Annotated in this window: 58 protein-coding genes (2 of these 58 cut by a window edge); 45 read left to right on the forward strand and 13 right to left on the reverse strand. The window is 48.2% G+C overall.

Features of this window, described 5'->3' with window-relative positions; translation table 11 throughout:
• From AB4124_RS22435 to AB4124_RS22445, 3 genes are all read left to right on the forward strand, one after another.
• Positions 1-697, forward strand: partial view of a formylglycine-generating enzyme family protein gene (locus AB4124_RS22435; protein WP_441974233.1) — the 3' portion only. Its footprint begins 287 nt before the window's first position; only the last 697 of its 984 coding nucleotides appear in the window; the start codon falls outside the window, past its left edge; its stop codon occupies positions 695-697.
• A gap of 191 nt (positions 698-888) precedes the next feature.
• Positions 889-1,671 carry a DeoR/GlpR family DNA-binding transcription regulator gene (locus tag AB4124_RS22440; protein WP_441974332.1) on the forward strand — a complete coding sequence of 261 codons (783 nt, stop codon included), beginning with the start codon at positions 889-891 and terminating at the stop codon, positions 1,669-1,671.
• A 58-nt stretch (positions 1,672-1,729) separates the two neighbouring features.
• Positions 1,730-2,731: a phosphotransferase enzyme family protein gene (locus tag AB4124_RS22445; protein WP_441974234.1), complete on the forward strand. Its 1,002-nt coding sequence runs from the start codon at positions 1,730-1,732 to the stop codon at positions 2,729-2,731.
• A 108-nt stretch (positions 2,732-2,839) separates the two neighbouring features.
• Here the strand turns inward: AB4124_RS22445 and AB4124_RS22450 are convergent, their stop codons facing one another.
• The gene (locus AB4124_RS22450) at positions 2,840-3,436 is read right to left on the reverse strand and encodes a YjgB family protein (RefSeq protein WP_430203869.1); all 597 of its coding nucleotides are present in this window, start codon (positions 3,434-3,436) and stop codon (positions 2,840-2,842) included.
• 272 nt (positions 3,437-3,708) lie between these two features.
• Here AB4124_RS22450 and AB4124_RS22455 point away from each other — a divergent pair, with 272 nt between their 5' ends.
• Entirely contained in the window at positions 3,709-4,506 is a 798-nt protein-coding gene (locus AB4124_RS22455) for a formate/nitrite transporter family protein (protein ID WP_441974235.1), read from the forward strand.
• A 37-nt stretch (positions 4,507-4,543) separates the two neighbouring features.
• Here the strand turns inward: AB4124_RS22455 and AB4124_RS22460 are convergent, their stop codons facing one another.
• Positions 4,544-5,071, reverse strand: a complete 528-nt coding sequence (locus AB4124_RS22460; RefSeq protein WP_441974236.1) for a GNAT family N-acetyltransferase — start codon at positions 5,069-5,071, stop codon at positions 4,544-4,546.
• 243 nt (positions 5,072-5,314) lie between these two features.
• On the opposite strand from AB4124_RS22460, the gene AB4124_RS22465 reads away from it, so the two are divergent.
• Positions 5,315-6,322 carry an ABC transporter substrate-binding protein gene (locus AB4124_RS22465; protein WP_441974237.1) on the forward strand — a complete coding sequence of 336 codons (1,008 nt, stop codon included), beginning with the start codon at positions 5,315-5,317 and terminating at the stop codon, positions 6,320-6,322.
• 109 nt (positions 6,323-6,431) lie between these two features.
• A complete protein-coding gene (locus tag AB4124_RS22470) occupies positions 6,432-8,060 on the forward strand; it encodes a helix-turn-helix domain-containing protein (protein WP_441974238.1) in 1,629 nt (542 codons plus the stop codon).
• A gap of 163 nt (positions 8,061-8,223) precedes the next feature.
• On the opposite strand, the gene AB4124_RS22475 is transcribed toward AB4124_RS22470, so the two are convergent.
• Positions 8,224-10,062: a UbiD family decarboxylase gene (locus AB4124_RS22475; RefSeq protein ID WP_441974239.1), complete on the reverse strand. Its 1,839-nt coding sequence runs from the start codon at positions 10,060-10,062 to the stop codon at positions 8,224-8,226.
• A 480-nt stretch (positions 10,063-10,542) separates the two neighbouring features.
• Between AB4124_RS22475 and AB4124_RS22480 the strand changes: the two genes are divergently transcribed.
• Positions 10,543-11,082: an RNA polymerase sigma factor gene (locus AB4124_RS22480; protein WP_441974240.1), complete on the forward strand. Its 540-nt coding sequence runs from the start codon at positions 10,543-10,545 to the stop codon at positions 11,080-11,082.
• On the forward strand, positions 11,069-12,211 hold the full coding sequence (locus tag AB4124_RS22485; RefSeq protein WP_441974241.1) for a DUF4179 domain-containing protein: 1,143 nt from the start codon (positions 11,069-11,071) through the stop codon (positions 12,209-12,211). Before AB4124_RS22480 ends, AB4124_RS22485 begins: the two co-directional genes overlap by 14 nt.
• Positions 12,212-12,418: 207 nt before the next feature.
• Here the strand turns inward: AB4124_RS22485 and AB4124_RS22490 are convergent, their stop codons facing one another.
• Positions 12,419-12,646, reverse strand: a complete 228-nt coding sequence (locus AB4124_RS22490) for a helix-turn-helix domain-containing protein (protein ID WP_076321108.1) — start codon at positions 12,644-12,646, stop codon at positions 12,419-12,421.
• 109 nt (positions 12,647-12,755) lie between these two features.
• Between AB4124_RS22490 and AB4124_RS22495 the strand changes: the two genes are divergently transcribed.
• From AB4124_RS22495 to AB4124_RS22510, 4 genes are read left to right on the forward strand one after another with little or no spacing between them, the layout of a single operon-like run.
• Positions 12,756-13,043 (forward strand): hypothetical protein, encoded by a 288-nt coding sequence (locus tag AB4124_RS22495; RefSeq protein WP_430130187.1) that lies wholly within the window; start codon positions 12,756-12,758, stop codon positions 13,041-13,043.
• Positions 13,012-13,248, forward strand: a complete 237-nt coding sequence (locus AB4124_RS22500) for a bacteriocin immunity protein (protein ID WP_430184850.1) — start codon at positions 13,012-13,014, stop codon at positions 13,246-13,248. Before AB4124_RS22495 ends, AB4124_RS22500 begins: the two co-directional genes overlap by 32 nt.
• A complete protein-coding gene (locus tag AB4124_RS22505; RefSeq protein ID WP_441974242.1) occupies positions 13,245-14,546 on the forward strand; it encodes a hypothetical protein in 1,302 nt (433 codons plus the stop codon). The genes AB4124_RS22500 and AB4124_RS22505 overlap by 4 nt, the downstream gene beginning before the upstream one ends.
• Before the next feature lie 49 nt (positions 14,547-14,595).
• Positions 14,596-15,048 carry an immunity 63 family protein gene (locus AB4124_RS22510; RefSeq protein ID WP_441974243.1) on the forward strand — a complete coding sequence of 151 codons (453 nt, stop codon included), beginning with the start codon at positions 14,596-14,598 and terminating at the stop codon, positions 15,046-15,048.
• A 192-nt stretch (positions 15,049-15,240) separates the two neighbouring features.
• Here AB4124_RS22510 and AB4124_RS22515 read toward each other — a convergent pair whose 3' ends face one another.
• The 5 genes from AB4124_RS22515 to AB4124_RS22535 all read right to left on the reverse strand — a co-directional run bounded on the left by AB4124_RS22515 (position 15,241) and on the right by AB4124_RS22535 (position 17,748).
• On the reverse strand, positions 15,241-15,519 hold the full coding sequence (locus tag AB4124_RS22515) for a YxcD family protein (RefSeq protein ID WP_076321113.1): 279 nt from the start codon (positions 15,517-15,519) through the stop codon (positions 15,241-15,243).
• 3 nt (positions 15,520-15,522) lie between these two features.
• Complete coding sequence (locus AB4124_RS22520; protein ID WP_076321114.1) at positions 15,523-15,969, reverse strand: hypothetical protein; 447 nt, start codon at positions 15,967-15,969, stop codon at positions 15,523-15,525.
• A 56-nt stretch (positions 15,970-16,025) separates the two neighbouring features.
• On the reverse strand, positions 16,026-16,604 hold the full coding sequence (locus tag AB4124_RS22525) for a PadR family transcriptional regulator (RefSeq protein WP_098743203.1): 579 nt from the start codon (positions 16,602-16,604) through the stop codon (positions 16,026-16,028).
• A 204-nt stretch (positions 16,605-16,808) separates the two neighbouring features.
• Positions 16,809-17,378 (reverse strand): beta-class carbonic anhydrase, encoded by a 570-nt coding sequence (locus AB4124_RS22530; RefSeq protein WP_076321116.1) that lies wholly within the window; start codon positions 17,376-17,378, stop codon positions 16,809-16,811.
• Between the two features lie 40 nt (positions 17,379-17,418).
• Positions 17,419-17,748, reverse strand: a complete 330-nt coding sequence (locus tag AB4124_RS22535; RefSeq protein WP_441974244.1) for an iron-sulfur cluster biosynthesis family protein — start codon at positions 17,746-17,748, stop codon at positions 17,419-17,421.
• A 129-nt stretch (positions 17,749-17,877) separates the two neighbouring features.
• Here AB4124_RS22535 and AB4124_RS22540 point away from each other — a divergent pair, with 129 nt between their 5' ends.
• The 8 genes from AB4124_RS22540 to AB4124_RS22575 all read left to right on the forward strand — a co-directional run bounded on the left by AB4124_RS22540 (position 17,878) and on the right by AB4124_RS22575 (position 26,020).
• Positions 17,878-19,395: a carboxypeptidase M32 gene (locus tag AB4124_RS22540; protein ID WP_441974245.1), complete on the forward strand. Its 1,518-nt coding sequence runs from the start codon at positions 17,878-17,880 to the stop codon at positions 19,393-19,395.
• A 172-nt stretch (positions 19,396-19,567) separates the two neighbouring features.
• On the forward strand, positions 19,568-20,572 hold the full coding sequence (locus tag AB4124_RS22545; RefSeq protein WP_441974246.1) for an ABC transporter substrate-binding protein: 1,005 nt from the start codon (positions 19,568-19,570) through the stop codon (positions 20,570-20,572).
• A gap of 41 nt (positions 20,573-20,613) precedes the next feature.
• Positions 20,614-21,387, forward strand: coding sequence for an ABC transporter ATP-binding protein (locus tag AB4124_RS22550; RefSeq protein WP_339293054.1), 774 nt, complete (start codon positions 20,614-20,616; stop codon positions 21,385-21,387).
• 5 nt (positions 21,388-21,392) lie between these two features.
• On the forward strand, positions 21,393-22,223 hold the full coding sequence (locus tag AB4124_RS22555; RefSeq protein ID WP_215160031.1) for an ABC transporter permease: 831 nt from the start codon (positions 21,393-21,395) through the stop codon (positions 22,221-22,223).
• Positions 22,224-22,393: 170 nt separating this feature from the next.
• Positions 22,394-22,552, forward strand: coding sequence for a hypothetical protein (locus AB4124_RS22560; protein WP_441974247.1), 159 nt, complete (start codon positions 22,394-22,396; stop codon positions 22,550-22,552).
• 322 nt (positions 22,553-22,874) lie between these two features.
• Complete coding sequence (locus AB4124_RS22565) at positions 22,875-24,095, forward strand: MFS transporter (RefSeq protein WP_441974248.1); 1,221 nt, start codon at positions 22,875-22,877, stop codon at positions 24,093-24,095.
• Between the two features lie 270 nt (positions 24,096-24,365).
• Positions 24,366-25,373, forward strand: a complete 1,008-nt coding sequence (locus AB4124_RS22570; protein WP_441974249.1) for a GNAT family N-acetyltransferase — start codon at positions 24,366-24,368, stop codon at positions 25,371-25,373.
• Positions 25,374-25,375: 2 nt separating this feature from the next.
• The gene (locus AB4124_RS22575) at positions 25,376-26,020 is read left to right on the forward strand and encodes an MBL fold metallo-hydrolase (protein ID WP_441974250.1); all 645 of its coding nucleotides are present in this window, start codon (positions 25,376-25,378) and stop codon (positions 26,018-26,020) included.
• A gap of 214 nt (positions 26,021-26,234) precedes the next feature.
• Here AB4124_RS22575 and scfB read toward each other — a convergent pair whose 3' ends face one another.
• Together scfB and scfA are read right to left on the reverse strand one after the other, a co-directional pair.
• On the reverse strand, positions 26,235-27,614 hold the full coding sequence (gene scfB / locus AB4124_RS22580; protein ID WP_441974251.1) for a thioether cross-link-forming SCIFF peptide maturase: 1,380 nt from the start codon (positions 27,612-27,614) through the stop codon (positions 26,235-26,237).
• 103 nt (positions 27,615-27,717) lie between these two features.
• Positions 27,718-27,867 carry a six-cysteine ranthipeptide SCIFF gene (gene scfA / locus AB4124_RS22585; RefSeq protein WP_441974333.1) on the reverse strand — a complete coding sequence of 50 codons (150 nt, stop codon included), beginning with the start codon at positions 27,865-27,867 and terminating at the stop codon, positions 27,718-27,720.
• Between the two features lie 259 nt (positions 27,868-28,126).
• On the opposite strand from scfA, the gene AB4124_RS22590 reads away from it, so the two are divergent.
• From AB4124_RS22590 to AB4124_RS22680, 19 genes are all read left to right on the forward strand, one after another.
• Positions 28,127-29,107, forward strand: a complete 981-nt coding sequence (locus tag AB4124_RS22590; RefSeq protein WP_076321127.1) for an aromatic acid exporter family protein — start codon at positions 28,127-28,129, stop codon at positions 29,105-29,107.
• 128 nt (positions 29,108-29,235) lie between these two features.
• Positions 29,236-29,802, forward strand: a complete 567-nt coding sequence (locus tag AB4124_RS22595; RefSeq protein WP_076321128.1) for an outer spore coat protein CotE — start codon at positions 29,236-29,238, stop codon at positions 29,800-29,802.
• 107 nt (positions 29,803-29,909) lie between these two features.
• Complete coding sequence (locus AB4124_RS22600) at positions 29,910-31,166, forward strand: putative amidoligase domain-containing protein (protein ID WP_441974252.1); 1,257 nt, start codon at positions 29,910-29,912, stop codon at positions 31,164-31,166.
• A gap of 60 nt (positions 31,167-31,226) precedes the next feature.
• On the forward strand, positions 31,227-33,995 hold the full coding sequence (mutS, locus tag AB4124_RS22605; protein WP_441974253.1) for a DNA mismatch repair protein MutS: 2,769 nt from the start codon (positions 31,227-31,229) through the stop codon (positions 33,993-33,995).
• 37 nt (positions 33,996-34,032) lie between these two features.
• A complete protein-coding gene (gene mutL, locus AB4124_RS22610) occupies positions 34,033-36,018 on the forward strand; it encodes a DNA mismatch repair endonuclease MutL (RefSeq protein WP_441974254.1) in 1,986 nt (661 codons plus the stop codon).
• Between the two features lie 17 nt (positions 36,019-36,035).
• Complete coding sequence (locus AB4124_RS22615; RefSeq protein WP_441974255.1) at positions 36,036-36,815, forward strand: class I SAM-dependent methyltransferase; 780 nt, start codon at positions 36,036-36,038, stop codon at positions 36,813-36,815.
• Positions 36,805-37,752, forward strand: a complete 948-nt coding sequence (miaA, locus tag AB4124_RS22620) for a tRNA (adenosine(37)-N6)-dimethylallyltransferase MiaA (RefSeq protein WP_441974256.1) — start codon at positions 36,805-36,807, stop codon at positions 37,750-37,752. The genes AB4124_RS22615 and miaA overlap by 11 nt, the downstream gene beginning before the upstream one ends.
• 53 nt (positions 37,753-37,805) lie before the next feature.
• Positions 37,806-38,045 carry an RNA chaperone Hfq gene (gene hfq / locus AB4124_RS22625; protein ID WP_076321134.1) on the forward strand — a complete coding sequence of 80 codons (240 nt, stop codon included), beginning with the start codon at positions 37,806-37,808 and terminating at the stop codon, positions 38,043-38,045.
• A gap of 184 nt (positions 38,046-38,229) precedes the next feature.
• Complete coding sequence (locus AB4124_RS22630) at positions 38,230-40,902, forward strand: PBP1A family penicillin-binding protein (RefSeq protein WP_441974257.1); 2,673 nt, start codon at positions 38,230-38,232, stop codon at positions 40,900-40,902.
• A 99-nt stretch (positions 40,903-41,001) separates the two neighbouring features.
• Positions 41,002-41,559, forward strand: a complete 558-nt coding sequence (locus AB4124_RS22635) for a DUF402 domain-containing protein (protein WP_071218240.1) — start codon at positions 41,002-41,004, stop codon at positions 41,557-41,559.
• Positions 41,559-42,212 carry a YdcF family protein gene (locus AB4124_RS22640; RefSeq protein ID WP_430106968.1) on the forward strand — a complete coding sequence of 218 codons (654 nt, stop codon included), beginning with the start codon at positions 41,559-41,561 and terminating at the stop codon, positions 42,210-42,212. Before AB4124_RS22635 ends, AB4124_RS22640 begins: the two co-directional genes overlap by 1 nt.
• Before the next feature lie 81 nt (positions 42,213-42,293).
• Positions 42,294-43,277 (forward strand): AAA family ATPase, encoded by a 984-nt coding sequence (locus AB4124_RS22645; protein ID WP_076321137.1) that lies wholly within the window; start codon positions 42,294-42,296, stop codon positions 43,275-43,277.
• Positions 43,278-43,397: 120 nt separating this feature from the next.
• Positions 43,398-44,690 (forward strand): GTPase HflX, encoded by a 1,293-nt coding sequence (gene hflX / locus AB4124_RS22650; RefSeq protein WP_430106970.1) that lies wholly within the window; start codon positions 43,398-43,400, stop codon positions 44,688-44,690.
• Between the two features lie 143 nt (positions 44,691-44,833).
• Entirely contained in the window at positions 44,834-46,087 is a 1,254-nt protein-coding gene (locus AB4124_RS22655; RefSeq protein WP_430106972.1) for an aminotransferase class I/II-fold pyridoxal phosphate-dependent enzyme, read from the forward strand.
• Positions 46,088-46,169: 82 nt separating this feature from the next.
• Entirely contained in the window at positions 46,170-46,580 is a 411-nt protein-coding gene (locus AB4124_RS22660) for a MerR family transcriptional regulator (protein WP_076321140.1), read from the forward strand.
• Positions 46,581-46,641: 61 nt separating this feature from the next.
• Positions 46,642-47,970, forward strand: coding sequence for a type I glutamate--ammonia ligase (glnA, locus tag AB4124_RS22665; protein WP_430106974.1), 1,329 nt, complete (start codon positions 46,642-46,644; stop codon positions 47,968-47,970).
• A gap of 156 nt (positions 47,971-48,126) precedes the next feature.
• On the forward strand, positions 48,127-48,537 hold the full coding sequence (locus AB4124_RS22670; protein WP_441974258.1) for a hypothetical protein: 411 nt from the start codon (positions 48,127-48,129) through the stop codon (positions 48,535-48,537).
• Between the two features lie 150 nt (positions 48,538-48,687).
• A complete protein-coding gene (locus tag AB4124_RS22675; protein ID WP_441974259.1) occupies positions 48,688-49,233 on the forward strand; it encodes an RNA polymerase sigma factor in 546 nt (181 codons plus the stop codon).
• Positions 49,226-50,014 carry a hypothetical protein gene (locus AB4124_RS22680; protein ID WP_441974260.1) on the forward strand — a complete coding sequence of 263 codons (789 nt, stop codon included), beginning with the start codon at positions 49,226-49,228 and terminating at the stop codon, positions 50,012-50,014. The genes AB4124_RS22675 and AB4124_RS22680 overlap by 8 nt, the downstream gene beginning before the upstream one ends.
• A 94-nt stretch (positions 50,015-50,108) precedes the next feature.
• Here the strand turns inward: AB4124_RS22680 and lexA are convergent, their stop codons facing one another.
• Positions 50,109-50,735: a transcriptional repressor LexA gene (gene lexA, locus AB4124_RS22685; RefSeq protein ID WP_076321144.1), complete on the reverse strand. Its 627-nt coding sequence runs from the start codon at positions 50,733-50,735 to the stop codon at positions 50,109-50,111.
• Between the two features lie 175 nt (positions 50,736-50,910).
• Between lexA and AB4124_RS22690 the strand changes: the two genes are divergently transcribed.
• From AB4124_RS22690 to AB4124_RS22710, 5 genes are all read left to right on the forward strand, one after another.
• Complete coding sequence (locus AB4124_RS22690) at positions 50,911-51,279, forward strand: LysM peptidoglycan-binding domain-containing protein (protein ID WP_076321339.1); 369 nt, start codon at positions 50,911-50,913, stop codon at positions 51,277-51,279.
• A 264-nt stretch (positions 51,280-51,543) separates the two neighbouring features.
• A complete protein-coding gene (locus AB4124_RS22695; protein ID WP_076321145.1) occupies positions 51,544-51,750 on the forward strand; it encodes a DUF896 domain-containing protein in 207 nt (68 codons plus the stop codon).
• 160 nt (positions 51,751-51,910) lie between these two features.
• On the forward strand, positions 51,911-52,435 hold the full coding sequence (locus tag AB4124_RS22700) for a hypothetical protein (RefSeq protein WP_076321146.1): 525 nt from the start codon (positions 51,911-51,913) through the stop codon (positions 52,433-52,435).
• Positions 52,436-52,477: 42 nt separating this feature from the next.
• Positions 52,478-53,269, forward strand: coding sequence for an HAD family hydrolase (locus tag AB4124_RS22705; RefSeq protein WP_441974261.1), 792 nt, complete (start codon positions 52,478-52,480; stop codon positions 53,267-53,269).
• 282 nt (positions 53,270-53,551) lie between these two features.
• Positions 53,552-53,956 (forward strand): FixH family protein, encoded by a 405-nt coding sequence (locus tag AB4124_RS22710; RefSeq protein ID WP_076321148.1) that lies wholly within the window; start codon positions 53,552-53,554, stop codon positions 53,954-53,956.
• 91 nt (positions 53,957-54,047) lie between these two features.
• Here the strand turns inward: AB4124_RS22710 and AB4124_RS22715 are convergent, their stop codons facing one another.
• Positions 54,048-54,584 (reverse strand): acireductone dioxygenase, encoded by a 537-nt coding sequence (locus AB4124_RS22715; protein ID WP_430130274.1) that lies wholly within the window; start codon positions 54,582-54,584, stop codon positions 54,048-54,050.
• Between the two features lie 169 nt (positions 54,585-54,753).
• On the opposite strand from AB4124_RS22715, the gene metH reads away from it, so the two are divergent.
• Positions 54,754-57,671 carry the 5' portion of a methionine synthase gene (gene metH, locus AB4124_RS22720; RefSeq protein ID WP_441974262.1) on the forward strand. 523 nt of this gene lie beyond the right edge of the window, so 2,918 of the gene's 3,441 nt are visible here — the first part of the coding sequence; the start codon lies at positions 54,754-54,756; its stop codon lies off the right edge, out of view.

Here is a 57,671-nt window from a genome sequence, read left to right on the forward strand (position 1 = left end):
GGAAGCAACCGGTTATGTCACGGAAGCGGAGCATTTTGGATGGTCGTTTGTATTTGAACTGCTGGCTTCGGAGGAAACCAAGGCAAGAGTTGCACAAGTCCCGCAAGAAGTGCCTTGGTGGCTGGTGGTCGAGGGTGCATACTGGGCTGCACCCGAGGGAGCGGATTCGAGCATCGAAGACCGAATGGACCATCCGGTTGTACATATATCCTGGAACGATGCGGTTGTTTACTGCCATTGGGCTGGCGTGCGGCTTCCCACAGAAGCGGAATGGGAGTATGCGGCGCGCGGCGGTTTGGAGGGCAGGACCTATCCATGGGGAGATCTGCTGAAACAGGACGGAGAACATCAATGCAACATATGGCAGGGCAAGTTTCCAGTTAAAAACAATGCAAGTGATGGATATATCGGTACCGCGCCGGTGGATGCCTATAAACCGAATGGTTACGGATTATATAACATGTCCGGCAACGTATGGGAGTGGTGCGGCGATTGGTTCAGCCCGTCCTATCATCAAGTGACCTCGGCCATCCATCCGTTCTTTGGTGAGTCTACTGGCAGAAGGTCGATGCGCGGCGGCTCGTACCTGTGCCACAGATCCTATTGCAACCGTTATCGAGTCGCGGCACGCAGCGGGAATACACCCGACAGTTCGACGGGCAATTGCGGTTTCCGTGTGGTTAGGGAGAAGAGGTAGAATATGCCATCGGTTGTATTGTGATGATGGAGCGTCTTCCAAGGATGTTTCGCGCCTGAAAATGCATATAAATGAACAAAACAGAAGGAAAATGCTTGATAAATGGAACAATAACGAATATAATGGAGGTGCAAAGCGGAAAACTTTGGAATAAACAGGAGGATAAGAGTATGGTGCAAGATCAATCAGGAATGTTTGCCGAGGAACGTCGTCAGAAAATTCTTGCTTTGCTGCATCAAGATAAACGGGTGATTGCCAAGGACTTGGCCGAGCGATTTGAAATATCGATTGATTCGATTCGTCGGGATTTGACAATGATGGAGGAGCAAGGTTTACTCCAGAAAACGCACGGAGGCGCAATTCCTTCCATGAAAGTCAGGCAGCCGCCCGTGGCTCCGGAACAGCGGTATGGTGAAGGCTCTCCGGAAGGGAACGCCATTGCTCAATTAGCCATTTCATACGTTCGAGAAAAAGATACGTTATTCATTGGCAGCAGCTCGCTTACCTATTTACTGCTGAAGCATCTTCCGGAGCACATGCCCTTGACCATCGTGACCAACTGCATGCGTGTAGCAGAAGCTCTGCGCGAACGCGAATGGATTGACACCTATTTGATTGGTGGACGGGTGAAACCTTCCGGAAATATCACAGACGTGCTTGCTAACGAATTTATTCGTCAATTTAAATTTGATATCAGTTTCGTTAGTGGAGGCGGTATTTCCGATGAGGGAATATACATGGCTACTCCTGAAGTTGCCGCTTTTGGCCGCGCGGTCTCTGCCGTATCCCGCCGCAGAATTGGCATGGCAACGCATCGGATTCTCGGACAGGATGGCTTTGCCAGAGCTGGTGCCGTCGAAGATCTGGATGTGTTAATTACCGATCAGAAGGCAGATCAGCAGGTTATGGATCGGATCCAGGAGCTTGGCGTAAAGGTCATTGTGGCGAAAGCAGAAGAAGCTGCACCAAAATGATGAACCATTCGATATAACTTTATATAACTTAAGATTGAAAGGTAAGAGAGGTAGAAACATGATTCAGCTTCTTCTGCAAGCGCACTGGCCAGAGTGGAACGGTGACCTGGTTAATGGTCCTACGGGCTGGAACAATACGACCTATTTTATTCATAACGAGCAGCGCAGCTCGGTCATGCGCATTTATAATACACATCGAGATAAGGCAAGAATCGAATTTGAGTTTGCCGTTCTGGAATCGCTGCAGAGGGTGCCGCTGAGCTTTAAGATTCCCGCTCCTCTTCCTTCCGTGTCTGGCGATAGGATGGTTCAGGTTCAGGATGGGAGTGATCGTTATGCTTGCCTATTTGCATATATTGAAGGAGAACGTCCGGAAGAAGGCAGCACTCAAGCATCGTATTCTTTCGGGGAGAAGACGGGGGGACTGGTAAATGCCCTTGCGGCTTGTTCAATCGGAATGAGGCCGGTGTATCCGCCTTATTACGAGCTGCTTCAGTCTTATCCTGCATGCAGCGAAGCATTCATTCTAGATTTTTGCAAGCAGCCGCCATTGGAGTTCAAGGATCAAGGAGAGGCACTTCATATACTAAAAGAAGCATACGCCGATATTTGCAGCAGGCTAGAATCTCTAAAAAATCTGCCGCAACAGCTGATTCATGGCGATCTGAACCTTTCGAACCTGCTGGTAGACGCGGAGCACCCCCACACGGTCACCGCTTTACTTGATTTTGAATTTTGCACACGGGATGTGAGAGCGATGGAGCCTGCGGTTGTCATCTCGGGATTTTTGGGAATCGCGGACGAGAGGAAGGCCATAAAGCAGTTTTGCGAAGGATTTGCCAGCCGCGTTCAACTGAGCGCAGAGGAGATTGCCGCGATTCCGGTTCTCATGCGCTTGCGTATGGTGGATGTATTTCTGCATTTTTTGAGCCGCTATCGGGAAGGGACCGATGAGTCTCATGTGTTAAGGGAACAGGTGGATATGCTAGCTGCTGGATTTAAGCGGATGGAATACAGCCAGGAGTGGCTGGATGATATGTTGTTTCAGTATTTGATGTAAGAAATGGGTGCTTTATCAGAAAAACCCGGCTCTCTAAGAGACCGGGCCTTTCCGATGTTTTTGGACAGGTTAACCATAAATTAGGAAAGTAAGAGTTTCGAATCACGGTTATTTTTTCAGCAGATTAATATGGTCCAGCTCTGTGCTGCTGTTAAAGATGAACTCCAATTTGTAATCTCCACGGTTATACGTGAGCTTGGTTTGCTTGATTTTTCCGGTTTTGAAAGTGGTTGTAGCATTCGGTGCAAACCAGTTCTGTTTCAGCATTTTCATCGTGATGCCGCCGATGTTCGTCTGTCGTTCCACGTTCGTGCCAAAGTATCGCATCTCACGGATTTTGTTCAGTTTATAGGAAAAGGCGTAGCCTGGATTCCCCATGTTGGCCCCGTATACATCGAAGGCATCGGCATCCTTGCCTGCCACGGAAGGCTCGCCAATGGCTTTATAAACGTCCTGCTTTGTGCTTTTGCCGATCGTTAAACCGCTGACGGCACCAGGGAATTGTCCCTTTAATGCAGGTTTATAGAAGCTGTTGAGTGTCTTAAGCGCGTGCTCTGCAGCATAATCGCCAGCATTTGCTGCCGTGGCAGCTTCTGCTTGCTGCAGCGGAAAAACAGCATGATTTACGCCGATAGCACTTACGCCGAGGACTCCTGCCATAGTCAAGGTGATGATTGCTTTTTTTGCTGGTTGTTTCAAGTTCATGTTGTATCCTCTCCTTTGTAACAACTAATTACCACATGCGCTGTGCATCAAACAAGTGTGCCAGACTTATCTTCCCATGATAGTGGAAGCTTAGCGGCATTGGGTTACGATTCTGTGAAGATGAAATATCAGATTTGATACCAGGACGCGAAATCGATTTCAGCCCTCCATGAATGTTTCGTCGGGGAAAATGGGGTAATGATGCATGAGGTGATATGAATTATTGGAAAAATCGTGTAATCTATATAGAACCGACTTTTTCAGGAGGAATTATGGAAACCGAATCATTACTCAAGGTGGAGCAGCTTGCTCTCAAAAAACACAAAATCTTCAAACAAAGCCAACTTCGTTACATCGCCCGCTCCATGCTCGCCAGCATGTTTATCGGCTTTGGCGTCATTGTTGCTTTTAAGACAGGCAACTTCTTTTATCTGGAGCATTCCCCCCTGACTTACCCGATGGCCGCCATTACGTTTGGCGCGGCGATCATTCTGATCGCGTATGGGGGAGGGGACTTGTTTACGGGAAACACGTTCTACTACACGTATGCCGCTCTGCGCAAGAAACTAAGGTGGCTCGAGGTAGTCAAGCTGTGGGTCTTCAGCTACGCGGGGAATATCTTGGGGGCGTGCACGTTTGCGCTGCTGATATTCTTAACGGGACTATTTATGGATTCATCCGTGAACGGATTTTTGCTCGATGTGGTTGAGCACAAAATGACCACCCCGACAGTGCAGCTGTTTTTCAGGGCAATTCTGTGCAACTGGCTCGTATGCCTTGCCTTTTTCATCCCGATGTCACTGAAGGGCGACGGCGCCAAAATGTTTGCCATGATGCTGTTTGTATTCTGCTTCTTCATTTCCGGATATGAGCACAGCGTTGCGAATATGTGCACCTTTGCCATTGCGCTCGTGCTGAATCATCCCGGCACGATTTCACTGGAGGGCGTACTGCATAACCTGATCCCGGTAACGATTGGCAATTTGGTTGGCGGCGTGCTCTTGATGGGCTTTATGTATTATTTTGTGAACAAACCGTTTCTGGATGCCAAGGAATCTCCGGGTGAATGAAGCTTAGAGGTTTATGTAGAACCCCTAACGCAAGTGGTTAGTTTTTTAATAATGAGTACACCCGCGTATCGTGTGCCACACCGTTTTGATATATATATTGGCGAAGGATACCTTCCGCTTCAAAACCGAGTTTGGTCAGCAGCGCGTGGGAAGCCTGGTTCTCCATAAAAACAACGGCACCGATACGCGTCAGGCCAAGCTCCTGAAAACCATATGCGATGACGGCGGAAGCAGCTTCGCTTGCATAACCTTGCTCCCAGAATTCAGGATGTAATTCATATCCGATTTCGGCCCTCTTATGCCGCGGAGACCATACGTTATACCCAATCGTGCCAATGAGACCTTGCGCGTCTTTCCTTTCGATGCCCCATCGAATCCCGCGTTTCTCCTTGTAGTTGTTTGCGAAGAGCTCAACGATTTGATGAGCCTGCTCGAGGGTAGTCAACGTGTCTTGTCCGTAATATCGAGTGACCTCATCATTCGAGAAGCAGCTATAGATAGCCTCAGCGTCCTGATGTTGGATTTCCCGCAGCGTTAAACGATTAGTCTCTAGTATTGGAAACATGTTCTTCCTCCCAGGTAGATATAGTAATCATTATATTGAGATTTATTTAGGAAGAGAAGAGGGCTCCTGACAGGGAGCTCTTATTTCGCGTTTGTATAAGAAATGATTTGAGAAAATGTATTGTTTGATCACATGGAGTGAGATACAATGTTCCTGAACGAAATGAGAATGATTATCATAATCAGTATAAACAAAAGAATCTCTTTCGTACCTTTTAACAACAGGCAAGGGGAGAAACGATTTATGGCAAGGTCATATCCTAAGAATACCCGATGGATGATAGCATTACTTGTACTGGTGATGGCTCTGGCTGGATGCGGAACACCGCAGGACAAGGAGGGTGCAGCACCTTCCGGGCAATTCACGGAAAAGGTGGGGGAGCAGGTCGCTCAGGACGAGACAAAACAAGGGGCTGTTGATACCAAAATGATGAAGGATGAGTTCGGTGAGGTCGAAATACCAGTAAATCCGAAGAGGGTAGTAGGGATCTATCTGGAGGACTATCTGCTGGCTCTAGGAGTTACACCTGTTGTACAGTGGTATCATCCAAGCTGGGGGAAACAGGATTACTTGGGGCTGGAAGTCCCGACCTTTGATATAACGGGAAGTATAGAATCGCTGCTGGAGGCAAGTCCGGATTTGATCATTGTCGACGGAGCAGCAGATTCGGCAAAATATGAGCTTTATTCCAAAATAGCTCCTACGTATCGGCTGCCAGAGTCCATCCTGCAGAGCCCAGCAGAAATTCTTGAGACGATTGGTGATGTTCTTGGCATTCCTGAAGAGGCCAAGCATGTACATAACGAATACACCAAGAAGATGGCTGATACCAAGGAAAAACTGGAACAGGCTGTTGGTGATGAGACAGTAGCCGTGCTCCGGTTAAATGTTGGGGATAAAACGCTTGCCCTTTTTGGCATTGATAACCGGTATACCGGCAATATCTACAAAGAAATGGGTTTGACTCCGCATCCGTTTGCGAGAGATATGACGGAATTTCATGCCATACTATCCGAAGAGAAAATCCCTGAGCTGGATGCTGATCATATCATTATCTTTCCATCCAACGGCAATTGGGACTCGGAGGAGAATCAAGAAGCGATGCAAGTATTCGGCAGCCCGCTTTGGAAGTCGGTTCCCGCTGTTAAAAATGGACATGTGTACAGGGCGGACAGAACTCATTGGCAATCGGGTGCCGTCACAGCCAATATGATGAAAGCCGACGATCTCTTGAAGTGGTTTGTCCAATAAGGAGATGATCTCCGTATTGGAATAGAAACAGGAAGCTGTCAACGGCGTTGACGAGCTTTCTGTTTCTTTGCACTATGTATGAATAGATTCTCGGGTAGGGGTAGATGAAATGAAGGCGGAAACCAGCTCGTTTAACCGAACTTCTTTATTTTATGTATTGAAGGATATTCAGCTTCATACGCAATCTACGGGTTGGCAGCAAGAAATTCTGGTTGACAACGAGCACACACTGCTGATTTTGACGGCCGGCACGGGGCGACTGCACTTGGAGGAAACGGAGTTTCACATGCGGCAAGGTCGAAGTTATCACATAACCCCCGGCTCAACAGCACGTATTCATTCTGAAACGGACGGCATGGGTTTCTATCTGTTAACCTATGAACTTTGGGGGATGGAGGGAACTCCCTCTGGACAGGCATTGCCTGTACGAAACCCTCAATTTGCTCCGTACCAGCATCAGGCCGAATGGTCATGTCTCCCGTTCTCTCAATGTATTGAATACCTGGAGGGCATTTATCGGCAGCGCGATACCTATAGCGAGTTGGAATCCTTCGACATTCATGTGCGTTTTCAGGCGTTCATGCTGTTTTTATATCGGCAGAATCAGAACGCTGCTCACCATATGAATATGCGCCAGGCTGTTGAGAAATCGATTCAACATCTACAAGAGCACTATCGAAATAATTGGACTGTGGAGCAGTTGGCAGAGCTTGCGAACGTCGCACGCTGGCAATATACTCGGATTTTTAAAAAGATCACGACCAAGTACCCCCTTGATTATCTGAACGGGGTCCGGATTGACCGGGCAAAACAGTTGCTGCTGGCGACAGATGATCGGCTGCTGGATATTGCACAATTTGTTGGTTTTAACAACGAATATTATTTTAATCGTCGATTCAAACAAACCGTGGGGATTTCTCCCGGACAATATCGCCGTCAACGTCATCAGGAGAAGATGCGGGTATTTGCGCCATTCCTTGAAGATTTTCTGGTAGCCCTCGGCATAACACCGGTCGTGCAATGCGCTCACTACAGATGGGGGAGACAGGATTACCTTGGTCTGCATGACGTCCCTGTAATTGATATTGAGCAGGAGGATATCGATGAACTTGCTCGTCACAAGCCGGACTTAATTATGATGGATAGGGGGTTCAGGCACTGGATGTCTGACGACGGCTTGGGACGGCTAGCTCCAACGTATGAGTTCCCGCATGCGAGTGAGGATTGGCGCATGACACTGCGTAAATCGGCGGACCTGCTGGGTAGGAAGGACCGAGTGCAGGATGTCATCTCACAATACGAATATAAAGCTAGTGAAGCCAGGAGACTCCTTAAGCGCTCTGTCCATGCCCAAACCGTGGCCTGTCTTCGTATATCGGCGCTTGGAATCAGTTTATATTCGGGTCCGTATCACGGGTATACGGGGCCAATCCTGTACGGGGATCTGGGTCTGACCCCGCATCCACTTGTTCAGCAGTTGTCCAGGGATGCCCGGAATGCGATCCTGTCCAGGAAATGTCTGAAGCTGCTGGATGTCGATCATCTGTTTATTACGTTCGACAAGCGTCATTCTTCCTGGGAAGGCGAGGAACGTTGTTTGCTCGATGCCCCAGAATGGCGATCACTTCCGGCAGTTAGGAGCGGCTGCGTGTATGAGGTTGATTTTCTGACCTGGATGAATTATGGGGTGATCTCTCATGGGAAAAAGATTGAGGATGTGCTGAGGGTGCTGACATAGGACGCTTTTAATAGATTGCGCATGATGAACCAACTATCATCCATATAACGTTCCGTATAAGAAAAACAAAGGCTGATCCCAAAGTCAATATGACTAAGGACCAGCCCTTTTTTATTTCATCCTATAGGCGGCTGCAAGAAGAACTCTAAAAGCTCGTTTGGGTTTAACGTAACTGAATCCGACTTAAACTGCCTCCGTCCGCAAATAAACGCTTGATGCTGCGTTCAACCTCTTCATCCGGTATTAATGGCGGAGCCTGATGCGGTTTTGTACGGGCATCGATAATGACCGTATCACAGCCCCAATGCTTATGCTCATAGCGGCTGTTCAAGCCGTGAATGTCATGGGAAGGATTGCTGCGCGTAAAGGTTGCCCACAGGAAATTACTTACTGTCGCACTCATGAATTCACTGTCATCGCACAGAATGATCATTGGACAGGAGGAGAGGGAACCTCTCGCACGGATTGTCTCGTTTAGACGCTCCATTTCCTGCCGTACTTCGGCATAACTCGTAAAAGGGGCTCCCTGGATCGCGACAATGCCGGGCATGATCCATTTGGCTGGCGAGTATCCGGGCAGATCCGTCAAGGCTTCAGGCACCTCTTGGCACAAATCCCTTTTTTTATCCCCGACCGCCGCGAATACGACCTTGCTCCCGGTGTTAAGCCCGGTCCCGGAATAATCGAGTGTATCGATCGTAGTATTGGTCTGAAAATGGATATCCCGGTGCAGATCGATTCGTTCCAATATATAGGCCAAGAAATCCTCGATCTGATGCGTGTCTAAGGTTTGGTTCTCCTCGGCCGCTATGAACAGATACTTGGCTAAACTCAATTGGCCCGTGCCCAATATCCGATTGGCAATCGTGAGAAGCTCAGCCGGCTGTTTCACTTGTTGATAAGGGGTATAGCGTTCGCTGCCGATGGCAAAGAGCAAGGGGTGTACCCCAGCAGCGTCCACCGCATGAACCTCTTTGACACCCGGGATTTCTTGCCGGATGGCCCCGCCAGTCAGCTCATGAATCAGTTCGCCGAATGACGTATCTTCCTGTGGAGGTCTTCCAACGACCGTAAATGGATAGATCGCCTGTTGTTTGGCATAGACCTTGTGCACTCGCATGACGGGAAACGGATGGACAAGGCTGTAATAGCCCAGATGATCACCAAAAGGACCTTCCGGCTTGGTTTCACCTGGATAGATTTCCCCTGTAATGACGAAATCCGCATCGTGGCTAATGCAGTAGCCGTCAACATAGCTGTACCGGAAATGGCGTCCGGACAGCAAGCCGGCAAAGGTTAGCTCGCTCATGCCTTCCGGCAGCGGCATAACCGCTGAAATCGTATGCGCAGGGGGGCCCCCGATGAAACAGCTTACTTTAAGTGGTTGCCCCAATTTATTGGCCTTCGCTTGATGGATGCCGATGCCCCGGTGGATCTGGTAATGGATGCCAACTTCCTTGTTTATTTCATATTCGTTGCCTGTGAGCTGCACCCGATACATGCCCAGATTGGAATTCATGACGCCCGGCTTCTCCGGATCTTCCGAATAGACTTGAGGCAGCGTGACAAAAGCACCGCCATCATCCTTCCAGTGCTTAATTAACGGCATATCGGAAATTTGGATTTCCTGAAATCCGGGTGGCAATGCCCCCGTTTTTTTGATAGGTAACGCGGTTTTAGCTGCTAATCCCGTCCCGATATATTTGAACGGATTTTTGAGCGCCTTCATCGGATCGTTGCGCAGCGCGATCACGTCTTGTGTGGATTCGAAGGTTTCCCGAAAAATGAATTTGCTACGCTCGATCGTACCGAACAGGTTGGAGACCGCGCGGAACCTTGAACCTTTAACATTTTCAAATAACAGCGCCGGGCCGCCTGCGGCATAGACCTTCATATGTATGGCTGCCATTTCCAAATGTGGATCAACCTCTTCATGTATACGAACCAAATGGCCATGTTTCTCCAGATCTATGATGCATTCTTCCAGATTATGATATTTCATTACATAGCTCCAATCCCTTGAAGATAGTGAATTTATTCTACTATCTACTATTATCGACAATCTCACAGCACAGGTCAATGATACCTAATATAGACGGGACGAATGGACATATCATAAAAAATTACCCTGTCCCAGAGTGTGAAGCAAACGACAAGGCGATCTCATCATTTCAATCGAGCTCTTTATTTATTTTGTTTGAACCAGCTAACAATCATTGTTCTTGTCGCGTTCTCTGTTGTATAGCAGCTCAGTTCCTTCCGTGATAAGGTCACATCCATAGGCGGCCCCAGTGCTAACAAAATTTAAATTATATTAAAAAGGGCCACATTTACTTAATTTACTACTGTAATGTCATGTATTCCTGCAATCCCTTCGCAACATGAAAACCCGTGTAATTAGAATCTAACCTTTGGTCTAGATTCGCGATCTAATAAATATAAGCAAACTGAAAAAATCATAGAAGAAAGAGGCGAGGTTCAATTGTTATCAGAAATGGAGCAAGAGGTCGTATCGGCCCAAGCGGGTGACCGTGAAGCGTTTATTCGACTCTTGCAAGGAGTAGAATCAACCCTCTATTCCATTGCCCGCTCAATGCTCAGACAAGACGAGGATTGTGCGGATGCGATTCAGGAAACGATGCTGAAAGCCTACAAAGCCATATATGGCTTGAAAAAACCTGCTTATTTCAAAACGTGGATATGTCGCATACTGATCAACCAATGCAACGAGATATTACGACAGAGAGCTCGTACCCAAACGATGGCAGACATTCATGTCCTATCTTCCGATGTCAAAGAGTATGAAAAAATCGATTTGCGCGAAGCAATTGATCAGCTGGATGAATCCCTTCGAATTGTCGTCGTACTGCACTATCTACAGGATATTCCCATTAAGGATGTCGCCCACATCCTCGACATATCGGTAAACGCCGTAAAAAATCGCCTGTATCGGGCTCGCAATATCCTTCTTGCATCGTTAGATCAATCTCGGGAAAGGAAGTTAAATTATGGAGCGTTTTGAAGTCGAAATGGATACCTTGAAACGGAAGGAACAAAGTCAAATGCCCGAAATGGTTCGAAACCGGATCGACGAGACGTACCATACCATCGTCGATATGGAGATGCCTGCAAGACGCCGCTATATAAGGAGAGAAAGAGGCCGGGGAGTTAAAATCGCTTTGTTTTCCGTTCTGACAGTTGCCGTTCTGGGTTCGTCCATCATCGCGTCCGGACTCATTTCACCAGCCCTTGCCCAATCTCTCCGGCAAATCCCCTTGATCGGCAGTATATTTCAAAATCAGGATGCCGGCTTGCAGACTGCTGAAAGTCAGGGGTTCGTTACGCCGGTCGACATCAAGGATACGCATGATGGCGTTACCATGAAAATTACGAATGTCATATATGACGGAGTACGGGTAGCAATGGTGGCCACCCGTGAATCGAGCAAGAACTTCGAAGAGCCTTTGTATGAACCCATAAGGCCTGAGGGTCATTTTTATTCATCTCGGGGGATTGAACATTATTACATGGAATATCAAGGAGAGCCTCTACCCGCTGGAATGAGCGCTACGGGAGAAAAAGATTCTGTACTGATCTTTACGGATGAATTGAGTTACGCCGAGGAAAACGCCCCATTCCCCGATACGTTCCATTTGTCTGTAACATTGATAATTAAAGGAATCAAAGAACCTTTCAATTTCAACGTGCCTGTCGTTAAGAACACATCGAATACCTTTTATGTCGAGGACCCGGGTTTATCCAAAACACATGACAATCTGAAGTTAACGATCGAAAAAATTGGACTTACTCCCATTACGACTGAAGTAGTTATCAATGTAAAGGCTGACCTAAATCTTGTTCCTGAAAAATATTTGACTACAGGTTTTCTGAATATGGAATATGAACTGGTGGATGATCAAGGTGTTTCCATGAAACCAATCGGTGCCAGAGGCAGCTCCAAGGACCCGGAGAAATACGGCATCTATTCAAAATCAATGTATGAGCCGTTTACACACATCCCGAAGGCAATAACCATAAAGCCTTATATCAGCAACACAAAAAACGGGTTTAAGAAGGAATATATTAAGGAATTAGAAATAACCGTGCCTATTGAAACCAAAGCTGTAGGCAAAAAATTGAACAATTATTAGCATTTGAATAAATGCAAAACGAAAGAAAGGCCGGTCTACTAGACGCGGCTTTTTCTGTTTCTAACTACACTTGAAATTCCCCTGCAACGGGGGGGATAATCCGAGCATTCGATATGATGCTCATCTTTGTTGGAATAAGCAAAGTCGCACCACGAACAGCGTCGATATGTTTATAATGAGAAATAGCCCCCACCCATGATCTTGGTGTTACTTTTCTTTCTTGCTGTGATTACGCTTTGCAATGTCAGTCTGGCCAAGTATGTAATCAATGCTTACGTCATGAAAATCCGCTAGTTTGATCAATACTGAGCTAGGTACATCCAAATTTCCACTTTCGTATCTAGAGTATGTGGTTTGAGAAATGTGCAAATAATTCGCCATCTGCTGTTGTGTCAGATCTCTGTCTTCGCGTAGTCCTCGAATTCGTTTATACATCATATATCACCCATGAAAAGTTTAGTTTATGCGAAAATTGCATATTGATATTTATGCGTTTTTCGCATAAAATTTATGAAAAAATGGTTGAGGAGTAAAGAAATCTTAGATGGAGAAAAAAACGAAGGCAGCTGAGCCCGAAGGGAAGTTAATGATTGATGTTATTCTAAGTTCAGAAATTATCGTAGATAGTTATGGGAAACTAACGTATGCAATTAAGGAAGCTATCTCTGTTGGCGAAATAGAGAAGCTAAAACAATTTCATTCCAAGTATCTGTATTTTTTTGAAAAATCGTTTAAGCGGTTGAATAAGTCTGAGAAGGAATTTATTCGGCGCTGGATCGATGACAAGAAAGGAGCCGTACATGAACGAATTAACGAAAGCGCAAATCGTTGATCTGGTGACAAGACTGTATAATGGAGAAGGCAGCGAGGAAGAGGTGGGGGAATGGATCGAATTGCTGCAGCGGAATGTTCCCCACCCCGACATCAGCAATTTGATTTTTTGGCCGGAAAAAGATCTGACGCCAGAGGAAATCGTTGAAGAAGCTTTCCATTACAAACCGATATACATAAATACATACAGGGGGGACCGCGAATGAGTTGGTTGGACCGGAAAACAGCGGAAGAGTGGCGCGCGGAAGGCAAACGTTATGCCGCCGACGTTAATGAATATGTACGCATGGGGATGGAGACCCATTGGGAGGAGGAACCGCCTGCGATCGAAGAGGATCGGCGCCAGGCCATGGCCCAAGAAGTGGTTAAGATGATCGCTTCCGCCAATGAAGCCGGTGAAACGGCTCTTCTTCGCGAAGAGCTGCCGCCCGCGTCCTGGCCATTGACAGGAGAGTTCAAGGAGGAGACACAGGCGGTGAAGCCCGTATATGCATGGGAAGATGGTCACGTGCTGCTGCAAACTGGAGCTTCATGGGAGCGACGGTTCGCCTATGTCGTAGGTAATGATGGCATAACCGAGTTAACGGGAATCGGCTGTGCAGGAAGTTCCGCTGATGGACAGTACTTGGCAGTAGCCGATGAGAATGGGGTGCGGACGATATTTTTGCCGGATACTTCCTTGAACGGGCAATTGGTTGCGAAGTTTACATGGCAGGATATTTGCAGCCGCCTGAAGGCCGATCTCAAAGATCTTGAATCACTGGCTGATGAAGAGAGACCTTATGATATTCTCGATGAAATCATTCCGTTCAACGATGGGCGGCAGGTTCTGCTCGTTGGCGAGTATGGCATTTACCTGCTGGGAGACTCCATCGTCCAATTAATGCATCCGGACGCTGCTGAACTTCGGGAAGATGAGCTTGAGGACACGAGAATCGCCATGGCGCACGGCGCTGTCTCGAGGGATGGCAGGTGGCTGGCATATGGCAGCCAGTCCAGCGAGCATCTGCTGATGGACCTGGATGGGAAGCAGTTGTACAGAATAGAGCCGCATTCCAGTTATCCGCATTATAGCCTGTTTACGCAGGATGGTCGTTCCGTATGGTTTAATGCTTGCCATTTTTACAACGGGGATACGATATCCGTACCGTTGTATGCTGTAGAAACGGGAGCCTTTGCAGAAGGACTGCCGATAAATGAAGAAATGCGCGTGTACGCCGGCGTAGCGCTGAAGGAGGGAGGCATTCTTGGCGATGCCTATGGATACCTCCGTTATATCAATTATGAGGGTAAAGAAATATGGCGTTACTTTGTAGGAAGTACAATTTCAGGGCTGATCGCGACGCCGGATGAGAATTTCCTGCTGGTCGGCACCTATGGCGGTATGCTGCACCGGATTAACCTGGCAAGCGGCGTCCGGGATGAGTACAGTATTGGCACAGCCCCGATTTGTGAAACCAACCGCTGGATATTCTGGAAGAACTCAGAGCCCTTGTCTTGGTAAAACCGTAAACAATCCTGCGTCATTTACGCGACTCCTAAAGGGGGAAGAGATGTCCATTATGCTTACAAAACAAGAAATGATTGATCGAATTCTTCATCTGCTTCATAAGACTTCCATGTATGATTCTGAATACGAGAGAGTGGCCACTCTACCTTTTGAAGAAGGTTATATAGGTGATTTGAGTCCGGTTGTTCGGGTTGGAGAGCAGGACTATGAGCTCGCTATGTATGAAAGAGGCGTGCAGATGCTCAGCAAGAGGACCAAGGATACCGATGAAGTGATCTTCTGGATCCTGGAGGATACCATTCATACGATTGCCCATATTAAGCTTCTGCAAAAATACAAGGTGGATAATGTAAACACCCATTTGAAATATACCAAGGACGAAATCCAAGAAATGACGGACATGATCCATGAATCCTTCCTTCAGATCGGTGGACAGTATGAGGAATGGCATAAGGCGGGCAAACGGAAAGAGCTGGAGACGCCGAATTCGGGATAGCACGCAGGCACGGGCACTGTATGAAGCTAATGATGACCGTATTGCTCGTATATAGGAGAGGTGCGCCGATATGGTTGAAGCGCTTTTCTTGGACGGAACCTTTGCGCGCTGTACGAACTGATCCTATTGTTTATAATCAAAGAGCAGCCGCTTCGCATAGTAGCGAAGCGGCTGCTTTATCAATTCATAACGTTATTGCTGAACGATGGCGATAATTTCGTCTTCCAGCTCAAGTCGTACTTGTTCGCTGTAAGCGCGGATATTGTACTCGGAGTACAGGTAGCGGAGAATGGCTTCGATGAGGTTAGCCTCAATCAAATATTGATTCCTACCGCTGACCCATACTTCACCTGTATATCCGGTATCTTCATCCCAGCTAAGCTCAAGCGATACATCCGTTGGTTTGACGCCTCTGCGCTCCGCCTGATGAAGGCAGACTGCATTGACGATTTCGTCCATGCTCAAAATCATGGATTAGTACCGATTGTTGTTATTGTTGTTATCGCGAGGTTCGTTTTGTTTACGACGATTCTTCACGGAGCGTACAACAGCCATAACGATCATAATCAAAGCCCAAATTGCGATCAGGTTAATGAGCAGTCCCATGATTTCGCCCATAAAGCCCATACCCCCGAACATGCTGCCGAAGAGCAAACCAGCCAGACCACCGATCATAAGTCCTTTCATCAAGCTGCCGCCGCTGAAGAATCCGCGTTTTGCCGTGCTGCCGGCCGCCCCTGTCGTATTGGAACGGTTGTTCGATTGTTGAACATTATTGTTATTATTCTTTTTCGGAGTGCTGTTGTATGTCTTGGTCCCGGATTTGAAACCTCCGCCGCCTCTGCGGGCATCTGCGGAATCAGGTGTCAGTGCTACAAAGAACAGTGTAATCGCTACAAGAATAGTCAATACTTTTTTCATCGTGTTCTGTCGAACCTCCCAGTAAATTTAGAGTAATAAAGAGTAATACGGACGAGTCACGATAAGGTTTCAAAATTTGTACGACCATGTTTTGAGGCTGTTGTGTGCTGCTGCTGTCTCAGTAATTCCAGTACCCAATCACACCATTTCAGCTCGGTTTCAGCCATCATCAACCCTTTGGTAGCGAGTACATAATTGCTGAAAGCCTTGCTTCCAATCTCGCGGGTATCCTCCGGAATTCCCTCTAAAATCTGCTCATAATAACGTTTTTTCTCCAAATACCCAATTCTGCGGTCCTCGAAAATATCGACGGCGATGCCGATCTCCGTCAGCCACAGGCAAAAGGTCCGAAGAGAAAGCTCATCCTTGGTGACTGCAGGCGCGATAGGTTGGTACATCCATTCACGCAGCTTCTGCATGCCTTTTTCTGTAATCGCATAGATTTTCTTGTCCGGTTTATCACTTTGCTGGACCCAGTGCGAGGACAATAGCTGCTTCTCCTCCATGCTGGACAGCAAGGGATAGATTTGACTGTGTTTGGCTTGCCAAAAGGGCTGTATTCGAAGCATCAAATCATATCCTGATGATTCTTTTCTTGCTAGTAATCCTAACAAGCCGTATGACAACGTATTCATGGACATAACTCCCTTTGAAACGCATATCGTGGACGCTAAAGCGAGGATGGTCATTCGCCTATCGGTCCGGTTGTTAAAAAGTGTACACTGAAACTGTATGGTTTGACAACCGGGGGAGTGGGCTTTCTTTCTGCTTTTGGCAAAATTGTGACTAAAAAAGCACAAACGCGTAAGCGCTTGTGCTTCCATTTGACTTTGATTGATTTATTCGTTCTCGTAACCTTCTACGACCAGATCCAGCGCGCCGGTGTTAGGGTCGATAACCATACCATGAACGGGTACGTTTGGAGGAAGAAGAGGGTGGTTTTTGATCAGGCTCACCGTATTTTTTACGCCGTCCGTAATGTTATCAAAACCGCGAAGCCATCTGGATAACCGGATGCCGGAGTTTTCCAGCGTGGATAACACTTCATCGGATATGCCGCGGTCTCTCATATGCTGGATCATCTCATCGGCGTTCAAGGAAGCCATGCCGCATTCGTAGTGACCCACTACGATGACTTCTTCGGCGTGCAGCTCGTACAGTGCAACCATGACGCTTCGCATCACACTTCCAAAGGGCTGTGAAATGATCGCGCCGGCGTTTTTAATGATTTTGACATCGCCATTCTTGAAATTCATCGCTTTAGGGAGCAGTTCAACCAATCGTGTATCCATACAAGTGATAATGACGAGTTTCTTCTCAGGAAAACGCCCTGTCAGGTAGGATTCGTACTCTTTATTCTCTACAAAGCTGCGATTGTGTTCCAGAATGCTGTTAAGGTGTTTTTCCATCGATTTTCTCTCCTTTGTATCTATTGTTTATTTGTTGTTCTTATGCTCTGGCATCTAATACTTGAATATTGGTACCGTAGTTCTGTCCGCTGCTGTCCAGGCGAAAGGAGTAGGTGGCTGGATCGGCGTCGAGCCTCATCTTCTCTTCGAAAAAAACGACCTGCTTGCGGTTCATGATAAACGGCACCGGGCTGCCTGTCTCGATAGCGATATCTTCTATCGTCGGCTCATCTACAATACGCAGGCCTGGGAAGCCGTTGACGGCACATCCGCACCCCTCCGTGTCATAGATCAGCCTGATTGCGCCCGGTTTGTCCCCAAGTTTCTCCTTCAGCTTCAGCTCTGCTTGCGGGGTGAGTTGAATTTTCACGGCATCCTGACACTCCTTTATATGTATATTGTTATTTATTCTTTCTGGAAGTTGATTATATACCTTGTAAAAAGTATCATCAATAGAGTATAGAAGAATCCTATTATAAAAAAAAGAAGGTGTGCCGGAATGGCAGTACAACATTTACCACAATGGGAACAATTTGATCGATTGGTTCGCAAAATCATGAGCTATTACGAAGCTATTGGCCTACTTCACTGGGATTTACGGACGGGTGCTCCACGCAAGGGAACCGAAATCCGTTCGGAAACGATCGGGGTTCTATCCACAGAGGCATTTAAGCTGCAAATATCGGAAGAGATGGGACAGCTGTTATCATTTTTTACAGAGCCGAAACAGGCAGAACAGCTGGATGATCGTAAACGCCGCATGATTGCGGAAGCCCGCAAGGTGTACGATCAGAGCAAATCCATCCCGCCTGAACGCTTCCAGGAGTATTCCATTCTCGCCGCCCAATCGGAAACGAAGTGGGAGGAAGCGAAGAAGAACAGCGATTTTGAAGGCTTCGAACCTTACTTAACGAAGATTGTTGCGTTCAAGCAAGAGTTTATTGAATATTGGGGCGTGAAAAATACCAGATACGACACACTCCTTGACATGTACGAGCCGGATTTAACAGTGGAAAAGGTGGATGCCATCTTCGAGCGCCTGAAAGCACGTCTGGTACCGCTAGTTCACGCGATTCAGGAATCGCCCTTCAAGCCGAAAACGGACTTCTTGAAACAGCTGTTCCCGAAAGAACAGCAGGAGAAATTCAGCTTGTTCCTGCTGGAGCAAATGGGCTACGACTTTGAAGCGGGACGTTTGGACGAGAGTGTGCACCCGTTTGCGACAGGCCTGAACCCAGGTGACGTACGCATCACGACCATGTATCTTCCGGATGATGTGTTAAGTGCGGTATTCAGCTCTTTGCATGAGGGAGGGCATGCCCTTTACGAGCAAAATATCGATAAGGAGCTTGCAGGTACGCCGCTCTCCGGTGGTACCTCGATGGGCATCCATGAATCTCAATCGCGTCTGTGGGAAAATATGATTGGTCGCAGCCGTCCATTCTGGCGCCGTTATTTCGCGGATCTGCAGCAGCATTTCCCTGAACAATTGCAGGACGTGGGCATCGAGGATTTCTATTTGGCTGCGAACAAGGTAGAGAACTCTCTGATTCGAATTGAGGCGGATGAGCTTACTTATAACCTGCACATCATCATTCGTTATGAGATTGAGAAAATGCTCTTTAACGAAGGGTTGGCGGTGAAGGATCTTCCGGAGACCTGGAACGCGAAGTATAAGGAATACCTCGGCATTATGCCGCCGAACGACGGAATGGGCGTTCTGCAAGACGTTCACTGGTCCGGAGGGGATTTCGGATATTTTGCTTCGTATTCCCTCGGCAACATGTATGCGGCTCAGATGCTTCATACGATGCGCAAAGAACTGCCGAACCTCGATCAGCTCATCGAGGAGGGGAATCTGGCTCCGATAAAGGAATGGCTGACAGACAAGGTTTACAAGTACGGAAAGAGCGAGAAGCCGTCCGAGATTATCGTACGCGTCACCGGAGAAGAACTGAATCCGGACTATCTGGCCGATTATCTCGAAGAGAAGTATAAAGAGATTTACAAACTTTAATTATCACTTTAAACGACAAACGCAGCCCAAGTGGCTGCGTTTTTTTGTAGGTAGGACTATCCATAATGCCATTCAACATCCGCCAGCATACTCTATCAGGCGTTTAACCTTTGGGCAGGCGCTCGCATATGCTGAAAAGAAACGTTGGGTTAATGGGGAATGGAGGGTTACGATGAAGCGTCAAAAATGGTGGGGGCTGGCGTTAACCATGCTGCTTGTTTGCGGAGTGGCGCTTGCCGGGTGCGGTGGCGGCGGATCGGCTACGAAGGTCAAGATTGGCGAAGTGACGCGCTCGATCTTCTATGCGCCGCAGTATGTCGCATTGGAAAAGGGATTTTTTAAGGAAGAGGGGCTTGATGTGGAGCTGCAGACGACCCCTGGCGGAGACAAAACGATGACGGCCCTGTTGTCGGGAGCCATCGATGTGGCACTTGTCGGCTCGGAAACTTCGATTTATGTGTATCAACAGGGCTCTGAAGATCCGGTCATTAACTTCGGACAGGTGACGCAGACGGACGGGACATTTCTGATGGCAAGAGACGGATCGGGTGCTTTTGACTGGAACAACCTGAAGGGTAAAGTATTCCTCGGTCAGCGTAAAGGCGGAATGCCGCAGATGGCAGGCGAGTTTACCTTGAATAAAAAAGGAATCGATCCGCACGCGGATCTGGAGCTGATTCAAAATATCGATTTTGCGAATATCGCCTCTGCCTATGCTTCCGGTACAGGTGAATTTGTTCAGCTCTTTGAGCCGCAGGCATCCATATTTGAAACAGAAGGCCGGGGCAAGGTGGTCGCGTCCTTTGGCGTAGAAAGCGGACGTTTGCCATATACCGTATTCATGACAAAGCAGAGCTATATCGACAAACACGACGCAACGGTGCAGAAGTTTACGAATGCCCTTTACAAGGCACAGCAATGGGTGGATGCAAGCAGCCCGGAAGACATCGCGGATGCGATCATGCCTTATTTCAAGGATAGCGACCGCGACATCGTGGTGTCCTCCGTTAAACGCTACAAGGAGCAAGGCAGCTATGCAGCCGATCCGATCGTGGACGAGGCGGAATGGAACAATCTGCTGGACGTGATGGAGCAAGCCGGGGAACTGAAAGAACGGGTTGCGCCTGCCACAATTGTCAACAACAGCTTTGCCGAGAAAGCGAAACAAGCTAAATAATGAAGTACTCCTAATCCATAGAACGAAAGGAGAGAGCACCAATGGTACCGGTAGTTGAATTGAACGATATCGCTCACGCATATGTCACGGATCGGGAAGCCTCTCTGGCTGTGGAAGGAATTCAATTGAAGGTGGAACCGGGGGAGTTCATCAGCCTGGTTGGGCCTAGCGGCTGCGGCAAGACCACCATCTTGTCTGTCATTGCCGGCTTGCTGCAGCCATCCAAAGGAGCCGCCTACGTGAACGGCAAACCGGTAAACGGACCGTCGCCGGAAGTTGGGTACATGCTGCAGCAGGACTATTTATTTCCTTGGCGCACCATTATGGATAACGCCTTGATCGGCTTGGAACTGACGGAGCGGTTGAATCCGGAAAGCCGAGGCGTGGTACAGAGTTTGCTCAAGGAGATGGGTCTTGCGGACAGCGGTAATCTCTATCCCGCCCAGCTGTCAGGCGGAATGAGACAACGGGTTGCACTCGTAAGGACCTTGGCGACAGACCCGGGCCTGCTGCTGCTGGATGAACCTTTCTCCGCACTGGATTATCAGACGAAGCTGCAGCTTGAGGATCTGATCGTGGAGACCTTGAAGGAGCGGGGGAAAACCGCCATTCTGGTCACCCATGATTTGTCTGAAGCGATTGCGATGAGTGATCGTGTCATTCTCCTGAACCGCAACCCGGGGAGGGTTCACCGCATGTTCAATATTCCCGAGAACATACGCCGGGTGCAGCCTTTTTATGCTCGTAAGGAGCCAGGGTTCAACGAATTGTTTCATGAGATCTGGGGCGAAATGCAAACGATCGGGAAGGAGTGAAGCTTATGACAACAAGGGATGAGCCTTCTGCTTCTTCTTCGAAGGGCTGGCTCCAGGATATTTATGTTCAGCATATGAAGCGAAAGAAAAGCATGCGCACACGCGTGCTGACCGTCCAGCTTAGCTTGCTGCTGCTATTCTTTATCTGGTGGGAAGCGGCAGGCAGATTCAAATGGATAGACGTGCTGCTCTTCAGCTATCCGACCAAAATTTTTGCCAACATATGGGGGAATATGATTAGCGGCGAGTTATGGGGGCACTTGGGGGTTACGGTAGGAGAGACGGTTGTCGGATTCCTGCTCGGCACGCTGGTAGGCACGCTGCTGGCCGTATTCATCTGGTGGTCACCGTTTCTTAACAAGGTTCTGGATCCCTACATGGTTGTGTTCAACAGTATGCCGAAAGTGGCGCTGGGTCCTATATTTATCGTGATGTTTGGCGCGGGTTTTACCGCTATCGTCGTCACTACGTTATCCATCACGGTCATCGTGACCACGCTTGTCGTTTACAACAGTTTTCATGAGGTGGATTCCAATCTGATCAAGGTCGTCCGGACCTTTGGCGGAACCAAGCGCCAGGTGTTTCAGCGAGTTATTTTGCCGGCTTCCTATCCGACAATCGTGTCAACGCTTAAGGTCAACGTGGGCATGGCGTGGGTTGGCGTCATCGTTGGGGAATTCCTGGTCGCCAAATCGGGTCTCGGTTACTTGATTATGTACGGCTTTCAGGTATTCAATTTTACGCTTGTGTTGTCGAGTCTGCTCATTATCGCCGTTGTAGCTACAGCTATGTATCAAATGGTGGTATATATAGAAAGGATCCTGATGCGAGGCTAACTGAACTGGGTATTCAACAAGCTGAGAATCTTGCAGAATTTCTCACAGGTAAAGATCGTGATTTTAATAGAGTAGAGAACCCTTCCGACTAGCGGAAGGGTTCTTTGTTTTAATGGGGAATCATGGTAATTTTGTTGAGTTGAGAGCGATACAGAAGGAGGCGCTTATCGTTGGAAGAGGTGTTGGCGACGTTGCCGGAAAAAGGGAAGAAGAGAGAAGACGCTATTACACGATTGAGTCATGTGGAAGCACTCCTTTATCTTGCCCACCATGAGAAAGGGAAATGCAAAAAAGCGGCGTTAATGGTCTTGGTTGGGGATACTGTTTAAGAGAGTTATTGTGTACAATTGGAAAGTTTGGAGGTTGACATGATCTGCACTATTTTGCTAGTATGTATCACGAAATAAATTTTCCTTTAATACAGTCCAGAGAGGCTGAAAAGGGCTACGTGATATTTTTAGGCTAATAGTATCTATGTCTTCGCATGCCCTTTTGCCCTCTGTGCAAGAAGGGCTTTTTATTTTGCTTAAGTACCTCTTTTAAAGGGAGTCCTGTGAGGCTTCAAAAGAGAATGGAAAAGTCTTGTGTAATCCATTCCCTCAAACACGCTAAAAGAGAGTTTTATCATCAAGAATTTGGAGGAACGCTAGAATGGATTATCGTAAGAAGACAGTAGTAGCTTCAGTAGCTGGTTTAACATTGGAAGGAATGGACATTATGTTTGTTTCCTTTGCGATGACAATGATTATTTCAGAATTTAACATTGACTTCGCAACGGGTGGACTGATTTCTTCCATAACGAATATCGGCATGCTGCTAGGCGGTATTATTTTTGGGATTTTAGCTGATAAGTTTGGGCGGGTAAAGGTGTTTGCGAATACCGTCTTGTTGTTTGCAATTGGAACGGCTTTAACGGGATTAGCAGCGAATATTGAACAAGTATATATTTTCAGATTTATCGCAGGTCTTGGCGCAGGGGGCGAATATGGAATTGGTATGGCTCTCGTTGCTGAGGCTTGGCCGAAAAACAAACAAGGAAGAGCTTCCTCGTATGTGAGTGTAGGTGCACAGTACGGAGTTATTTTAGCAGCGTTGCTAAGTGCTGTCATTCTTCCGTTCTTGGGATGGAGAGCTTTATTCTTTGTTGGAGTGGCACCTGTCATTTTCGCCGTTATTGTGCGAAAGAACCTTGAAGAATCTCCAGAGTGGCTGGCTGCCCAAAAAAATAAAGAAACCAACAAACAACATGAAAAAGGCAAGCTGGCTCAACTATTTGAAACGCCTAGAACATCGCTGACAACAATTTCATTGATTATTATGGCAACGGTGCAAATTGCCGGCTACAATGGTTTGATGATTTGGCTGCCATCCATGCTGCAGAAATCTCAAGGTTTATCCGTTTCAAGTTCTGCTCTTTGGACCATTAGTACAGCGGTTGGCATGATTATTGGGATGCTTGCGTTCGGCCTGTTTATGGACCGATTTGGTGCAAAGCGTGCTTTTGGCATCTTCTTGCTTGCCTCTGCATGTGCTGTGTTTTTATACTCCTATGCTGCTGGAAGTGTTGCCATTTTAATCGGTGGCGCGATTGTCGGTTTCTTCTCGAATGGCATGTTTGCTGGGTATGGAGCTTTAATTAGCAGCTTCTATCCTGTGCAAATTCGAAGTACGGCGACAAATACGATTTTTAACTTCGGTAGAGCCATTGGAGGGTTTTCGCCAATCTTTGTCGGCTATATTCTTCAAAGTTATGATATGACGGTCGTCATGATCTACTTAGCCGCCTTATATTGTATTTCCCTTATCTTCATGTTGACTCTAAAAAAAGGGCCAAGTGAGGTTTTGCAACCCGTTGAAGTTAAAATAAATTAAAGCATGAAAGAACGAATTCCACACCATAGGGATTCGTTCTTTTTTATGTGCACCCGGCATGGTATGCATATGTACTATAATAAACCCCTTCCCCACCAGATTTATACGGAGAAGAATTTATCTGTGCTAATTGAAGAACTTCTTAACTTATTTGGCTAGGAAATCGGCTGTGAATTTTTCAATAAATCCATATTTTACCCTGAAAGAAGCCTCCGGGTATGGGATAATGTCTTTGGGATGGGTTAGGAAAACTTGGAGGAAATGATAGCGATGAAATTTATAATTCGAAAGATGAGAGAGCCCGACGATTATGCTGCGGTTGCGTCGCTGCTCAATACGGTTTGGCCGGAACCGATAACGGCAGAACTTTTGAAGGAAGAGGAGGACCAAATCCCTCCGGGAAAGCTGGATTACAATGAGAAGGGCGAACTGACAGGATGGGATCGTCCCAAATGGGTAGCAGAAGATGAGTCGGGACAAGTTGTTGCTTACGCTATCGTTTGGAGGGCACCTTGGACGGAGCCGGGTGAATTATTCCTCACCCTTGTCGTACACCCGGAAAGCCGCGGGAACGGGTTAGGCAAGGCGATGTACGATACGCTTCACCAATGGGCGGCAGAGGTTAAAGCCTCTCAGCTGACCGTTATTTTGAGAGAAACGGACGCTTCGTCGGCAGCTTTTGCCGAACGTCGAGGTTACGTACAGGAGCGCCATATCTTCGAATCCGTTTTGGATCTGGCATCGTTTGACGACGACAACCTGTTTGTTGCGATTGAAGAGGCAGAACGGGCCGGAATTCAGTTCATTACATTAGCCGATGAGCCGGGAGAAGACGGGGAAAGAAAGCTCTATGAGCTGTACAAGGTCACGCAGCCGGATATACCGGGTTTTTCCGGCGATTTCCCTTGGTTTGAAGAATGGAAGAAATGGAGCATTGGACACAGCAGAGTGCGCCCGGAATGGATCCATATCGCCAAGGACGGCGACCGCTACATCGGTGTCGTCACATTGCAACAGAACGAGCAGACGCAGGCGATGTATCATGAATATACCGGCGTTCTGCCGGAGTACCGGGGCCGCCGCATCGCGCTTGCCTTAAAGCTGCTCGGCATTCAAACAGCACGTGGATGCGGAGTCCCTTATTTGAGAACGCATAACGATTCCATGAACATCCCGATGCTTCGAATTAACCGTGATCTTATCGGTTTCCGGGCGGAGCCCGGGAATTACAAGATGGTGCATAATGTAAACATCAACAATTGGAGAAAGAGGAAATAGAAATGGAAATAAAAAAAATCAGGAATAGAAATATTCTGTTTACGTATCGGCAGCCTGCTGGTTGGGATTTAAATGTTCAGCTTATTCTCGGCAATCGGTACAATTACATCATCGATACAGGCCTGGGCTCTGTGAGCATGGAGCCTGTCAAAGAATACATAAAGCATGATACCAAGCCCATCATCGTCATCAATACCCATTACCATTGGGATCACATCTGGGGAAACAGCTCGTTTCGAAACTGCACGATTATATCTCACACGAGCTGCAGGGACATGATCGAGATACATTGGGAAGAGATGATGCAGAAATACGGGCAATTTGTTGACGGTGAAGCCGAAAAACTTCTTCCCGATCTAACTTTCGAACAAGAGATCTACTTTCCCGATGACCAAATAAGAATCATGTATACACCCGGTCATACCGCGGACTCCATCAGCATTATGGATGAATTGGAAAAGGTCATTCATGTAGGCGATAATATCGGTGACTCGATGGAGGAGCTGGTTCCAAGCCTCTATGGTGAAAAAGATGACTATATCAAGACTCTTTTAAAGTATAAAGAAATGGATATGGAACTTTGTGTGTCAGGGCATAATACGATTACGGAAAAGCAAGTCTTTGACAAAATCCTGGATCTCTTATAAGGGGTTCCACCAACATTTTAACGGAAGTAGACACTAAGTACTATTTAATAGTTATCCAAAAAGCCGGTTTTCCTCTCTAAGGAATCCGGCTTTTCATATTCAATGGACACTTGTACGTTATGTCTAACGAGAATAAGGATGCGGAAAATGCTCATAGCAGTCGACTAGAAGGATGTACTAAATTTGAAATGGGCGAGGCCCCTCTTTCATTTATCTACACTTCACTCTCTTCCATCGCTCGGATTGACTCGGCGACCTTGGCCATCATCGAGCATTCGATCCGTTTGCGGAACACGTCACAACTAAACTCGTAAATTCCGTTGATGGAACCCGTCGCATGCAAAGCATTGGCAGGGCAGCCGCCACTGCAGTAGAGTTTAGCCCAGCACCCCTTACACTCCGGCTTCGTGTAGCAATTGCTCTCTTGGAATTGGCATTGCAGCTCAGGCCGCGTGATGCCATCCCAGATGTTGCCCATGCTGTACGCTTCATCCCCGACAAACTGGTGGCAAGGGAACAGTTCGCCCCATGGTGTGACAGCGAGATATTCTGTGCCTGATCCACAGCCCGTGATCCGCTTCTGAATGCACGGTCCCTCTGAGAGATCAAGCATGTAATGATAGAAGGTAAACCCTTTGCCATGTTTGCTGCGCTCAATCATTTCCTTGGCGAGAATTTCGTACTGATTGTATATCTCCGGGAGATCCTTCTCGGTAAGCGCATAAGGTTCCCGTGGATCACAGATGACCGGCTCCACCGAGATTTTGTCAAAACCCAGGTCTGCGATATGGAAGATGTCGTTGGTGAAGTCGACATTGTTCCGCGTATACGTTCCCCGTACATAGTATTCTTGATCTCCGCGCTTTTGGACGAATTCCTTGAACTTCGGCACGATAGAATCATAGCTGCCTTTACCGGTAACGGTTGTGCGCAGCCAATCATGTACTTCTTTCCTTCCATCCAAGCTCAAGACGACATTGTACATTTCCTGATTTAAAAACTCGGTAACCTCATCGTTGAGCAGCATGCCGTTCGTTGTGAAGGTGAAGCGGAATTTTTTCTTCCATTCCTTCTCTTTGCTTCGTGCGTATTTTACAATCTCTTTGACGACTTTCCAAGCCATAAGCGGTTCCCCGCCGAAAAAGTCCATATCAAGGTTTCGGTGATGGCCAGAATTTTCGAGCAGATAATCGATAGCTCTTTGCCCAACCTCTAAGCTCATAATTGCCCGATCACCATTGTATTTCCCTTGGCTGGCAAAGCAATACTCGCACGACAGATTGCAGGTATGTGCGACATTGAGACAGAGCGCCTTTACATACGTTTTACGTGTTTTTAAATGATTAGAAAGGTCCTCGTAGGCATCCTCTGTAAAAAGCTGCTCATTCTTAATAAGTTCCTCGACCGCTGAGATTGTCTCCTGAATGCTTTCTTCTAAATATTGTTTTTCCATCATGAACGCCAGGATTTGTTCGGGTGTCTCATGTTCATAAAGCGCAATAACTTCATATGCTAGGTCATCAACAACATGTACAGAGCCACTATAGGTGTCGATTACGATGTTGTATCCGTTCAGTTGATATTGATGAATCATACTGCGAATCAAGCTCCTTTTTACTACAAATTGCAGGCTGCTATTCAGCAGAAACAACTTGGCCGTCCTTGTAAGGACGGCGGTGAGTTTCTTTGCCCATTTGTTATTTGTTCATTGCGTTCTCACAACGCTGATTAGCTACGCCGCAGGAAGTCTTGCAAGCAGATTGGCAAGATGTCTGGCATGCGCCGCATCCGCCGTGTTTTGCAGTGTCCATCAGTTTGCGTGTGCTTATTGTTACGATTCTTTTCATCATGAATAACTCCTCTACCATTTCGTGAATTCGAATAAACTCGCTACGTTGAACTATGGTAACAACAACTTGGAATACTCAACAATCAAAAAGGTCACACTAATTGGAAAATCTAATGGTCTAGGCCCCCCAGGCATGGTTGTTTATGGCATTAAAATAAGCTAGGATGAAGTTACATTATAATATGTAGTCACCTGAAAGGTAACATATAAGGTAACATATATAGTCATCATCAACTCGCCTGGAGGCTCTTCATCACATGGGATTTCGTGTCATCAAAACGGCTGCGGCAAGCCTGCTTGCCATCTTAATTACAGATGCCTTGAACATACCGGGGGCTACGTCCGCCGGTCTTCTTGCTATACTCGGCGTTGACGTCACGCGAAAACGGAGTGTGCGCTCCATATCGTCCAGATTGTTCGCTTCATTGCTGGGCCTGGTGCTGGCGTGTATTCTATTTTATTTTCTCGGTTTTCATTATTGGGTACTGGCCATATACATATTGCTTGCATTTCCCGCGATTTCAAAAGCGAACTTTAAGGAAGGCATCGTAACCAGCTCGGTCGTGGTGTTTCGGGTGTTTCAGGGGAAAGAGATCGGAATGGACATTTTGCTAACCCAAATTGAACTGTTGATTATCGGTCTCGGATCGGCCATGCTTGTGAACTTGGTTTATATGCCGAACAGCGAGGGAGCGATGATGGAGATTCGCCGGAAGGTGGACGGGCTCTTCTCTGTCATTTTCCATCATTTCTCGCTTACGCTTCGAGATCCCGAACATATATGGGACGGTAAAGAGTTAATTGAGGCTAACCGGCAGATTGAAAGAGGAATTGAGGAAGCGAAGCGGGCGTCGGAGAATCAGATGATTCATCCGGACGGCTCCTGGAACATCTACTTTTATATGCGGAAGGAACAGATGGAGAATATCCAGAGCATGATGCATCAGATATCCCAGGTGTATGAGAGGCTTCCTCATGGCGTGCTGACGGCGGAAATATTCGATCAGTTAAGCAAGGATGTCATTGCCGAAGGATATACGGGCAAGTCCGAAGGACTGCTGATTGAGCTGGAGGACTTGTTTAAAGAGATGGAGCTGCCGACGACCCGCGAAGAATTCGAGGTCCGGTCCGCCATCCTGCAGTTATGCCATGAGCTGGAATACTATTTGAATATTTCAAAGAAGTATAAGGCACCCACGGCGAAAAAACCGCAGAAGCGCGCGGATTCGGCCGTATAGCTTAGGGATTTGCAAAAAAAAATCTGATATTTTTAGCATCATATGAATTTATTTGGACCACTTCATTCAACATTCGCCCATGTCTTGCATACACATGTATGGAATGATTGTATGGAGGAGGTTCGAAGATGTCATTGAGTCATAAACACCAATGTAGAGAAATCATCACGAAGGCGATCTGCGGCAAGGGTCGTAAATTCTCTACCGTAACACATACCGTGACTCCGCCTAATAATCCGACCAGTATTTTGGGGGCTTGGATTATAAACCATCAATACGAGGCGGTTGCCGCCGGAGACGGAATTGAAGTTATTGGTACTTACGATGTTAACATCTGGTATTCCTATGACAAAAATTCGCAGACCGATGTGGCGAAAGAAACGGTATCGTATGTAGAACGCGTGCCTCTTTCTTATCTGGATCCGAAGCATCGTGCATCCACGGTGGAAGTGTCGGCTGAAGCGACACAGGAGCCGAGCTGCGTTGAGGCCAGCGTATCCTCGAATGGCACGAGTGTCATTCTGCGGGTAGAGAGAGAGTACGCGGTGGAGCTGATTGCGGAAACCAAGGTCGTTGTCAAAGTATGCAGCCATCACCATGGCGACTACGAAGACAAAGAATTCGATTACGTCCTGGGAGACGAAGGCGATGATTACGAAGACCTTGATTACGAAGGTCTGGAGGATGAACTGTAAGATAACCCTCCTGTAGGAATGATTCTAATCTTAGCATATGCAGTGAGGGCAGCTTTGCGGAGGGCGGATGCCCTCTTTTTTATTTTTTTTTACAGGGGGACTAGGAGATGGCTCAATTTAAAGTAGAACCAGTTGCTGTAAAAGAATATGTACCATTGAAGGGAGCTGCAGTGCTCCTCGCGCAAGCACGTCTGATCAGATCCGGAATACCATGCTCTCTGGGCTTGAGTACAGTTGAGGAGAAGCATTTCACGGCCAGGTACGCGGTTCATGTCGAGGGGTTGTCCGCAGTCTCGATCCGCTCTTATCAGCTTGGCGGCAGCGAAGTGATATTTGAGCCCGATCCCGAGAACGGGAGGTATGAAGACGGCCTGCATCGGAGATTGGAGAAAGCAGCTCTGCGGTCGCTGTATACGCTGGGTGTGGATGAAGGAGAGGTCATCATCACGGCCCGGCCCGGGCGAAGATATGTAGTCGAAGGTGTCCGCATGAAAGCGGGCCGGAATAAAACCGTTATGAGTGCCAAAGGCCAACAGGCGGCAGGTTTTCACGCGCATAACGAAGACAGTGAGTTTCCTTTGACTCTTCCGCTGCTCATGGGGATGGATCCCGAATTTGTGCTGATGAAGGATAACGGAGATATTGTGTATGCATCCGAATTTATGGAGCGTGGCGGGTCAGTCGGCAGTGACGCCGTTCGTTATCGGGGTGAGGTCATATACCCCATTGCCGAGCTGAGGCCGTTACCGAGAGCAAGGCCAAAGGAGTTAGTGATTGAAATGCAAAAAGCTCTGCGTCAAGCCCAGAGCCTAATTACCGATCATTCATTAACATGGAGGGCAGGAGCTCTGCCTTATGGTGATTTCCCGTTGGGCGGCCATATTCATTTCAGTGGGGTACCGCTTTCCCTGTCTCTTCTTCAGACCCTGGATAATTATTTGGCTCTGCCGCTGGCGCTGCTGGAAGACCCCAAGGGGCGTCTTCGTAGGCCCCGTTATGGATATCTGGGGGATTTTCGGAGACAGCCATATGGTGGGTTTGAATACCGTACGCTTCCCAGCTTTCTCGTTTCGCCGCTTGTCGCGAAGGTGTCACTCTATGTTGCCTATCTGGCAGTTCGGTACAGCGACCGCTTGCTAGCGAGGCCATTCAATACGGAACGTTACCATCGCGCCTATTATGAAGGCGACAAGTCCGTGCTTCAAGAATGTATTGCAGGCTGGCATAGGGATTTGTCAGCACTGCCGGAATATTCGGACTTTGCTCGTGAAATCGAACTGGCTCTTGCACACATGGAGGCGGGGCGCGTTTGGGATGAGAGCAGAGATATCAGGCCGCTGTGGAATATTCCCGTGAAGCCGTGATGCTTTGCGATCAATTTCTGTTATAATGGAGGTCAAGCTAGAAGGTAATGGAGGTACGTCATGGCTAAATATACGCCGATGATTGAACAATATTTGAAGGTTAAAGAACAAGCGCGCGATGCGTTTCTTTTTTTCCGCTTAGGCGATTTTTACGAAATGTTTTTTGATGATGCGATCCTCGCATCGAAGGAATTGGAGATTACGCTGACCGGCCGCGAAGGCGGCGGTGCAGAGAAAATACCGATGTGCGGAGTGCCCTATCATTCCGCGGAGGGTTACATCCAGCGGTTGATTGAGAAAGGATACAAAGTCGCCATCTGCGAGCAGATGGAAGATGCTTCTGTCACCAAAGGCATGGTGCGGCGGGAAATCGTTCGGGTCGTCACGCCGGGGACCATCATGGACGGCAAGGTCGTGCACGACAAATCGAACAATTACATGGTGTGCGTTACGGAAGCGGGCGGATTGATGTCTTTATCGGCATGCGATCTGTCCACAGGTGAGCTTTATGTGACATCAGTGCCATCTTCGGAGGAATGGCTGCGGGATGAGATTGGCCTTTATGAGCCTTCCGAGATCATTGGGGACGCTTCCCTTCTTGATATCATCTCATCTCAGGCGCTTCCAGGCAGCCGCAACATTGTCTATACGGCTTGGGATCGTAGGGAGGACGCATTGGTTCGCTCCCAATTCGGAGAACCGGCCTGGGCCCGCCTGGAAGAGGAGCGAAGAGCCTGCATTTCCCTGCTGATCTCGTATTTAAGCGAGACGCAGAAGCGGTCACTGGGACAGCTGACGCAGATTGCTTCCTACGAACCGGGACAATACATGGTTCTGGATCCATTCACCAGACGCAACCTGGAGCTGGTTGAGACAGTTCGTGAGCGTTCAAAGAAAGGTTCGCTCCTGTGGCTTCTGGATCGCACGGAAACCTCGATGGGAGCCAGACTCCTGCGGCGGAGAATCGATAAACCGCTGCTGTCCCGCAGCCGGATTGAAGAGCGGCTGGAGGCTGTTGAGCATTTGTATAACCAGTACATACTGCGTGAAGATCTGCGGATGGCGCTTAAAGAGATATATGATCTGGAACGGTTGGTCGGCCGGATTGCGTTTGGCAGCGCGAACGGACGGGATTTGAACGCGCTCAAGCTGTCGCTAAGACAAATTCCTTCCCTGAAAGAGCTGTGTGCCCATTCGGCTTCCGAGACGCTGCGGCGGGTGGCTGCGGATACGGATATTTGTGACGATCTGTGTGAACTGATCGAGCATGCGATTGTTGATGAACCGCCGGTGTCCGTGCGTGACGGAGGCATCATCAAGCCGGGCTATCACGAGCGGCTGGATGAGTTTCGTGAAGCGAGCACCAGCGGCAAACGCTGGATCGCCGAGCTGGAAGCGAAGGAACGCGCGGCTACGGGGATCAAGTCGCTGAAGATCGGTTACAACAAGGTGTTTGGCTATTATATCGAGGTGACCAAGTCCAATCTGTCGTCCCTGCCGGAAGGCCGGTACGAACGCAAGCAGACCCTGGCGAACGCGGAGCGTTATGTCACGCCCGAGCTGAAGGAGAAGGAAGGTCTGATCCTGGAGGCGCAGGAAAAGATGGTGGATATGGAGTACGCCCTCTTTACCGAGCTCAGGGACAAGCTGAATACCCAAGTAAGCCGGTTGCAGAAGCTCGCTGAGCGCATTGCAGAGATCGACGTCTACCAATCGTTGGCTGCGGTCAGTGCGGAATACCGGTTCGTGAAGCCGGAACTGAGCGAAGGTTATGATTATATCGTTGAAGGCGGTCGTCATCCTGTTGTAGAAGCCGTCATGAAGGATTCATCGTTTATCGCGAACGGAACGGATTTGCGCAAGGACGGCTCCTCGATCCTGCTTATTACCGGTCCGAATATGGCTGGAAAAAGCACGTACATGCGCCAGGTTGCCTTATTATCGATTCTGGCCCAGATGGGCTGTTTTGTCCCGGCAGAGCGTGCGGTTGTCCCGCTGGTCGACCGGATCTTTACCCGCATCGGGGCGGCTGACGATCTGATCGGCGGTCAGAGCACCTTCATGGTGGAGATGGCGGATATTCAGGTCATGACGGAAAAAGCGACGCCCCGCAGCCTGATCATCATTGATGAGCTTGGACGCGGTACGTCGACGAGTGAAGGTATGGCAATCGCACAAGCCGTGATTGAGTATGTGCATGACCATATCGGCTGCAAGGCATTGGTATCAACGCATTTCCATGAGCTTGCCCATCTACAGGAAAGCCTTGGCGGTCTTAAAAATTATTCCATGGCGGTTCAGGAAAGCGGAGACAAAGTGCATTTCCTCCGCAAGCTGATCCCTGGCGCAGCCGACAGCAGCTACGGCATTTACTGTGCGAGATTAGCCGGCTTGCCCGGCAGTATCATTGACCGCGCCTATGGGCTGCTGCAGGGCCTGGAGATGGCTTCGCTGGCCGCGGTGGCATCAGAGCAAGGGGCTGTGATGCAGCGCGAGCAGCCAACTGCCGCACCTCAGTCCGATGAAAGACGAAGCGGACCGGAAGCTGTGTATGAGCATCGAGAAGATACAACGCTGTATACTGAAGGCTTGGGCGGTGCTGACCAGAAAGGCGGCGTGGTACAGCTCTCCATTTTTGGCGAGGAGGAAGTGCCTGAATCGAGTGCTAAGCCTGGTAAGGATCAGCACTCGATGCCGCAGGAAGCCTCTCAAGATCCTGCGATCAAGAGCCTCATTGATGCTGTTAAGGGCGCGGACGTGATGAATATGACGCCGCTTCAGGCCATGCAGTTCCTGAATGACCTGAAGCTTCAAGCGAAGGATATGTGATTTAGCATAGGAATGAAATGAAACGGAGGTAGGAACGATGGGGATTATTCGGATTTTGGACGAGCATATTGCAAACCAGATTGCTGCCGGTGAGGTGGTGGAGCGACCTGCCTCCGTTGTGAAGGAGCTAGTCGAGAACGCCATTGATGCCGGGAGCACCAAGATTGACGTAACGGTTGAAGAAGGCGGACTGGACAGCATTCGCGTGACGGATAACGGTGCCGGCATTGATCCGGAGGATTGCGAGACGGCTTTTTATCGTCATGCAACGAGCAAAATCGCTGAAGGCCGCGATTTGTTCCAAATCACCAGCCTTGGATTCAGGGGCGAAGCCCTGCCATCCATTGCGGCTGTATCCAAGGTACGTCTGGTTACCTCCAATGCTCACGATGGCCGCGGACGTGTGATCGAGATCGAAGGCGGTCATCTGCGCGTGAACGAAGAGACGGCCGCACCCAGAGGAACGGATTTCCTCGTGAAGGAATTGTTCTTTAATACGCCGGCAAGGCTGAAATATATGAAAACAATCCAAACGGAGCTGGGGCACATATCCGACTATCTGTACCGTCTGGCCCTCTCCCGGCCGGATATTGCCTTTACGCTTAGGCACAATGGAAACTCGCTGCTGCAGACGCTGGGCAATGGCGATGCCCTTCAGGTCATTGCGGCCATATACGGTACCCAATCGGCCAAAGCGATGCTGCCGTTCGAAGCGGAGAATATGGATTATACGTTAAGCGGATATATCAGCCGCCCGGATTATACGCGGGCAAACCGTAACGGCATGTCGCTCATCATTAACGGGCGGTATATTCGTAATTACGGCTTAATGCAGGCGATTTTGAGGGGTTATCATACGCTGTTGCCGATCAACCGGTTTCCGCTCGTTGTCATTCAGCTGTCCATGCACCCCTCGTTGATCGATGTGAATGTGCATCCATCCAAGCTGGAGGTGCGGTTCAGTAAAGAGCAGGAGCTATTCGCTTTTGTGGAGGAAGAGATTCGCAAGGTGTTGCAGCAGGAAATTCTTATTCCACGTCCGGCCAAACAAAATATTGGCAAAAGCGACAACGCCTATATCCAGGAACAGCTGCAATTTTCTTCTGCGCAAGGTCGTGTCTCTGCGATCGGTAGCGGTAATGAACGGGATATCGCGATCCCAGGAAGCGGCGAGCTTTCCACTGGTGAAAACATGCCTCTCCATGCGTCGCCTGCGTCGACACGGCCGGAGGGTCAGGTATACACTCAGTCTGAGTCCAATATCAAGCAGACTTATGGGGCCGGAGCAGCAGGAACAGCTGCCACCTCGCAAATGCGGGAAACGGCAGCAGCTTCTTCTTACCGCAATGATTACCGCAATGAGACCAGGGGGAATGCCGGAATTCCTGCCATAACGAAGGAGTGGCTGCAGGCGGCCTCAGGACCGGCTCCCGAGATTCCGCCATTTCCGGAGCTTACGCTGATCGGCCAGCATCACGGCACCTATCTTATAGCGCAGAATGATGCCGGGCTGTACCTGATTGATCAGCATGCCGCACATGAGCGGATTAACTACGAGTATTACTATGAACAGTTTGGCAACCCGGCAGACGCATCCCAGGAGCTGCTGCTGCCGATTACGCTCGAATTCACGCCCTCGGAATCGGAGAAGGTGAAGGAACGGCTGCATTGGTTTGAGAAGGTTGGCGTTTATATGGAGTTTTTTGGCGGCCATACCTTTCTGGTTCGTTCCCATCCGTTCTGGTTCCCTAAGGGCGACGAGAAGGCCATTATCGAAGAGATGGCTGAATGGGTGCTGAGCGAACGCAATATCGATATCGCCAAGCTGAGAGAAACCTCGTCGATCATGTGTTCCTGCAAGGCTTCCATCAAAGCCAATCAGAAGCTGACGGAGCAGGAGGCGATGACGTTGATTCAGCGTTTGGGCGCCTGCCGGCAGCCATACACATGCCCGCATGGACGACCGATCGTGGTTTCGTTCTCAGCTTATGATTTGGAGAAAATGTTTAAACGCGTGATGTAACAGCAAGGAGGACCTTCATGATTATAACAACTGGAGAAGCGGAAGCGCCGGACATTGTGGAGCGCGCGAGATGTTTAGCCCAAGAAATCGGCTGCCGTTATGTCCAGCGCGGCGGTCATTCATTGCGAAAATTAGCCCGCAGGTTCGGAGACGATGACGTGCTGGTCGTACTGAACGGACATGTACGTCTAAGCGGACCGGATGGGGCGGTCATGGAATTTCATCCGAGTATGGGGTTTGTCCGATTGAAACGCGTGCTGAGCGGAAAACCCGATCCCATGCTGGAGGCTTCCGGAATGGAGGAAGGGGATTCCGTACTGGACTGTACGGCCGGGCTTGGAGCGGATTCCCTGGTATTCTCGGGCAAGGGCGGGGCGAGCAGTCAAATCACTGCCCTGGAGAGCTCACTGCCCTTGTATGCGCTGCTGAAAGAAGGGCTGCGGACCTATGAAAGCCATCTGGAGGCCAGTGATCAGGCGATGAGGCGAATCGAGGTCAGGCACAGCCATCACCTGGATTATTTGAAGTCGCTGCCGGACCGGAGCGTAGACATTGTTTATTTTGATCCGATGTTCCGTGAACCGATCGCCGAATCGGCTTCGATCCATCCTCTAAGACATTATGCAAATAGGGAGCCGCTGGAAATGGAAAGTGTGAGAGAAGCGGTTAGGGTCGCGCGCAAAACCGTCGTGATGAAGGAAGCGCGATCCAGCGGAGAGTTTGAGCGGCTTGGCTTTACATTGCCTGAACGGGGAAAATCGAAAATAACGTACGGAGTGATTTCCATTGACAGATGAAACCAAACCGAAACTGCTTGTTCTCATCGGACCAACAGCTGTAGGTAAAACCAAAATGAGCATTGAGATCGCGAAGAAATTCGGATGTGAGATTATCTCCGGCGATTCGATGCAGGTATACCGGGGCATGGATATCGGAACGGCCAAAATTTCCGTGGAGGAAATGGAAGGCGTTCCTCACCATCTCATTGATATTCACGAGCCCGATCACCCCTATTCGGTAGCCGAATTTCAGGAGCAGAGCCAGAGGCTCATTACGGAGATTACGCAGCGGGGGAAACTTCCTTTTATTGTTGGGGGAACCGGGCTTTACGTGGAGTCGGTGTGTTACGGCTATCAGTTTAGCGAGACGGGAGCGGATGAAGTTTTTCGGGAAGAGCAGTTCCGCTATGCCAACGAACATGGAGCCGAGGCTCTTCATCAAAAATTGGCAGAGGTTGATCCTGAAACGGCCGAGCGGCTTCACCCTAATGACCTACGTCGGGTCGTTCGTGCTTTAGAAGTATTTCATGTGACCGGCGTCCCACTTTCGACCCAACTGGCACCTCAAACTAAGCAATCTCCCTATGACTTATGCTTGGTCGGTTTGACAATGGACAGGCAAATGCTATATAACCGTATTGAAGAGCGAATTGATCTTATGCTGAGCCAGGGACTTGTTGATGAGGTGGCGGCGCTCATGAACAAAGGGTTCGCTCCGGGGCTTGTATCCATGCAAGGGCTGGGTTACAAGGAAATCGTTTCGTACCTTAGCAGGGAGTTCAGCTATGAAGAGGCCGTCGTGCTGCTTAAGCGCGATACACGCCGTTTCGCTAAGCGGCAGCTATCTTGGTTTCGCCACATGAAGGACATCGAGTGGGTAGACGTCACCGACTCGGGAAATTTTTCTGCGAACTATCAAAAAATCCGTGCTATAATAGCAGGAAAGTTTCACTGAAATCTTGAATATATTTTCAAAACAATCTAAATGAACCATTGGGGGTACGGCTAATGAACAAGTCCATTAACATCCAAGACACGTTCTTGAACCAACTGCGCAAAGAGAACATTCCGGCCACGGTATACCTTACAAACGGCTTTCAGATCCGTGGAACGATCAAAGCTTTTGACAATTTTACCATCGTGATTGACAGCGACGGCCGTCAGCAAATGGTGTACAAGCATGCTATCTCCACGTTCATGCCGCAGCGTAATGTGTCCCTGATGCAGGATAACAGCAGCGAACAATAGATTTTAGAATGGATTCATAAAGAGCAGAATCATACCGTAAATGATTAATTTGAAACTTTTTGGCTTATATTTCGTTTAGCTTATAAGGAGTGCAGAGAGCAACCTGAGAAGGTTGTTCTTTTCTTTCCGAGGCATGACTTGAGTCAGAAGGCTTGATCCCGCAAGGGAGTAAGGAGGGGGACAAATGGCTGGAAAAGATAATCAGATGTCACGGTTGAACAAAAACAAAGACAACCCGAAGACATCCAAAACCACGAAACCGAATGCGAAGAAGAAAAAAGGCAAAGGAAAGCGAATTGCATGGGCATTGTTTTTTACGGCTGTCATTGCGATCTTCTGTGCACTTGCAGGTTATTTGTTCATCTTGATCAGCGGTGAAAAGCTGCTGGAGCAGAATCAGGATAAGCTGACCGCTTACGGTACTTCTAAGGTATATGACCGTAATGGCACGCTGATGGGCGAACTGTCCCTTCAGAAGAGTGATCCTGTGAAGTACGAGGATATTCCGGAGCTATTGGTACAAGCATTTATTGCAACAGAAGATAAACGGTTCATGGAGCATAACGGCGTAGACATGTGGTCGATCGGCCGCGCAGCGGTAAAGGATGTCATGGCCCGTTCCATGGTCGAAGGCGGAAGTACGATCACGCAGCAGCTGGCGAAGAACATATTCCTGACCAGGGATAAAACATTCTTCCGGAAGGCGACTGAAATGTCGATCGCGCTGGCGCTTGAGCGTAAGCACAGTAAACAGGAAATTATTGAGATGTACTTGAACCGGATTAACTTCGGGGGGCCTTATTACGGCATCAAAGCCGCGTCCGAGCGTTATTTCGGCAAATCGGATCTAAAAAAACTGGAGATATGGGAAATAGCAACACTGGCGGCAATGCCAAAGGGACCGTCCCGATATAATCCGCTCAAGAACCCTGAGCTCTCCAAAGAGCGTCGTGCGGTGGTATTGACTTTGATGGAACAGCAGGGTTATATCACGGCCGAAGAGGCCGCGAAAGCCAAGAAAGTGGACTATGCGTATACACCGCCTGAAAGACAACAGAAATATACAGCGTTTATCGACTATGTAATGGAAGAAGCCGAAGAAAAATGGGGCCTCACCGAGGACGATGTTAATATTGGCGGTTATCAGATTTACACAACGATGGACGTGAATGCCCAGACGGCAATGGAAGAAGAGTTCAAGAATCCGGAAAACTTTGAAAAAGGTCCTGATGACGTACCCGTTGAGGGTTCCATGGTCATCATTAACCAGGAGACCGGCGGGATCGTAGCGATGTCGGGTGGAAGGGAATATACGCGCGGCGGGTTTAGCCGGGCTACCGACAGCCGTCGTCAGCCGGGCTCCGCCTTGAAGCCGATTGTATCGTACGCACCGGCGCTGGAATCCGGGAAGTTTACGAAGGACTCCAGATTGAGTAATAAACAGCAATGTTTTGGCACCAACTATTGCCCAAGAAATCTGCACGGATATTCGGAGACGATTGGTATGCCGGAAGCGATTCAGCGTTCCGAGAACATTCCGGCCGTATGGCTGTTGAACCAAATCGGCGTAAAAACCGGATTCGAGTTCGCTCAGAGTCTCGGCATCAAGATGACCGAAGGCGACGCGAACTTATCCCTGGCCCTCGGCGGAATGAATACCGGTACGAACACATTCGAGATGGCACAAGCTTTCAGCGCCTTTGCTAATGGCGGAGAATTTAAAGAGGCTTTTGCAATCAAGCAGATTAAAGATAACAAAGGCAAGGTTGTGCATGAGAACAAAGGCAGCAAAGGGAAGCGCGTGATGAGTGCTTCGACGGCTTCGCAAATGACAGACATGATGAAGCGCGTTGTAGAGGACGGAACGGGTAGAAATGCCCGGATCAGTCGTCCGGTAGCCGGTAAGACCGGAACCACGCAGAGCGGCTATAAGGGCGTCAGCTCAAACCGCGACGTATGGTTTGTCGGATATACGCCGGAGTTAACCGCAGCTGTGTGGATGGGTTATGATAACCCAGACCGGCAGCATCTGCTGAAACGAAGCAGTTCGATCTCAGCTTCCTTATGGGGCAAAGTGATGGAGAAGGCTGTTCAAGGCTATGAAGCTAAGAGCTTCCCGAGTACCGAGCCGGTAAAGCCGCCTGTTGAAGAAACGACATTAACCGCAGTCAGCGGTTTGACGGGCTCCTATAATGGAGAGACTCAGACTGTATCACTGAGCTGGAATCCGGTTCAGGGCAACGTGCAATACCGCGTGTATCGTAAGGAAACGTCGGAATCGGAATACACCCCGATTCTCGATGCCTTGAATGGTACGTCCATTGAGGATTTGAGCGCAATGGAGGGACTGACCTATGATTATTATGTGACTGCTATAGACCCGTCTACGAGCCAGGAGTCGGCACCTTCGAACATCCTGCAGATTGTGGCCGTTTCCGAGGAATTGCCGCCTGAGGATCTCGAACCCGATCCGGGGGACATCCAGGAACCACCTCCGGTTGATGAAGGTGACAACGGAGCAGGCAATGAGTTCCCTCCTGGGAATGAGAATGGCAACGGGAACGGAAATGGCAACGGTAATGGTAATGGCGAGCCAGGCAATGGGAATGGTGAAGGCCCAGGCAATGGTAACGGTAATGGAACGAACCCTCCTGATAATGGAAACGGAGCCGGGAATGGCCAAGATGGTCAAAATCCTGGCAATGGATCTGATGGCTCAGGAGATGGATCTAACCATGGTGACACAGGCACTGGAGGAACCGACAGCGATTCGGGTGATATTCCTACGGTACCGGGAACCATTGTGGATCCGTCAGATCCGGTTGATGGTTCTGACCAGTTCCAAGATAATCCATAATGAACTTGAGAGCCTCCGCATGATTGCGGAGGCTTCTTTGTTTTGAGTGTGATACCCAAATGTGGTAAGCTGGGAATACGAATGGGGAGGAAAAGTTCCATGAAACGTAAATTCGGAGATCGGGCGAATTGGCGCCGCATCACCCGCCGGCACTTCACTTCCCGGTATGTGGAATGTGAGCAGTTTACAGGGTATCTCACGTTATATACCATATATGGCCTGAAAGAACCGTTATGGAAGACGTATGGCCGTCATACTTACCGAATCGCGGACAAAGGCTATTCATGGCTGCAGTATTATCCGAAGGACAGCCATTTCATCGTGACCGCCATGTTTGATGACAAACGAAACATTGTTCAATGGTACATCGATATTTGCAAGAAACAGGGGGTAACCGATCAGGGTGTTCCTTGGTTTGACGATCTGTATTTGGACGTTGTGGTCGTCAAGAACGGTGAAGTGTTCTTGCTGGATGAAGATGAGCTTGAGGATGCCCTAGGGCGGAATGACATTACCCGGGATGACTACAGGCTGGCCAAGGTAACCGCACGGAATCTGCTTCGGGCCATCGACGCGCATGAATTCCCTTACTTTATGATGTCTCTGAAGCATCGCGACCAGTTATTTCATAATGGAGAGTTCAGGAGGAAGAAATAATGCGTCAGGAAATACATAAGAGTCTGTCTCAAACAGGCACGAAGAAGAGAGCATGGTATCGGCGAGGGATGATTACCCTGCTCTCTCTCGTTGTTCTTGGAGTGCTATGGTCAGGTTATGCATATTGGAAGATCGAAAGTGCCGTCAGCAGTCCGTCGGAGAAAGCGGATGTCGGCATTATCCTGGGCGCTTCCATGTGGGGAGATCAGCCAAGTCCGGGGCTTCGCGAGCGGCTCGAGCATGCGCTAGTTGAATACCATGCAGGCCGTTTTGATACCTTCATCGTTTCTGGCGGCCTCGATAAGCCGGGGTATCCATATACCGAAGCCGAAGGAATGCGAAATTTCTTGGTTGACGCGGGCGTACCGGAGGAACGGATCTTCCTGGAGAACGAAGCAACGAGCACTTACGAGAATTTGCTCTTCAGCCAAGCGATTATGGAGGAGCATGGGTGGAACACCGCCATTATAATAACCCATGACTATCACGGGACGAGAGCGATGGAGGTTGCAACAACCCTTGGTTACGATCATCCTTCTATGTCGCTGACGGAATCTACCGTTTTGCCGATGGTTAAACACAAGTCTAGAGAAGTGCTGGCTTATACGAAATGGACGGCCGATCGGCTGTTGATCGCCATGGGTGTCCTATGAGGACGAAACTTCTAATAAGCAGGCTGTAAATAGAATACATTGGAATAGATAGTCAGCCCTTTGGTAAAGAGGTGAGGAGCAATGAACGGGCGTGTAACGGCCGCTAACGGCCGATCTGAAGGACGGCCATCCAGGCAGATTAATGTCGTGCTCCGCAGCGCGGAACCTCCACTCATCAGCAGTGCGGTTCCGGAACGCGAACCGGCCCCTTCGCCAAACCCTGTTTCCCAGCACAGTCTATTCCAGGAAATACAGAAAGAGCTGGATCAACTGGTAGGTCTCGAACAAATCAAAGACCTGGTATTTGAAATCTATGCATTGCTTCAAGTGGCCCAGATGCGTTTGGAAGCAGGCTTATTAAGTGGCGGTCATGTGTACCATATGATTTTTAAAGGAAACCCCGGAACTGGGAAAACCACAGTCGCCCGTATCGTGGCAAAGCTGTTCCAGAAGATGGGCGTGCTTAATAAGGGTCATCTAGTCGAAGTGGAACGGGCCGATCTCGTAGGTGAATATATCGGTCACACGGCACAAAAGACCAGAGAATTGGTCAAAAAAGCGCTTGGAGGAATTCTGTTCATCGATGAGGCTTACAGTTTGGCGCGCGGCGGTGAGAAGGATTTTGGCAAGGAAGCGATCGATACGCTGGTTAAGGCGATGGAGGATCATAAAAACCAGTTCATTCTTATTCTGGCAGGCTATAGCGATGAGATTGATTTTTTTATGGATTCGAATCCCGGCCTGTATTCCCGTTTTCCGATCCAGATGGACTTCCCGGATTACAATTTGGATCAATTGATCCAGATTTCGGAGCTGATGGCAAAGGAGAGGGATTATATCTTGATGCCGCAGTCGCTGAGCAAGCTCAAGGAACATCTGCAGATGGAGAAGGATCACGGACTGCACGCCTTCAGTAATGCGCGTTATGTACGGAATGTCATCGAGAAATCGATAAGGAATCAATCGGTTCGGCTGCTAAATCAGTACGTAACCGGGAACCCCGGCAAGCTTGAGCTTATGACCCTGCGGCCGGAGGACTTTAAGTTAAACGGAAAAATACAATGATTTTAAGCTTGTCTTCGAACATAATGAAGGGGTAACGTTGCTTTCTTTGGATCATAATGTTTATTGCAGGCAGCAGCGGTTAGTTAAATTAGGAGACGTAATGATAGAGGAGTTGGCTATATGACAAATATAACGCATGATACCCGGACAGAGATCGAAGATAAAGCCGTTTTGGTCAGTTTGGTGACGGATGCAGTTAAACGTACAGGAATTAATCCGGAACACTCGCTGCAGGAGCTGGTTCAGCTAGCTGAAACCGCTGGAGTGGAGGTACTGGATGTCATTACGCAGAATCGCGAAGTTCCGGATTCCAAGTGGTTTATCGGCAAAGGGAAGGTCGAAGAACTGCGCATGGCGATTGATGGGTTGGGCGCAACAACAGCCATATTTGATCAGGAATTATCCGGCGCACAAGTACGAAATCTGGAAGAATCACTCGATGTGAAAATTATCGACCGTACTCAATTGATACTGGATATTTTCGCTCAACGTGCGAAGACCCGTGAGGGGATTATCCAGGTGGAGTTAGCACAGCTTACTTATTTGCTCCCGCGGTTGTCGGGACATGGTAAGAATCTGTCCAGGCTCGGGGCGGGGATCGGGACACGTGGACCAGGGGAAAGTAAACTCGAAACCGACCGCCGGCATATTCGTGACAGAATCAGCGACCTGAAGCGGCAGCTGGATGAAGTTACTCGGCATCGTACGCTCCATCGGGAGCGGCGGAAGAAGAGCGGTGCCGTACAGGTTGCTCTAGTCGGTTATACCAATGCCGGCAAGTCAACATTGTTAAACCGGTTAACGGACGCAGATGTTTATATCCAAGATCAATTATTTGCTACGCTGGACCCCACTTCGCGTGTGTTGGAGCTGCCTAGCGGCAAGGAAGTTGTGCTAACGGATACCGTTGGATTTATACAGAACCTTCCTCATGATCTGGTAGCTGCGTTCCGTGCGACGCTGGAAGAAGCCAACGAAGCCGATCTGATTCTTCATGTCGTAGATGCTTCTTCCCCGATGCGGGACGAACAGATGGCTGTCGTTCAATCCATACTTCAGGATCTGGGGGCGGCGGATAAACCGCAGATCGTTCTGTTTAACAAGAAGGACGCATGTGAACCGGATCAGCTGGAGATGCTGCCTGCAGGGGATGGTCAATTAAAGATTAGTGCGTATCAAGATCAGGATTTGGAAATGGTTCGTGAAGCGATTCAGGACCAGTTGTCCGGAGGGAACGTGACGTTCCGGATTCCGGCAGACCGCGGCGATCTGAACTCGGTTGTATACCGTGTCGGAGACGTGCTAGAGCAGTCTTTTGATGAGAATGATATCCTCTACGAGGTGCGAATCAATAAAGCGGATTATGAGAAAATGGGGTACTTGCTCCATGATTACGTCCAGAACGGATCTTAGGTACCAATAGGAATCGTAGTGTAAGCCCCTGTATGGGGCTTATATTGCGTGTTCAGGGTGCTCAAGCATTGCGAGTTCTATGAAATAAAAATATGTGTTAAGATGTGAGACATCATGTGTAAAAGAGGAGAGAGCAGTTGGTCATGGCAAGATTTTCGCAAGATATACTTGAATTGAGCAGTGAGATTGAGTCCAAAATCGGACAGCGTTTACGGGAGATCGATAATATCGTTGATTTTAATCAGTGGAAGGTGATCGATGCTTTCCAGAAGTTTCAGGTGAGTGATTTTCATTTTGCGGCTTCCACCGGGTATGCATACAATGATCGCGGCCGTGAAGTGCTGGATGAAGTCTACGCAGACGTATTTGGAGCCGAATCTGCCCTGGTCAGGCCGCATTTTGCTTCCGGTACCCATACGATCTCAACCGCACTGTTTGGTGTGTTAAGACCGGGAGATGAGCTGTTGTATATTTCGGGTCGTCCCTATGACACCCTCCATAAAGTGATTGGCGAACCCGGGGACGGCAGCGGATCCCTTCGAGATTTTGGAATTGGTTATCAGGAGGTTGCGCTAACAGAACAAGGGGAAGTCGATTGGGAGCGGGTAGAGAAGGCAATCACGTCTTCAACCAAGGTTATTGGTATCCAGCGTTCCCGTGGATATGATTGGCGTTCTTCGTTCACGGTATCCCAGATTGGTGACATGGTAAACCGGATTCGGTCCATTCGCCCGGATTTGATTATTTTCGTTGATAACTGTTACGGTGAGTTTACGGAGCGATTGGAACCGACGGAGGTTGGCGTTGATCTGATGGCGGGGTCGCTTATCAAAAACCCTGGCGGCGGCATTGCCGAAACCGGCGGTTACATATGCGGTAAAGCGGCCTATGTGGATAAGGCAGCCTATCGGCTGACTGCTCCCGGCATCGGACGTGAAGTAGGGGCTATGCTGGGAACGACCAGAGGCATTTATCAGGGATTATTCCTGGCACCATCCACGGTTGGACAAGCGGTCAAGGGCAGCATTTATGCCGCCGCGATGTTTGAGGCAGTGGGGTTCACAACCAAGCCGGGCTGGGAGGATGAGCGGACCGATTTGATTCAGGCCGTATCGTTTACCGGAGCGGATCATCTGATCGCTTTTGTACAGGGGATTCAGCGGGCGGCGGCAGTCGACAGTCATGTGGTGCCTGAGCCTTGGGATATGCCTGGATATGAACATCCCGTAATCATGGCGGCAGGTACGTTCATCCAGGGAGGAAGCCTCGAATTATCCGCGGATGCGCCGATCCGATCACCTTATATCGGGTATATGCAAGGCGGCTTGACCTACTCTCATGTTAAATATGGTGTGCTTATGGCCCTCCAAAGCATGAAAGATCGTAATTTGTTGTGAGTTATCCTTACATGCGGTTGACGTGGTTGATCAGGAAATGTACAATAGGATCAGAATAGACCACTTGGAAGGTTGATGAGATATGGGTGATGAGATTCGGAGGAATATGGCATTATTTCCGATAGGCATTGTTATGAAGCTTACGGATTTATCCGCCAGACAAATTCGCTATTATGAGCAGCATAACTTAATTGTCCCAGCCCGTACGTCGGGCAACCAACGCCTGTTTTCCTTCAATGATGTGGAGCGACTGCTAGAGATTAAGGCTTTGATTGAAAAAGGTGTTAATATCGCCGGCATTAAGCAGGTAATGAACCCTGTCACGAAAGAGTCTGAAGAGGCTACTGTCATTACTCCTGATACCGAGAACAGACGCCGTGAGATGTCGGAGTCCCAGTTGCGACGTTTGCTGAAGCAGGAATTGATTACCGCTAGAAGACCGGGTCAGGTTTCATTGATTCAAGGGGAATTATCCCGGTTTTTTAATAAATAAGGATTGCCATGCTGTAATTCTTCATTAATTCTAGTTTTTTATTTAAAAAGGAGAGGATAAAGTGAGTTATACCAGAGAGGACATTCTACGTATTGCCAAAGAAGAAAATGTTCGATTTATCCGCTTGCAATTTACAGATTTGCTTGGAACGATTAAAAATGTTGAGATTCCTGTAAGCCAGCTGCCTAAAGCGCTTGATAATAAAATGATGTTCGACGGTTCGTCCATCGAAGGTTATGTACGTATTGAAGAATCCGATATGTATCTGTACCCAGATCTGGATACCTTTATGATCTTTCCATGGGTATCCGAGGATCGTGTTGCACGCTTGATCTGCGATGTCTACATGCCTGACGGCACTCAGTTCGCAGGAGATCCGCGCGGCATTCTGAAGAGAGCGCTGAAAGAAGCTGAAGAGATGGGCTTCACTTCTATGAATGTCGGTCCGGAACCAGAATTCTTCCTGTTCAAAACCGATGAAAAAGGCAACCCTACCCTGGAGCTTAATGACCAAGGCGGATACTTTGACCTTGCGCCTACGGATCTTGGCGAGAACTGCCGCCGCGATATCGTACTGACACTGGAAGAGATGGGCTTTGAAATCGAAGCTTCTCACCATGAAGTTGCTCCTGGCCAGCACGAAATCGACTTCAAGTATGCCAATGCGATCAAAGCAGCTGACCAGATTCAAACATTTAAATTGGTAGTTAAGACGATTGCTCGTCAGCATGGACTGATTGCAACATTTATGCCAAAACCGCTATTCGGCGTGAACGGCTCTGGTATGCACTGTAACCAATCGCTCTTCAAAGGAAGCGAGAACGCGTTTGTCGACGAGAGTGATGAGCTTGGCTTGAGCGTAACGGCTCGTAACTATATGGCGGGTATTCTTAAGCATGCACGCGCGTTTGCTGCGATCACGAACCCAACGGTGAACTCGTACAAGCGTCTCGTGCCTGGTTACGAAGCACCTTGCTACGTAGCATGGTCTGCAAGTAACCGCAGCCCAATGATTCGAATTCCTGCATCCCGTGGCCTTAGCACGCGTATTGAAGTGCGTAACCCGGATCCGGCGGCTAACCCGTATCTGGCTTTGGCTGTCATGCTGAAAGCAGGTTTGGATGGCGTGAAGCGCGAGCTGTCGCTCCCGTCTCCAATCGACCGCAACATCTATGTGATGACGGAAGAAGAGCGCATTGAGGAGGGCATCCCTAGCTTGCCGGCAAACCTGAAAGAAGCCATTAACGAGTTGATTCGCAGCGAAGTCATTTCCGACGCGCTCGGGGATCATGCGCTGGCTCACTTCTACGAGCTGAAAGAAATCGAATGGGACATGTACCGCACGCAAGTTCATCAGTGGGAACGCGATCAATACATTACCATGTATTAATAGAGAAATCCCTTGCGCCGTAAGGCGTGAGGGGTTTTTGTTTTTCCAATGAATATGATCAAACAGGCATATGGAATATTAGTCAGGTTTCATATAAAGTTAGTGGAGTAGGGGAAATGCTGCTGTGGTAAGTGGAACAACGAAGGAGGCCCGTAAATGGCAACTCTAAGTGACCATGAAGAGAAGGGAACTCAGGCAGTGTTCGCGTTTATATCTCGTATTCCTGGTGAGGATGAAGGATGCCAGATCAATTTTAAGTTTTTTCAGGCTAACCGAATCATTTATGATTTGAATTTTGGGTGGACGAATTTGACAATCCGGAATTATATTTCGGTAACTGCTGAATTTCCGCTTGAGTATTTAAATGGTTTTAAATTAGATGGTTTATTTATGTCTTTCGAAAAACATTTATACCAGCTGAGCTGGGAGCCAAAGGAACAAGAAGGAATCTATCAGTTGCATTTTTACGGATCGGAACAGGATTTTCAGTTAACCGCCGACATAGAATCCATTCGAAGATTTGGTTCTCAATTTAAACAGGCCTGGGATGAGTCTCCGTTAGTTTAGTAGCAATGGCAATAGATTTGGTTTGTGAATTTGGAGAACCGTTCAGGAATGCAGCCAATACAGAATCGCCCTCCATAAAAGGGAAGATTCTTTTTTTATTTTTCGAAAAAAGGGAACTTTTACTCACTTCCATGACTCTAATTAGACGAGGTGAATCGGTTGGAGCTGGAATACTTGAAGCAGATGACGGTGATGGACACACAGACACTGGATAAAATCATGAACTTATACGGAAATGATATCTGGAATTACGCTTATTTTCTGACCAAACAGCAAGCACTGGCTGACGATATTGCTCAAGAGGTGTTTATTAAAGCTTATTTTGGCATACATACCTTTCGCGGTCGGGCGACGCTAAAAACGTGGCTGCTTACAATTACAAGACATACCGCGTATCGATATAAACAGACTTTTTTCTTTCGGAAAGTGACCCTTAAGGACAAGCTGCTCATAGATGCCTCAAGCCGCTCGGCGGAAGCAGAGTATTTGGATGGGCAGTATACCAATGAAATATGGGCCATGATTATGACCTTACCCAGGAAGTTCAGGGAGGTGTTGATCCTGGATATTTACTATGAGATGTCAATAAATCAGATTGCGGAGTTCCTTAACCTAGCGGCGGGTACCGTAAAATCAAGACTGTATCGGGCAAGGAAAAAAGTACAGAACCTGTTGAAGGAGAATGGCGATGAATGAGGATAAACCAGACTGGTATTCCCGGGCTAAAAAAGCTCCCTTTTCAGATGAAAAGTTCACATCTGAAATGAAAAAAAACGTGCATAGGTCCGTGATTTTCACCGACAGCAAGCCTAAACGTCGAAAGCACTTACAAGTTGGATTTGCTGGAGGGTTAATGCTTCTGATTATTTTAATTGCCTTTCAATTACCTTTTGGCAGAGAGGAACAACAGAGAGCAGGGACTTTACCTCCTGGTACGGAAGAGACAATCCGGGCACAAGGCGTAACGGATGAAGGAAGGTTAAGGGTTATTGCAGTTGGACAGGAAAAAATAACGACATTGGGAGCACCGAGCTGCTTCGGTATCGAAACGGATATATCGTTTACCGGAAACTACAGCGTACAGTATAGTACTAACCAAGTTACAAATGAAGTAACTACGCTGGGGGATCTTACTTTTATTCAACCAACATCTGCTCCGGTTGATATGATTCGCCTGCCGTTTCAAGCTGCCGATGTATTTATACTCGCACCGCAATATAGGGACTGTCATGGTATACAAATCTATGCGTTCGCAGTGGGGCATGAAACGGGTAAAGCCGTCCAGCTCCGATTTCAGGATAAATCCTTGGTATCCTACTTTTCATATTATAGACCAGGTACTACTCCCATGGTAAAAGACAATAAGCTTGTTCTGCAATCCACGGAGGGGCCGGGTGGGGAAGGTTCGCCGGATTATAAACCCAAACGGATGTATCGACTAGATCTTAAACAAGGCATTATGGAGCAGGCAAACTAGCTATGATACAGCTTCGTGATCTATATAGAAAAAGCAAAGAGGTTACCATCCAATTAAGGGAGGTAACCTATTCTTCATAGATAAATATATGAAATTAGTGGACATCCCGGAAGAGTCCGATTACTTTACCGAGAATCGTAACATGGTTCAGGCGCAGTGGCTCGTAGGTAGGATTCTCCGGTTGCAATCGTACATGATCCTTCTCCTTATAGAAGGTCTTCACAGTTGCTTCGTCTTCCTCTGTCATCGCTACGACAATGTCGCCATTGTCTGCTGTTTGCTGCTGGCGAACAATGACATAGTCGCCGCTGTGAATGCCGGCTTCGATCATACTGTCACCAATAACCGACAACATGAACACCTTATCGTCGCCTACATAATGCTGTGGGAGTGGGAAGTAATCCTCAATGTTCTCCATGGCTGTAATAGGAACACCTGCAGTGACTTTTCCGACAACAGGCACTCTGGCAATGGTGTGAGTAAACAGGCTTGCGCTTTCGGACTCTTCTTGGCCAAGCAGTTCGATTGCTCTTGGTTTCGTAGGGTCACGGCGAATGAGGCCTTTCTTCTCCAAGCGGTCAAGATGTCCATGGACCGTTGAACTGGAAGCTAGTCCGACAGCCTCGCCGATTTCCCGGACAGAAGGCGGGTAACCCTTGCTACGAACTTCGTTGCGGATAAACTCTAAGATCGCCAGCTGGCGGCTGGATATTTTCGACATGCCGTATCAACCCCATTTAGTAACGTTTGGGAAAATTATAACATAGAACTTCCGTTCGTACAAACATAAGTTCTAAATAAAAATAGAACAAATGTTCTTTTTGGTATTGAATCAAACAAGTGTTCGTGTTAATATAAATCCATAAGAGAACACTTGTTTGGGAGATGATGATTCCATGTTGAAATACAGTACATACCGTAGCATTTATGAGAACGTTCCAGTGCAAACGAAGTCCTCGGAGACTTGGATCGATCAATTGAAGTCGAGAATGGCATCCATTCCTTTTATAAAGCTTTTATTCGTTCTGTTAATCGTAGCATCCTGTTGGACAGGGGCATATTCCGTTTTTGCCGGGGGGATGGATAAACCCACGGGGGAGAAGCAGGTTATTGTTCAATATGGCGATAGTTTGTGGCGGATTGCTTCCCTTCATAAACCGACAGATATGGATACGCGAGTATACCTGGATAGCATCCGAAGAATGAATGGATTGAAGGGTCCGGATATACAGGCAGGAGAGGTGTTGTCTTTACCGGTCTGGTAATGGGATGACACTACGAGAAACTCTTTCCTTATATATGTCCCTATTTCTCGCTTCATATTTGTAGGTTTGCCTGACGAAGTGATTTCACGCAGTATCGCGTGTTTAGAATAGATATCTATTGATTTCTTAACATAGAGGACCCATTTATAGGCATCATATGTTCATATTTGTTCTTAATCAGAGTTTGCAAGGGTGCAAGTTGCCTTGACAAGCTCTTTTTCACATGTTTAAGTTATACATGATATTGGAATTGGAGGAGAAGTCATGGACATCGATACTTTGGTTGAACGCATCAATGTGCTAGCAAGAAAACAGAAAAGTGAGGGATTGACCGCGGAAGAGCTCAAGGAACGGGCAGAGCTTCGGGAAATATACCTTAACAATATTCGTGGTAACTTTAGACAACAGCTGGAATCGATCGAATGGGTTGATGAAAATGAACAAAAAGGCGGCCCGCGATTAAAGCATTAGTCGATCAACTGGAACATGGATCTACAACCAGTGATTCATGACCAGATAGTAGGATAGAATTATAATACTTGGGGTGCCGATTATTCGGGGGAATCGAATACGGTTACCCCAAGTTTATATGGATTGGTAATATATTGAAATTTAATCCAGGGGGAACCATATGTCACGATCATGGGAAAGAAAAGTCAACAAAAATATGTCACAGCTCAACAAGCAGCGTAAGAAGCAGGGGCTGACCTCGTACCAAGGCTCTGCAGTTACTGATAAGCATGATGTATTTAAGGGACGTAAATATGTACTTCCGTTAGTGCTTGTTGCATTGGCTGGTGTGTATGCACTTCTTGGAACGGCGACGTCCGAGGCTGCAGGTGGAAGCAACGATGTACTGAACTGGGTAGGTGTCAGCTTGTACATTCTGTTAGCGCTTATGATTTTCTTACGCAAGCCTTATTTGAAGATTGAGCGTGCTTCCGTATCCACCATGAAGTTCAATCGGGAACGTCGACTGGCTGTATCGGATATCGAGAAGATCAAATTGGCTTCGGGTTCCGTCGTGATCCAGGGTAAGGGGAAAGCAGGCAACTGGGTATTCTCGCGTATGATGAATCTTTATGATACGAAAGCGATGGGCGAAAGATTAGAAGAGTTCGCAAAAACTCATCAAATTCCAGTAGAGCATAATTAACAAATAGAATAGATCACAGTGTATATGAGGAGTGGGAGAGACATGCCGATAGCTGCGGTTTTGTTTGATTTGGACGACACGTTATTGTGGGATGAACGTAGTGTGGAAGAAGCGTTTGAAGTGACATGCCAGGCCGGAGCGAACGAGACCGGCATTGATGCCAAAGCACTGTTGGCCGCAGTACGGGAAGAAGCGAGAGCATTATATGAATCATATGATACCTTTGCTTTTACCAAAATGATCGGAATTAACCCTTTCGAAGGCTTGTGGGCTAACTTCACGGCTGGATCGCAGCCTGAATTCAGAAAGCTGCAGGAGCTGGCACCCGTATACCGCAAGGAATCATGGCGACGCGGACTTCAGCGCCTAGGCGTTGATAGTGAAACATTGGCCGAAACGTTGGCTGCACAATTCGCTGCTGGACGCAGAACTAGACCCTATGTATATGAAGAAACGTTTGAAGTTCTGAAGGAATTACAGGGAAATGTAAAGCTGCTGCTTCTCACGAACGGAAGTCCGGATCTGCAGCAGGAGAAGCTGGACGGTGTTCCAGAACTGGTTCCTTATTTTGATCATATCATCATCTCCGGTGATTTTGGCAAAGGGAAGCCGGATGTTTCCATCTTCCAGCATGCTCTGGATTTGTTGGGTGTTGAGGCGGATCAGGCCGTAATGGTGGGAGATAAGCTGACCACAGACATTAAAGGCGGGAATGCGGCAGGACTGCATACGGTTTGGATCAATCGGGTAAACCGACCTCACGATCCGTCCATTCAACCGAAGTTTGAGATCAAACATTTATCGGAGCTGCATGCCATCGTCGCATCCTTGTAAACTACGCAATGAAGAACTCACACCCGAATAATGGGTCCGCAATCGTACATAGGAACAGCCCTAACAGCAGATTCTGCGGTTATGGGCTGTTTTTTTGTTGGTTACACAAATGGACTTGAGCCGTGCATTTGGCAATGATAAACGTCACACAATTGTAAGCTGCATGAGATAGAAGTAAAAGAATAATGCGATATAATGGTTTAGGTAACTTAACGAGGTTTGGTAATGACCATTACGTGAATGAACCATACATAGCCCTATTCTGTAAAAGAGGTGTAGAGAATGACCCGAAAAAAGATAGCCTTACTTGCAGCCATGGTGCTGATGGCGGTTGCGCTTGCCGCATGTAATGACAGCAAAGCGGAATCCGGAGAAGATGTGATGGCGGAACCCATCATAGTCGAGCTGTCTCTGACGCCGGAGAGTATTAAGGCTGGTGAGAAGGTGCTGATCGAAGCGAAGGTGACGCAAGCAGGCAGTCCGGTCGAAGATGCGAACAATGTGGAATTTGAAGTGACGCTGGAAGGCGGAGGCGTTCAGGCAAAGGTCCCGGTTAAGCATGATCAGGACGGGGTTTACAAAATGGAGAAAACCTTCGATGAGGCTGGAACCTATCGTATCGTTTCCCATGTCACGGCGAGAGGACAGCATTCCATGCCGTTGAAGGAACTGAAAGTAACGGAGTAACACATCGCAAAATAAATAAGGCAGCACATGGTCCGCAAGGCGGATCGATGCGCTGCCTTATTTCGTTTTCCTATTCAATCTGCCCGCAGGCTTATTGGAATTGAGGATCTTCTACCGGTGTAGCAACCCAGCCGTTCTCTTCAATGAAAAGACGAACAGCGATGATCTGCTTGTTCTCCATCAATGTGAAGAAGTGAGGTGTATTTTCCGGTACGGAAATGACATCGCCTGGCTCAAGCTCAACATTAAAGTAACCGACATCGTCGGAGCCCTTAATAATGAAGATTCCTTTACCGCCGACAATCGCACGGATTTCATCTTCCGCGTGGGTGTGAACCTCTTCGAATTTCTTCAGCAGGTCCTCGATATTGGGTGTAGATTCGGAAAGTGTGATGACATCCCAAATTTTGTAGCCGCGTCTTGCAGCCAAGTCACGAATTTCTTCATCATAGATGTCCAAAATGCGCTTCTTATCGTCATCACTAAGCTTGAAATTTTCTTGAAGCGCTGCCGGGAGTTTTTCCATATTCCAGTGCTCGTAAACAACCTCTTGGTTACTCAGGAATTCCCGAACATTATCTTCTCCAGTAATGCGTTCGTTCGTGTTGCGAATCACAATCTCTGCCATTTCTTTAACCCTCTTTCTCCCGTTGGATTAATATGTATTATAGCCCCCCTCACAGCATTTGTCATCTGCAAATGTTGATTTGTACCCATTGCAACGCAATATTTCGGCTTTTCTATTGAAAAATATTCTGATACACTAAGATTTAACGTTTTCGGGGGAGGTTTATGAGTTGAACAAGCCTAGCTTACAAGAAATACTTAAAGAACGAATATTAATTCTTGATGGTGCCATGGGCACAATGATCCAGCAGGAGGACCTCTCAGCTGAAGATTTTGGCGGCCCGGACCTTGATGGCTGTAATGAAATGTTGGTCATTCATCGACCGGATGTCATTCAAAAAATACATGAACAATATCTTGAAGCAGGTGCCGACCTGATTGAAACCAATACGTTTGGCGCAACCTCCGTTGTGCTTGCTGAATACGATATTCCTGAGCTTGCCCGGGAAATCAACCTGAAAGCGGCTCACTTGGCCCGCGCAGCGGTTGAAAAATATTCCACGCCGGACAACCCACGCTATGTGGTAGGAGCCATGGGTCCGACAACCAAGACGTTATCGGTTACCGGTGGTGTGACCTTTGCCGAATTGATCGAGAGCTACGAGGAGCAAGCCGTTGCTTTGATTGAAGGCGGGGTTGATGCGCTTCTGCTCGAAACATCGCAGGATACATTAAATGTGAAGGCCGGGAGCATTGGGATTCGCCAAGCGTTTGATAAAACGGGCGTCACGCTTCCAATTATGATATCCGGTACGATTGAACCGATGGGAACGACGCTGGCCGGACAAAATATAGAAGCATTCTACATCTCTTTGGAACATCTGAATCCCGTATCGATTGGCCTTAACTGTGCAACGGGCCCGGAATTCATGCGTGACCATATTCGCTCCTTATCCGAAATGTCGAGAAGTGCCATCAGCTGTTATCCTAACGCGGGTCTCCCGGACGAGAACGGGCAGTACCATGAATCCCCTGAATCGTTGGCTCAAAAGATGGGGGCTTTTGCTGAAAAAGGCTGGCTCAACATCGCCGGCGGATGCTGTGGGACAACACCCGACCATATTCGCGCTTTAAAACAAACGATGGATGGCTTCTCCCCGCGACCGCTGGATGGTGGGCATTTGCCGGCATTATCCGGTATCGAGCCGGTATATATCGAGCAGGAAAACCGACCGTATATGGTAGGGGAGAGAACGAATGTTCTGGGTTCCAGAAAGTTTAAGCGTTTAATTGTAGAAGGTAAATATGAGGAAGCCTCCGAGATCGCTCGTGCCCAGGTCAAGAATGGTGCGCATGTCATTGATGTTTGCGTACAGGATCCGGATCGTGAAGAATCGGAAGATATGATTAAGTTCCTGGAGCTAGTAGTTAAAAAGGTTAAAGTGCCGCTCATGATCGATACCACGGATCCGGCCGTTATTGACCTGGCGCTGCAATATTCGCAAGGGAAAGCGATTATTAACTCGATTAACCTTGAAGACGGTGAAGAGAAATTTGAGCTTGTGATCCCGTTGGTGCATAAATACGGTGCCGCGGTTGTCGTAGGAACCATTGATGAGACCGGTCAGGCGATCCATCGTGACGACAAGCTGAAGGTGGCCCAGCGTTCTTATGATCTGTTGGTCAACAAATATGGTGTTTCGCCGGAGGACATTATTTTCGACACGCTTGTATTCCCGGTAGGTACAGGGGACGAGCAGTATATCGGATCAGCCAAGGAAACGATTGAAGGCATCCGAATAATAAAAGAAGCCATGCCAAAAGTGCATACGATTCTCGGAATCAGTAACGTTTCCTTCGGATTGCCGGAAGCGGGCCGTGAAGTCCTGAACTCCGTGTATCTGTACGAGTGCACAAAAGCCGGATTGGACTACGCGATCGTGAATACCGAGAAGCTGGAGCGTTATGCCTCGATCCCAGAAGAAGAGCGTCGCCTAGCCGAGGATCTGATATACAGAACCAATGATGAGACGTTGGCGGCTTTTGTCGCGGCATTCCGAGATAAAAAGATAGAGAAGAAGGTTAAGGTATCCAATCTGACACTCGAGGAGCGACTTGCATCCTATGTAGTGGAAGGTTCTAAGGAAGGCCTCGTTCCGGACTTAGATATAGCATTGACCAAATACGGCGCGCTCGAGATCATTAATGGACCACTGATGGCCGGGATGACCGAGGTTGGACGTTTGTTCAACAACAATGAACTGATTGTCGCGGAGGTGCTGCAAAGTGCCGAAGTAATGAAGGCATCCGTAGCGTATCTGGAATCCTTTATGGAGAAAAACGAGACGTCGGTCAAAGGGAAAATCATGCTTGCCACCGTGAAGGGGGACGTGCACGATATCGGTAAAAATCTGGTGGAGATCATCTTGTCCAACAATGGTTATCAAATCATAAATTTGGGTATAAAAGTACCACCGGAGCAAATTATCGAGGCATACCGCCGTGAGCAGCCTGATGCTATCGGCTTGTCCGGTTTGCTGGTGAAGTCAGCCCAACAGATGGTATCCACCGCCCAGGATTTGAAAAACGCAGGCATTAGCGTTCCGATCATGGTAGGGGGGGCGGCTCTGACACGGAAATTCACGAAGACCCGCATTCGTCCCGAGTATGACGGCATGGTGCTCTATGCCAAGGACGCCATGGATGGTCTTGCGTTGGCCAACCAGCTCAGCGATCCGGTGCAGCGGACGAGAATAGCGGAAGAGATTAAGGCAGAGCAGGAAGCTGATGCTGCCGCTCCGCAAGTGGTTAAAGTGATGCCGAAGCTGTCAGAAGGACTGCGATCCAAAATTTCGACCGATGCTCCTGTATATTTACCGCCGGATATGGAGCGGCATGTGCTCCGGAATTATCCGATTTCGCACATTCTGCCTTATATCAACATGCAGATGCTGTTAGGACATCATTTAGGCCTGAAAGGCTCAGTGGAACAGCTGCTGAAAGCCAATGACCCGAAGGCGGTATCGCTTAAGGAAACCGTTGATGGTATTCTGGAAGAGGCCGTTCAATCGGGGATCATACAGGCGCATGCAATGTACCGTTTCTTCCCGGCACAGTCAAGAGGAAATGATATTCTAATATACGATCC

The sequence above is a fragment of the Paenibacillus sp. 2KB_20 genome (assembly GCF_052115765.1).
GTDB lineage: Bacteria > Bacillota > Bacilli > Paenibacillales > Paenibacillaceae > Paenibacillus_AQ.

What these genes read in the sequence shown, in the direction of transcription:
- AB4124_RS22440 (WP_441974332.1), top strand. Translation starts at nt 889, where the DNA reads ATGTTTGCCGAGGAACGTCGTCAGAAAATTCTTGCTTTGCTGCATCAA.
- AB4124_RS22445 (WP_441974234.1), top strand. Translation starts at nt 1,730, where the DNA reads ATGATTCAGCTTCTTCTGCAAGCGCACTGGCCAGAGTGGAACGGTGAC.
- AB4124_RS22450 (WP_430203869.1), bottom strand. Translation starts at nt 3,436, where the DNA reads ATGAACTTGAAACAACCAGCAAAAAAAGCAATCATCACCTTGACTATG.
- AB4124_RS22455 (WP_441974235.1), top strand. Translation starts at nt 3,709, where the DNA reads ATGGAAACCGAATCATTACTCAAGGTGGAGCAGCTTGCTCTCAAAAAA.
- AB4124_RS22460 (WP_441974236.1), bottom strand. Translation starts at nt 5,071, where the DNA reads ATGTTTCCAATACTAGAGACTAATCGTTTAACGCTGCGGGAAATCCAA.
- AB4124_RS22465 (WP_441974237.1), top strand. Translation starts at nt 5,315, where the DNA reads ATGGCAAGGTCATATCCTAAGAATACCCGATGGATGATAGCATTACTT.
- AB4124_RS22470 (WP_441974238.1), top strand. Translation starts at nt 6,432, where the DNA reads ATGAAGGCGGAAACCAGCTCGTTTAACCGAACTTCTTTATTTTATGTA.
- AB4124_RS22475 (WP_441974239.1), bottom strand. Translation starts at nt 10,062, where the DNA reads ATGAAATATCATAATCTGGAAGAATGCATCATAGATCTGGAGAAACAT.
- AB4124_RS22485 (WP_441974241.1), top strand. Translation starts at nt 11,069, where the DNA reads ATGGAGCGTTTTGAAGTCGAAATGGATACCTTGAAACGGAAGGAACAA.
- AB4124_RS22490 (WP_076321108.1), bottom strand. Translation starts at nt 12,646, where the DNA reads ATGTATAAACGAATTCGAGGACTACGCGAAGACAGAGATCTGACACAA.
- AB4124_RS22495 (WP_430130187.1), top strand. Translation starts at nt 12,756, where the DNA reads ATGGAGAAAAAAACGAAGGCAGCTGAGCCCGAAGGGAAGTTAATGATT.
- AB4124_RS22500 (WP_430184850.1), top strand. Translation starts at nt 13,012, where the DNA reads ATGAACGAATTAACGAAAGCGCAAATCGTTGATCTGGTGACAAGACTG.
- AB4124_RS22505 (WP_441974242.1), top strand. Translation starts at nt 13,245, where the DNA reads ATGAGTTGGTTGGACCGGAAAACAGCGGAAGAGTGGCGCGCGGAAGGC.
- AB4124_RS22510 (WP_441974243.1), top strand. Translation starts at nt 14,596, where the DNA reads ATGTCCATTATGCTTACAAAACAAGAAATGATTGATCGAATTCTTCAT.
- AB4124_RS22515 (WP_076321113.1), bottom strand. Translation starts at nt 15,519, where the DNA reads ATGATTTTGAGCATGGACGAAATCGTCAATGCAGTCTGCCTTCATCAG.
- AB4124_RS22520 (WP_076321114.1), bottom strand. Translation starts at nt 15,969, where the DNA reads ATGAAAAAAGTATTGACTATTCTTGTAGCGATTACACTGTTCTTTGTA.
- AB4124_RS22525 (WP_098743203.1), bottom strand. Translation starts at nt 16,604, where the DNA reads ATGAATACGTTGTCATACGGCTTGTTAGGATTACTAGCAAGAAAAGAA.
- AB4124_RS22530 (WP_076321116.1), bottom strand. Translation starts at nt 17,378, where the DNA reads ATGGAAAAACACCTTAACAGCATTCTGGAACACAATCGCAGCTTTGTA.
- AB4124_RS22540 (WP_441974245.1), top strand. Translation starts at nt 17,878, where the DNA reads ATGGCAGTACAACATTTACCACAATGGGAACAATTTGATCGATTGGTT.
- AB4124_RS22545 (WP_441974246.1), top strand. Translation starts at nt 19,568, where the DNA reads ATGAAGCGTCAAAAATGGTGGGGGCTGGCGTTAACCATGCTGCTTGTT.
- AB4124_RS22550 (WP_339293054.1), top strand. Translation starts at nt 20,614, where the DNA reads ATGGTACCGGTAGTTGAATTGAACGATATCGCTCACGCATATGTCACG.
- AB4124_RS22555 (WP_215160031.1), top strand. Translation starts at nt 21,393, where the DNA reads ATGACAACAAGGGATGAGCCTTCTGCTTCTTCTTCGAAGGGCTGGCTC.
- AB4124_RS22565 (WP_441974248.1), top strand. Translation starts at nt 22,875, where the DNA reads ATGGATTATCGTAAGAAGACAGTAGTAGCTTCAGTAGCTGGTTTAACA.
- AB4124_RS22570 (WP_441974249.1), top strand. Translation starts at nt 24,366, where the DNA reads ATGAAATTTATAATTCGAAAGATGAGAGAGCCCGACGATTATGCTGCG.
- AB4124_RS22575 (WP_441974250.1), top strand. Translation starts at nt 25,376, where the DNA reads ATGGAAATAAAAAAAATCAGGAATAGAAATATTCTGTTTACGTATCGG.
- scfB (WP_441974251.1), bottom strand. Translation starts at nt 27,614, where the DNA reads ATGATTCATCAATATCAACTGAACGGATACAACATCGTAATCGACACC.
- scfA (WP_441974333.1), bottom strand. Translation starts at nt 27,867, where the DNA reads ATGAAAAGAATCGTAACAATAAGCACACGCAAACTGATGGACACTGCA.
- AB4124_RS22590 (WP_076321127.1), top strand. Translation starts at nt 28,127, where the DNA reads ATGGGATTTCGTGTCATCAAAACGGCTGCGGCAAGCCTGCTTGCCATC.
- AB4124_RS22595 (WP_076321128.1), top strand. Translation starts at nt 29,236, where the DNA reads ATGTCATTGAGTCATAAACACCAATGTAGAGAAATCATCACGAAGGCG.
- AB4124_RS22600 (WP_441974252.1), top strand. Translation starts at nt 29,910, where the DNA reads ATGGCTCAATTTAAAGTAGAACCAGTTGCTGTAAAAGAATATGTACCA.
- mutS (WP_441974253.1), top strand. Translation starts at nt 31,227, where the DNA reads ATGGCTAAATATACGCCGATGATTGAACAATATTTGAAGGTTAAAGAA.
- mutL (WP_441974254.1), top strand. Translation starts at nt 34,033, where the DNA reads ATGGGGATTATTCGGATTTTGGACGAGCATATTGCAAACCAGATTGCT.
- AB4124_RS22615 (WP_441974255.1), top strand. Translation starts at nt 36,036, where the DNA reads ATGATTATAACAACTGGAGAAGCGGAAGCGCCGGACATTGTGGAGCGC.
- hfq (WP_076321134.1), top strand. Translation starts at nt 37,806, where the DNA reads ATGAACAAGTCCATTAACATCCAAGACACGTTCTTGAACCAACTGCGC.
- AB4124_RS22630 (WP_441974257.1), top strand. Translation starts at nt 38,230, where the DNA reads ATGGCTGGAAAAGATAATCAGATGTCACGGTTGAACAAAAACAAAGAC.
- AB4124_RS22635 (WP_071218240.1), top strand. Translation starts at nt 41,002, where the DNA reads ATGAAACGTAAATTCGGAGATCGGGCGAATTGGCGCCGCATCACCCGC.
- AB4124_RS22640 (WP_430106968.1), top strand. Translation starts at nt 41,559, where the DNA reads ATGCGTCAGGAAATACATAAGAGTCTGTCTCAAACAGGCACGAAGAAG.
- AB4124_RS22645 (WP_076321137.1), top strand. Translation starts at nt 42,294, where the DNA reads ATGAACGGGCGTGTAACGGCCGCTAACGGCCGATCTGAAGGACGGCCA.
- hflX (WP_430106970.1), top strand. Translation starts at nt 43,398, where the DNA reads ATGACAAATATAACGCATGATACCCGGACAGAGATCGAAGATAAAGCC.
- AB4124_RS22655 (WP_430106972.1), top strand. Translation starts at nt 44,834, where the DNA reads ATGGCAAGATTTTCGCAAGATATACTTGAATTGAGCAGTGAGATTGAG.
- AB4124_RS22660 (WP_076321140.1), top strand. Translation starts at nt 46,170, where the DNA reads ATGGGTGATGAGATTCGGAGGAATATGGCATTATTTCCGATAGGCATT.
- AB4124_RS22670 (WP_441974258.1), top strand. Translation starts at nt 48,127, where the DNA reads ATGGCAACTCTAAGTGACCATGAAGAGAAGGGAACTCAGGCAGTGTTC.
- AB4124_RS22680 (WP_441974260.1), top strand. Translation starts at nt 49,226, where the DNA reads ATGAATGAGGATAAACCAGACTGGTATTCCCGGGCTAAAAAAGCTCCC.
- lexA (WP_076321144.1), bottom strand. Translation starts at nt 50,735, where the DNA reads ATGTCGAAAATATCCAGCCGCCAGCTGGCGATCTTAGAGTTTATCCGC.
- AB4124_RS22690 (WP_076321339.1), top strand. Translation starts at nt 50,911, where the DNA reads ATGTTGAAATACAGTACATACCGTAGCATTTATGAGAACGTTCCAGTG.
- AB4124_RS22695 (WP_076321145.1), top strand. Translation starts at nt 51,544, where the DNA reads ATGGACATCGATACTTTGGTTGAACGCATCAATGTGCTAGCAAGAAAA.
- AB4124_RS22700 (WP_076321146.1), top strand. Translation starts at nt 51,911, where the DNA reads ATGTCACGATCATGGGAAAGAAAAGTCAACAAAAATATGTCACAGCTC.
- AB4124_RS22705 (WP_441974261.1), top strand. Translation starts at nt 52,478, where the DNA reads ATGCCGATAGCTGCGGTTTTGTTTGATTTGGACGACACGTTATTGTGG.
- AB4124_RS22710 (WP_076321148.1), top strand. Translation starts at nt 53,552, where the DNA reads ATGACCCGAAAAAAGATAGCCTTACTTGCAGCCATGGTGCTGATGGCG.
- AB4124_RS22715 (WP_430130274.1), bottom strand. Translation starts at nt 54,584, where the DNA reads ATGGCAGAGATTGTGATTCGCAACACGAACGAACGCATTACTGGAGAA.